We start from the raw sequence: 55,308 nt of genomic DNA, 5'->3' as shown, positions 1-55,308 counted from the left end.
GTTGACCTGGGTGCTGGTCCGCATCACCAGGTCCAGCACGGGCCCGGCGACGTCGTCCCGGCCGGCCGTCACCCACTCCGCGAGGAACGGCGGCATCCCGGTCAGGTGCGGCTCGTGGTAGCTGTACAGGCCGTCGTCGAGCACCAGCGCGGCGAGCCGGTGCTCGAACGCGGCGGCCCGGGCCGCCAGGTGTCCGCCGAGGCTGTAGCCGAACAGCACCAGCCGGTCGGGGTCGATCTCGGGGTGGGTCAGCGCGTGGTCGATCACGGGCGTGACCACCGCCTCCCAGTCGGGCCGGAAGACCAGGCCCTGGAGGCGCAGCGCGGCGCCCTGGCCGGGGCCGTCGTAGGCGAGCACGTGGTAGCCGCGGCGCATGGCGGCGGCGGCGATGACGAAGTAGGACTCCTCCAGGGTGGAGTCGAAGCCGCTGGTGAAGACGATGGTGGGCCGCGGGGTGCCCGAGTCGTCCACCAGGAACAGGTACCCCGGCAGGCCGGTGCCCTCGTACGGGACGGTGACCGCCCGGACCGGACGGTCCATCAGCTCGACCGCGGCGGCGAAGGTCTCCCGGGAGAGGGCCGAGAGCCGCTGGACCTCGGGGTCGTGGGCCGGGTCCTCGCGGCGGAAGAACTCGGCGGTGCGGTAGTAGTTCGAAGCGCGCAGCAGCGCCTCCCGCGCACTGACCCGGGCCCCGGCCGCCAGGGCGCGGTCGCCGGTGCCGTGCACGCGCTCGGCGGTCGCCGTCCACTCCCGCAGCCAGGCGTCCTCGTCGCCCTCGGCGATCCGGCCGGCGGTGGCCACCACCTCGCCCAGGTCGGCGCCCCCGTCGCCGGCGAAGCCGGCCGCCCGGAGGGTCTCGAAGGAGAACGACTCGTTCTCGAACAGGAACTTCATGGTGCGCACACCTCCGTCGGCGCCGAGACGGAACGGTTCCGTCTCGACTATGACCCCGACGGTACGCCGCCGCCAGCCGAGACGCAACCGTTCCGTATCGCGTAGGATCGCGGCCATGGCAGGCACCCCCACCACTCCGCGCCCGGCCGGCGGCCCCGTGCTCCAGGACTCCGTGACGGCCGCGATCACCGAGGCCTTCTTCGCCGAGCTGGCCGCGACCGGCTACGCCAGGCTCTCCCTGGAGGCGGTGGCCAAGCGGGCCGGCGCGGGCAAGGCGGCCATCTACCGGCGCTGGTCCTCCAAGCAGGACATGACCCTCGCCCTCCTCTCGGAGCTGGTCACGGCCACCCCCGAGCCGGTCGACACCGGCACCCTCCGGGGTGACCTGGCGGCCTTCCTGGCCGAGATGGCCCAGGGACTGGGCCATCCGCTCGTGCTGCGGATCCTCCCCGACCTGATCGCCGAGGGCGGCCGCAACCACGAACTGGGCGAGGCCCTGCTCAGCACCGTGCGGGACCCGCGCCGGGCCCGCGCCACCCGGATGCTGGAGCGCGCCGTCGACCGGGGCGAACTGCCGGCCGGGCTCGACCTCACGGCCGCCCTCGACCTGCTCGCCGGGCCGCTCTACTGGCACCTCGCGGTCGTCCGGGCCCCCGCGACGCCCGCGTACCTGGACCGGCTGACCGCGATGCTGCACGCCGCCCTGCGGGCCTGACCGATCACACTCTGGTCTGGACCACTGACGGCCCCCGGCGGCAGACTCCACGGATGACCGTCGAGTTCCCCGTCCACCGGTTACAGGTGCCCGAGCCCCAGGTGCTGCCGTTCGCCATCGGCTCCTTCGACACCATCGGAGCGCTGTCCAGGGCCGACTTCCCGCACCGGCACACCTTCTACGAGATCGTCCACGTCACCGGCGGCCGCGGCACCCACGTGGTGGACCTGGCGCACTGGCCGCTGGAGCCGCCGCAACTGTACGTGGTGGCCCCCGGCCAGCTGCACCACTGGGAGGCGGCGGACGGCCTGACCGGCCAAGTCCTGCTGTTCGACGAGGACTTCCTGCTCTCCCATCCGGAGGACGTCACCGCGCTGCGCACCCTGGCCACCCGCCCCTGGCGCGACCTCGGCCCGGCCGCCGGCGAAGTGGCCGCGCTGTTCCGCGAACTGGACCGCGAGTACCGCACCCTGGCGGAGGGGTACGCGGGGATGCTCCGCTCCTACCTGCACATCCTGGTCGTCCGCGCGCTGCGCGCCGCCTCCGCCGCCACCCCGGACGGCGGTGCCGCCGCGCCCGGCCGGGCCGCCGAACTGGCCGCCGCCTTCGGCCGGTTGATCGCCGAGCCGGGGCGCTCGGTGGCGGACTGCGCCCGCGAGCTCGGCGTCTCCCCCGGCCACCTGCACGAGCTGGTGAAGCAGGCCACCGGCCGCACGCCCGGCCGGCTGATCCGCCAGCGGCAGACCATGCGGGCCAAGCTGCTGCTCGCCCGCACCTCCCTGACGGTCCGTCAGGTCGCCAGGGAGAGCGGCTTCGAGGACCCGGCGTACTTCTGCCGCTTCTTCCGGAGGGAGACCGGAATGAGCCCCGGCGAGTTCCGCGGCCGGGCCGCCGAACCGGGCGGCTGGGCCGCCGAGCGGGGCGGTGAGCGGGGCGTCGGAGAAATTCACCACGATCCCCGGCTGCCGTCCATCGCGAGCCTCCCCGACGGCCCGTAGGTTCACTGCTGCCCGCCCGTCGGCTGTCATGACCGCGCCCCCACAGTGGTCATGCCCCCACACCGGAGGTTCCACCGCCATGTCCGCACAGCACGACCCCGAGCTGCCCGGCACCGAGGCCGAGCCCGGCCAACGCCGGTTCAGCCGCAAGACCATGCTCAAGGGCCTCGCCGTGGCCGGCGCCGCCCCGCTGCTGATCGGCACCGGCCGCGCCCTGGCCCGCGACCAGCGGGGCACCGGCGCAGACCTGGAGCCCACGCCGTTCTGCGACGACCACGACGACCCGACGATCCCGCAGACCGAGGGCCCGTACTTCAAGCCCAACTCCCCGCTGCGCAGCTCGCTGATCACCGACAGCACCCCGGGCACCCGGCTGACCGTCAGCGGCTACGTCTTCGGCTCGGCCTGCCTGCCGATCGCCGGCGCCCTGCTGGACTTCTGGCAGGCCGACGTGAACGGCGCCTACGACAACACCGGCTTCACCTTCCGCGGCCACCAGTTCACCAACGCCCAGGGCGCGTTCAGCCTCACCACGATCGTGCCCGGCCTCTACCCGGGGCGCACCCGCCACATCCACGTCAAGGTGCAGGCCCCGAACCGGCCGATCCTCACCACCCAGCTGTACTTCCCGAACGAGCCCCGCAACAGCACCGACACCATCTTCGACGCCCGGCTGCTGATGAACGTCCGTCAGATCGGCTCGGCGAAGGAGGGCACGTACGACTTCGTGCTGAACGTGCCGCAGACCCCGTCCCCCTCGCCGTCGCCGTCCTCGCCCGGAACGCCGAGCCCGTCCCCCAGCCCGACCGGTGGCACCACCACCTGGAAGGCCGGCGCGAGCTACAAGGCGGGCGACCAGGTCACCTACAACGGCGTCACCTACCGCTGCCTGCAGGCCCACACCGCCTACCCCGGCTGGGAGCCGCCGAACGTCCCGGCGCTCTGGCAGCGCCTCTGACCGAGGCCCCTCCGGCTCCACCTCCCCCAGTACCCGGGGCCGAACAGGGGGGACCCCGGGCGGACCGGCGGCGAATTCGTTTGCCGCCGGTCCGTTTCGCACGCGATGATCCCGTTATGTCACGTACTTTCGAGGACCTCGTCGCCGAGGCCGAGTCCGTCTCCGTCGACGGCTGGGACTTCTCCTGGCTGGACGGCCGTGCCACCGAGCAGCGACCGTCCTGGGGGTACCAGCGCACGCTCCGGGCCCGGCTGGCCCGGCCCGGAGTGCGGGCCGCGCTGGACCTGCAGACCGGAGGCGGTGAGGTGCTCGCCGGCGCCGCCCCGTTCCCCTCCCTGATGGTGGCCACCGAGTCCTGGCCGCCGAACGTCGCCAAGGCCACCGCCCGGCTGCACCCGCTGGGCGTCGCGGTGGTGGCCGACCAGGACGAGCCGCCGCTGCCCTTCGCGGACGCCGCCTTCGACCTGGTGACCAGCCGTCACCCGGTGCGCCCCTGGTGGGAGGAGATCCACCGGGTGCTCCGCCCGGGCGGCAGCTACCTCGCCCAGCACGTCGGCCCGGCCAGCGTCTTCGAGCTGGTGGAGTACTTCCTCGGGCCGCTCCCGGAGGAGGTGCGCCGGGCCCGCCACCCCGAGGACGAGGCCGAGCAGGCCCGGGCGGCCGGGCTGGAGGTGGTCTACCTTCGGCCGGAGCGGCTGCGCACCGAGTTCCTGGACATCGGCGCGGTGGTCTACTTCCTGCGCAAGGTGGTCTGGATGGTGCCGGGCTTCACCGTGGAGAAGTACCGCGACCGGCTGCGCGAGCTGCACGGGCGGATCGAGGCGGAGGGCCCGTTCGTCGCCCACTCCGCCCGCTTCCTGATCGAGGCCCGCCGACCGGCCTGAGCACCGCCGAGCTGCTGCGGGTACCGCCGGCCGGCCTGACGCCGGGTCAGGAGGCCCTACCCTCCCCCGGCAGCCGCAGGTCCCAGCCGATCAGCGCCCGCAGCTGCTCGGCGGTGACCCCCTCCGGGATCGCCGTCGGCGGCTCGTGCCGCAGCGGCGGCTGCCAGCCGTCCAGCTCGGACCAGCTGCGCACCACCTTGGCCGGCGCCCCGGCCACCACCGCGTGGTCGGGCACCTCCCCGTTGACCACCGATCCGGCCGCCACCACCACGTTGCGCCCCAGCCGGGCGCCCGGCAGGATCACCGCCCCGGTGCCGATCCACGACCCGGAGCCGATCTCCACCGGCGCGTTGCGCGGCCACTGCTTGCCGATCGGCAGGTCGGTGTCGTGGTACGAGTGCGCGGTGTCGGTGATGTAGACGTACGGGCCGGTCCAGACGTCGTCCCCGAGGGTGATCGACTCGTGGCCGACGACGTGGCTGCCCCGGCCGATCACGCACCCCCCGCCGATCCGCACGATCGGTTCCGGCCCGAGGTCCAGCCCGGGCAGGAAACCCGCCGAGATGGTGACCCGCTCGCCGATGATCGAGAACGGGCCGATGGTGATCCACTGCTCGTTGAAGACCGCCCCGAGCGGGAAGGCCAGCTTGGTCCCGTCCCCCAACTCCCGGAAGCGGTAGGGCCCGGGGTTCCGGTTGGAGACCGCACCGAGCTTCTGCACCAGCCCCCAGCCGCGGTGCACCAGCCGCCCGGCGGCACGGCGGCCTCGGTCGCGGACGGCGGTGAGCAGCGAGCTGGAGTTCGACATGCGCCCCACGCTATCGGTCCGCTCCGCCGCCGGGCAGGGCGGAGGGAGCAAGGTCACACCAGGTGGGAGCGGTCGGCCACCGCGCGCACCGACCCGTCAGGGCCGGGGCGCCTTGGTGCCGTGCACGGCGGTGTACTCCGCGGCCAGCCAGGGTCCGAGCTCCTCGGTGACCAGCCGTCGGGCGGACTCGTCGGGGACGGGGTCCAGCGCGGCCAGCGCCACGGTGCGCAGCTGCTCCGCGCGCTCGGGGTAGTACGACCCGGCGATCTCGGCCGAGCGCAGCAGGTCGCTGGTCCAGCCGCCCCAGCGCGGCATCACCAGCGTGAACGCGCTCCTGACGGTCACTCGGCAGATGCCGCGCACCGTCCCCTGCCCGCCCCGCCATCGGACCAGGTGGAGCGGGTAGTCGCCGTTGGTCTCCCGGGCCAGCAGCGAGCTCGGCCGGTAGCGGGGCAGGTCGGCGGCCAGGTCGGGGCCGAGCAGCGGGGTGCAGAGGCAGGCCAGGAACCATCCGAGGTCGTACCGCTCCGGCTCGCTCAGCAGGGTGGCGGTGTCGAAGAGCAGCACCCCGACGCCGTCCACCTCCGGGTGCGCGGCGTCCAGCCGCGCGGCCGTCCGGTCGGCGTCGGCGCGGTCGGCCGCGGTGGGCGGGCGGTGCAGGGCGAGCAGCAGGTCGAGGTCGGAGCGGCCGGGCCGGGCAGTGCCGCGCGGGACGGAGCCGTAGAGGTAGCCGCTGTGCAGCCGGTCCGGACCGTACGTCTCCACGATCGCGGCTCGGGCCGCGTCGACCAGCCCGGCGAACTCCGGCTGCACCCGGTCGAGCGAGCCCTCCCTGACGAAGTGTCCGTCGGCGTCCAGGCCCTTGTCGTGATCCATCCGCACCACGCTACCCGCCGTACGCCCACCGGGTGCGGGGCCGGGCGGCGGGCGGATGGTTCGTGGGCCCGTGCTTCCGGTTCGCCCTGGGGTGGGGTTTGGCTCAACTCCCCTGGGGTGGGCGGCCGATGCGCTTGGTGGTGCGAGTCCGAACCGATCGGCTCGCCGCTCGGAAGGGGATCAGAGATGCTGCGGAACAAGCGAGCGTTCGGGGCGGGTCTGCTGGCGGTGGCGCTGACCGTCGGGATGGGCATCGCCGCCCAGGCCGGTGCCGAGGACCGGGCGGCCGGCTCGGAGCAGCGGGCCGAGCCGGCCGCCGCCGTCCGGGCCGTGGACGGCATCCAGCTGGTGACGCTGCCGAACGCCAACGTGCCCAACTTCCAGCGACGTACGGTCTCCTGCCCGGCCGGCAAGCGAGCCCTCGGCGGCGGGGCCGAAGCGCGCGGCAACGACGCCACCCTGGTCGGCAGCTTCCCGACCGACGACGGGCGGGGCTGGGTCGGCCTCGGTCGCCAGGGGAACACCAGCTCGGTCGGCATCAGCGTCTTCGTGATCTGCGCGAACGCCTGACCCGGACCCCGGCCCGGCGCCGGGCGGGGCGGCCCGCAGCCGCTCCGCCCGGCGTCGGCGTCCCCGGGAGGGCCGGCGGGCCTCCGGACGGGTACCGGCCGACTGCGAGCGACGCGGCCGAGCCGCTCCGCCGCACTCCGGCCGCTCGGTCCGGGCCGGCCTCCCGACCCGTCGTACGGTCATCGGCCCGGGGCCGGCAGGAGCTCGGCGGCGGGGGTGTGGTTGCCGGTGCTCGCGGCTCCGGCCATCGCGGCCCGCGCGGCCGCCGGAGCGGTGCGCGGCGGCACCACCAGGAGGAGGTAGTGGTCCTGGAAGCCGCAGGTGAGGCTGATCGTGGCCGTGCTGCCGGAGTACCGGCCGATCCTGACGGCCAGTCCGTCGACCTCCAGGGAGCGCGGAGCCTCGTCCCAGGCCGAAGTGTCCAGGCCTACGCGGACGATGCGGCCGAGGTGGCGGGTCAGAGCAGTGATCAAGTCCGGGAGCTCGTCCAGGAGGTGGCCCGAGCGGGGCCACCAGGCACCGTCGAAGACGCCGTCGCGTGCCAGGGTCGGTTCCAGCGAGAGGCGCGGCAGCAGCGGGAACACCGGAACGGTCCACGAGCCGGACGAAGAGGGGGTGGGGAGCGGAATCTGCATCACGTGGTCCGCGTTCCGGTCCCTGGGTTCAGGACCTCTCAGGCCCAGGGGCCACCGGTGCGGTGCCGGCGTGCGCGTTCCTCGGCTGCTGCCAACCCTACTGCGCGGTGATGCCCGCCGGGGCGGACGGGGACGTAGGGTAGGGGGCATCCAGGGCACTTCGCACTCCGGTAGTCGATCCGGCCTCGTTCTGGGTGACGACCCGGGCACCTCGTACCCCGTCCGGGGGACAGGCAACGGTGAACACCGTGACCACCCAGACCGCGCGCGACATCCAGTCCGCCCTCACCCTCAGCACGCCGTCCGTCCTCGGCGTCCGGTCCGTCCCGGGCACCGGCCCCACCCGGCCGCACGAGGTGACGAGACGGCCCACGGTCGGCGATGCGATGGTGCCGTGGGAGTACCAGATCACGACGGACAGCACCGTCGAACGGGCGGAGGACGTCCTGCGCGCGGCCCACGTGGACTACCTCGTGGTGCGCGACCACGACGGCCGCTGCCACGGCCTGGTCACCCGCAGCGGACTGCACGCGTTCCACGCCTCCTCCTGGTACACCCTGCGCACCCGGGTGCGCGAAGTCGGCCACCAGCGCGGTCCGTTCACCTGGCCCGCGATGGACCTGGTGCTGGCCGTCCTCGCGATGCGGATCAAGCACCTGACGGTCTGGCCGGTCGTCGACGACGACGGCTACCTCGTCGGCGTCCTCACCTCCACCGCCGCCACCCGCCACCTCGGCCGTCATGGACGGACTCGGCCTGCCGATCCTCCGGGGCCTCGGGGAGGGCCGGCCGCTCCCCGCTCCCCGGCTCGCAGCCCCGCTGCGGGCGCTGGGTGAGGAGCGGCCGGGACGCGACACCGGGGCGGGCGCCGACCGGGCCGCCGTCAGCCGAGGAGTTCGTCGGCGAGGGGACTGCGGGTGTACAGGACCAGGCGGCCGCTGCGGGTGCGGGTGACCAGGCGGGTGGCGTGCAGGACCGAGAGGTGCTGGCTGACCGCGCCGGGGGTGACGCCGAGGCGGGCGGCGAGTTCGGTGGTGGAGGCCGGTTCGGCGAGCAGGGCGAGCAGGCGGGCCTTGGGGGGCGCCGAGGAGGAGTTCGAGGGCGGCCGGGGCCGGCGGTGCCTGCGGGGTGGGGGACATCGCGCCCTGGCCCCGGGCGGGGTAGACGATCGACGGCGGGTAGTCGTGGCTGATCGAGGTGATCGCGCCCCGGGCGAAGCAGGTCGGGGTGAAGACCAGCCCCCGCGCGGCCACCGTGATGTCGGTGTCCGCGTCGCCCCAGTCCCGATGGATCGTCAGGACGCCGTCCGCCCACTCCAGGCGCTGGTCCAGGTCCGCGAAGAGCGCCGCCGCGCCGCGTTCGGCGAAGATCCGGGAGCGGTGCACCAGGTCCGCCTGGAGCACCGGCCGGGCCCGGGGCCACCAGAGCGGGGCGAGGCAGTCCTCCCAGTACTGCGCCAGCGCGTCGGCGATCCGGGCGAGGAGTTCCGCCGGGTCGCGCGCGAGGCCCTCGGCCAGCAGCGGCGGCAGCGGCTGCTCGTGCGGCAGGTGGGCGGCGCGCAGCTCCACCGCCAGCCGCTCGGGCGGCAGGGCGCGGACCACCGCCAGCTCGGCGTGGAAGTCGGGCTGCGGGGTGGTCGGACGGGGCGTCAGGAAGTCCGGCACGTACCGGTTGCGGCCCACCAGGGAGAGCAGCAGCGGCGCGCCCGGCAGCCGTTCGAAGGCGGGGCGGAGCACCTCGGCCCAGGGTGCCTGCACGGGGTAACGGCCGGGGTGGGTCCACAGCCGCAGGCCGAGCGCGGTCTCCTGGAGCGGGGAGAGGGCGAAGGAGGCGTTGGCCAACGCCTCGGTGCTGAGCCGGAACCGGTGCATTTCCCCCACCAACGGGCCGACGATTCAGCCATACCCTAAATCAGTTACGCGCCCGGCCCGCAGGCGGTGGGATCGGTGCATGACCTCCACCACCCTCGGGCCCCGGCCCTCCCCTGCCCGCGAGCGCCTCCGGGACCGCCTGCTCCACCCGGACCGGACGATCCGCCGGCTCTCCGGCATCACCCTGGTCAACTGCCTCGGCAACGGGCTGTCCATGGCCCTCGGGGTCCTCTACTTCACCCGGGTGCTCGGCTTCGGCCCCGCCCGGGTCGGCCTCGCGCTCACCCTGGCGGGGATCTGCGGGGTGCTGGCCGGCATCCCGGCGGGGCGGGCCGCCGACCGGTGGGGCGTCAGGCCGGTGCTGATCGGGCTGGTCACCGTGGAGGCGGTCGGCATGGTGGGCTACGCGGTGGTCCGCGACTACGCGCTCTTCCTGCCGCTGGCCTGCGTGGTGGCCACCGCCGACCGCGGCTCGGCCGCCGTCCGCAGCGCGCTCTACGCCGAGGTGCTGCCGCCCGAGCGGCGGGTGGTCGGGCGGGCGTACCTGCGGGTGGTCACCAACGTGGGCATCGGCCTCGGCACGGCCGCCGCCGCGCTGGTGCTGCACGTGGACACCCCGGGCGCCTACGTGACCGCGATCCTGGCCGACGCGGCGAGCTTCGCGGTCGTGGCGGTGCTCTACGCGCTGGCCGTCCCGCCGGTGGAGCGCGCTGCCGGGGCCGGCCCGGAGGAGGCGGGGCCGGGCGGGCGCAACCCGGCGCTTCGGGACCGGACCTTCCTGGCCGTCACCCTGCTCAACGCGGTGCTCTGCCTGCAGTTCCCCCTGCTGGAGGTGGGCGTGCCGCTCTGGATCGTCGACCACACCGAGGCGCCCCGGGTGCTGGTGGCCGGCTCACTGATCGTCAACACCCTGATGGTGGTGCTGCTCCAGGTGCGGGCCGCCCGGGGCACCGGGACCGTCGCGGGGGCGGGCCGGGTCTTCCGGTACGGGGGTCTGCTGGTCGGGCTCTGCTGGGTGGTGCTCGGCCTGGCCCACGGGCTGCCCGGCTGGGCCGCCGCGCTGCTGGTGGTCGGCGCGGTGCTGCTCCAGGGGCTGGGGGAGGTCACCACCCAGGCGGCGGCGTGGGCGCTCAGCTACGAACTCGCGCAGGAGGGGCGGCACGGCGTCTACCAGGGCGTCTTCAACTCCGGGCAGGCGGCGGCGCTGATGCTCGGTCCGGTGCTGGTCACCACGCTGGTGCTGCCGCTCGGGCTGGCCGGATGGGTGATGACCGGGGTGGTCTTCGCGGTGGCGGCGCTGGCCATGCCGGTGGTGGTGCGGCGGGCGACCGCCGGTGTGACGGGAGCCACGGTGACGTGATCGCCGTGGTGCTCTGGCCGGGGGCGGGGTGGGCGTGTCAGAGTCCTGTCACCGGCCGGGTGGGCCCGGGCCCACCCGGCCCGCCCGCCCGGCCCACGTCCGAAACACCCTCAGTCCGAAACACCCTCAGTCGGAAAGCAGGACAGCCGCGATGACCCGCGAGGTACCGTTCGTCCGCGTCACCACCGCCGATGGCGTCACCACCCTGGAGCTGGACTCCCCGCACAACCGCAACGCCCTCTCCACCCGGCTGATGGCGGAACTGACGCGGGGTCTGGCCGACGCGGCCGCCGACCCCGGCGTGCGGGCGGTCGTGCTCGGCCACACCGGCAAGGTGTTCTGTGCCGGGGCCGACCTCTCCGAGGCCACCGGCGACGACCCGACGGTCGGACCGCGCGGGCTGGTCGACCTCCAGCGGGCCCTCGTGGACTGCCCCAAGCCCGTGGTCGCGGCGGTCGACGGCCACGTCCGGGCGGGCGGCCTCGGCCTGCTCGGCGCCGCGGACCTGGTGGTGGCCGGCCCGCAGTCCACCTTCGCCTTCACCGAGGTCCGCCTCGGTCTGGCCCCGGCGGTCATCTCGCTCCCGCTGCGGCCCAAGCTCGACCCGCGCGCCGCCTCGCGGTACTACCTCACCGGCGAGACCTTCGACGCGGTGGAGGCGGCCCGGATCGGCCTGGTCACGGAGGCGACGCAGGACGTGGCGGCGGCGCTCAAGGTCTTCCTGGACGCCTTCCGCCTGTGCTCGCCGCAGGGCCTGGCCGAGACCAAGCGGCTCGCCAACGCCGGGGTGGTCGCGTCGTTCGAGCAGGACGCCGAGGAGCGCGTCGCCCAGTCGGCGCGGCTGTTCGGCTCCGCGGAGGCCCAGGAGGGCATGCGGGCCTTCCTGGAGCGCCGCCCGGCCCCCTGGGCGCAGTAGGCGTCCCGCAGGGGAACGGCAGCACCTGGCTGGTGACGGTGGTCACCCCGGGGGCGCGAGGCTCTGCTGACCTGCGGCTCCGCCGCGCGGGCGCGGGTACGGAAGGCGGACCAGCGTGAGATCGGGGCACGTCAGCCGGTTGCACGTACTGCCGTTCCCCCGCGCGCCCCGCGGCGGAGCCGCCGATCAGCAGGGCCCCGCGCCCCCGGCATCACCACTTCCTCAGCGCGCGGCGACCGAGGCCAGCCGGCGGGCCGCCCGGTAGTCACGCATGATCTGGGCGAAGGTGGTGTGCCCCTGGGTGGTGCGGGCGAAGGCCCGCCAGGCCGGGCCGACCAGGCAGACGGCGGCGTGGAAGAGGTGCGGCCGCTTCTCGAAGGCGCCGAGCATCACCTTGCCGGCCCGCATCTCCACGCCCAGCCCGGCCTTGACGGCGAAGGCGTAGTTGAGCGCCTGCCGGCGGACGTCCGTCGTGCCGTCCGCCTCGGCCACCTTGACCGCCCACTCGCCGGCCAGCCGGCCCGACCGCAGCGCGTACGAGATGCCCTCCCGGGTCCACGGCTCCAGCAGCCCGGCCGCGTCGCCGGCGACCAGCACCCGCCCCTTGGAGAGCGGTGAGTCCTCGGCCCGGCAGCGGGTCAGGTGGCCGGACTCCACGCTCGGGGTGAACCCGCTCAGGCCCAACTGCCGGATGTACTCGGCCAGGTACTGCTTCGTCGCCTCGCCGTCGCCGCGGGCCGAGATGACCCCGACGGTCAACGAGCCGGAGTCGGTCTTCGGGAAGACCCAGCCGTAACTGCCGGGCAGCGGCCCCCAGTCCAGGTGGATGCGGCCCTCCCAGGCCCGGGAGACCTGCTCGGGGACGGGGATCTCCGCCTCCAGGCCGAGGTCGATCTGGTCGAAGGAGACCCCGACGTGGCGGCCGATCCGGCTGGCGCTGCCGTCGGCGCCGACCACCGCGCGGGCCTCGATCCGGCGGCCGTCCGCCGTGGTGACGGTGACGGTCCGTCCGCTGCCGAGGCCGGGGCCCTCGGGCTGCTCGACCCCGCTGACCGTGACGCCGGTGACCAGCACCGCCCCGGCCTGCTCGGCGGACTGCACCAGACGCAGGTCGAACTCGTCCCCGGTTCACCAGGCCGAAGAGCATCCGCTTCGAGCGACGGGTGCGGGTGAAGCGGCCGCCGAGCGCGAAGGTGACCGCGTGCACCCGGTCCTGCAGAGGGAGCTTGAAGTCCTCCGGCAGGCTGTCCCGGGAGGGGCCGATGATGCCGCCGCCGCAGGTCTTGTACCGGGGGTGCTCGGCCTTGTCGAGCAGTAGCACCCGGCGCCCCTGCTTCGCCGCCGCGTACGCGGCCGAGGATCCGGCCGGGCCCGCGCCGACCACCACCACGTCCCACACGCCGCCCAGCGGGTCCTGCTCCCGCGCCACGGCGTCCGACGCGGCGTCAGGATCGGGCCCGGGCACGGCGGGCTGGTCGGAGAGGTCCTGGCCGAGGGTGCTACCGGTGTCAGTCACAGGCAGCAATCCTAGTGCGCCGGACCTGCGGAGGATCCAGCCCTCCAGGAGTGGCGGCCTATGATCGAAACCACCCGAACACCTGGTTTCCCACGGTGCCCTCCCCACCCCCGGAGCACTCCTGATGACCGAGCAGTCCCTGGCGACGGCCGTCCGCGACCTGATGCCGCGGGCCAAGGCCGACCTCACCGACCTGGTCGCCTTCGCCTCCGTCGCCGACCCCCGCCAGTTCCCCGTCGAGGAGTGCCACAAGGCCGCCCGGTGGGTCGCCGACGCCTTCGCCGCCGAGGGCCTGACGGACGTCCGGCTGCTGGACACCCCCGACGGCACCCAGTCCGTCTACGCCGAGTTCCCCGGACCGGCGGGTGCCCCGACCGTACTGCTCTACTCGCACTACGACGTGCAGCCCCCGCTGGACGAGTCCGGCTGGCACTCCCCCGCCTTCGAGCTGACCGAGCGCGACGGCCGCTGGTACGGGCGCGGCGCGGCCGACTGCAAGGGCAACGTCCTGATGCACCTCACCGCCCTGCGCGCGCTGCGGCAGGTGGACGGCGGCTACCCCGTCGGCCTCAAGGTGATCGTCGAGGGCTCCGAGGAGCAGGGCACCGGCGGCCTGGAGCGCTACGCCGAGGCCCACCCCGAACTCCTCGCCGCCGACGTGATCGTGATCGGCGACACCGGCAACTTCGCCCCCGGCCTGCCCACCGTCACCGCCTCGCTGCGCGGCATCGCCGAGGCCTCGATCAGCATCACCACCCTGGCCGGGAACCTGCACTCCGGCGCCTTCGGCGGCGCCGCCCCCGACGCGCTGCAGGCCCTGGTCAAGGTGCTCGCCTCGCTCCACGACGAGAACGGCGACTGCGCGGTGGCAGGTCTGACCACCGGTCAGACCTGGCAGGGCGTCCAGTACTCCGAGGAGCAGTTCCGCGCCGACGCCAAGGTGCTGGACGGCGTCGCCCTCACCGGCACCGGCACCGTGGCGGACCGCCTCTGGGCCCGCCCGGCCGTCACCGTGCTCGGCATCGACTGCCCGCCGGTGGTCGGCGGCGCCTCCTCCGTCCAGTCCGCCGCCACGGCCCGGGTCAGCCTGCGCGTCCCGCCGGGCACCGACGTGAAGGCCGCCCAGGACGCCCTGGTGGCCCACCTGGAGGCGGCCGTCCCGCTCGGCGCCCACGCCGTGGTCGAGCGGCTCGGCAGCGGCTCCCCGTTCAGCGCCGACACCAGCGGCCCCGCCTACGCCGCGATGGCCGAGGCCATGCGGGAGTCCTTCGGCACCCCCATGGTCGTCTCCGGCGAGGGCGGCTCCATCCCGCTCTGCAACACCCTGCGCACCCTCTACCCCGAAGCCGAGATCATCCTCATCGGCGTCGAGGACCCCACCACCCAGATCCACGCCGTCAACGAGAGCGTCGACCCGCGGGAACTGGAGAAGATGTCCCTCACCGAGGCCCTCTTCCTCCGCAACTACGCCGCCGCCCGCACCGCCTGACCCACCCTCCGCCGGCCCGGCCCGGCTGCCGGGCCGGGCACGCTCTCCGTCATCATGGGAGCATGTCCGCGATCACCACCGTCCTGCTCAGCCCCGGCAGCTGGGAGGAGGACCAGCAGGTCCTCGACTAACCAGGAGGACCGCTACCGGGTGCTCACCCTGGCCGACCTACGGGCGGCGGCCCGCCGGGGCTGACCGCCGCAGGGCGCCGAGCAGCGTCGCGCCGAGGGCCGCGCCGGTGCCGGCGCCGAAGCAGAGCTCGTCGATCCGGCCGCGTTCGTGGCGGGCCAGGCGGTGCAGGGCGCCCGCGGCGGCGGCCGCGGTCAGGACGGCGGCGGCGCCGGGGGTCACGCGGCCGAGGGCGGAGCGGTGCGGGGCCAGGGCGGCCAGGCCGAGGAGCGAAGTGCCGTACTGGAGCACGGTGTGGAGGGGGACGCCGGCCACCCGGGTGTCGAGCACCGGAAGGACCCGGACGCCCCAGCGGCCCTCGTGGGTGAAGGAGTCCCAGAGCACGTGGGTGCCGGCCCCGACGGCCGCCGAGAGGGCGAACCACCCGAGCGGCGCCGCGCTCCGCCGCTCGGGCCGGACCACCCCGTACCACCAGGCCGCCGCCGCCCCTGCGATCACCACGTCCACCGTCGGCACTGCCCACCACCGGTGCGTCAGCCCGCCGTAGCGGTAACTCCCCCGCAGCACCGACTCGGCGAAGAACGGCACGTCCGGCGCCATCGCCCCCGCCACCAGCCCGGCGGCCACCCACGACCCGCGCCCGAGCAGCGGCAGGACGGCGGCGGGGTGGCTGAAGGTGAAGGGCACACCGCCGATGCTAGGAGCCGCAGCTCGGACACGCCGTCAGGTGGCCGGTGTGCAGTGCGTGGAGTCGCGACAGCCGGGCCTCCTGGGCGGCGCCGTCCCCGGGCGACGGGGCGGTGGAGGCGAGGTGGGTGTCCCGGCCCTGGCGGTCCGTCAGGACCAGGCCGGCGGCTCCGGCCGGGCCCCAGGTGTGGCGCGGGCGGTACCCGATGGCGGCCACCTCGCACCACGGCGTCGTCCGGGTCTCGACCAGCGACCGGTTGACCAGTCCCTGCGCGTCGGCGCGGAGGCCGAGCAGGCCGACCCGGCCGAGCAGGGCCAGGCCCACCGCGACGGGGCCGCCGAACATCAGCCAGAACATCCACTGCGGGAAGTGGATCAGCTCGTCCTCGGGGACGCCCCAGGCCCGCACCAGTTCCGGCAGTTGGGGCAGCCCGAAGGCCAGCAGCAGAACGGCGAGCACGGTCAGCCTGATCCGCTCGTCCCGGGGCACGAACTCCACGGTGCGGTCGTCGTTCACGGTGCGTCCCCGAGGTGGTCGAGCTCCTCGGTGATCGCGCTGCGCAGCGCGTCGTGCCGCGGGCCGAGGGCGTGGGCCGGCCCGGTCCAGTGCTCGCGCGGGTAGAGCCAGACGGGGTGGCCGACCTTGTCGGCGGGCTCCCAGTCGTAGCGGGGCCAGACGTGGGCGTGCAGGAACGGGTCGGTGTTGCCGAGGATCTCCAGGTTGACCCGGCGGAAGGCCGGATCGAGGCGGGCGCAGGCCCGTTCGACGGCCTCGCCGAGCAGGGCCATGGAGTCCAGGAAGGCGGTGCGCTGAGGGCGGGTCAGGTCGGAGAGCCGTCCGGCGGCGGGGTCCTCGCCGAGCAGGACCGTGTACCCGGGAAGGAACTGCACGTCGCCGATCACGGCGAAGCCGCCGGGGAGCCGGCGCAGCACCGTGGGGTTCTCACCCCGCAGCGCCGCGCCGATCCGGTCCTTCTTCCAGCCGTCGTCCATCGGTTCCGTTCCGTTCCGTGCTGTTCGTGCGGTTCGTGCGGTTCGTGCTGTGCGTCGAGCCGGGTCAGGCTCCCGCTCCCACCGCGGCCGGCAGTCCGGCCTCCAGGTAGCGGAGTTCGCCGCGCTCGCGCGCGTCGAGCGCGGCGGCCAGGCGCCGCAGCCGGTTGGGCGGGAGCAGACCGGCGGCCTCGTCCAGGGTGACGAAGCGCCAGCCGCGCAGCTCCTCGGCGGGCAGCCGCAGGGCGGCCCGGGCAGTGGCGTCCAGGTGGCCGCCGTCGTACATCAGCCGCAGACCGCCGCGGCGCGGACCGGTGCGCGGCTCCCAGTCGACGGCGAGCAGCCGCAGCGCGGAGGCCTCCAGCCGCAGGCCGAGCTCCTCGACGGTCTCCCGCAGGGCGGCGTCGGTGGGGGCCTCACCACGCTCGACCACGCCGCCGGGGAACTCCCAGTCGGGCTTGTAGACCGGGTCGACGAGCAGCACCCGGTCCTGGTCGTCGAAGAGCAGGACGGCGGCGGCCACGGTGTCGCCGGTGGAGTCGGCGCTCTGCACGATCGGGCAGCGCGCGGTGCCCTGCTCGACCAGTTCGGCGAGCCGTTCGGCGGTCTGACGGGGCGTCAGTCCGGTCGTGTCCACCAGGTGGGCGTCCCGGCTGAGCCAGCGGCGGGCGGCACGGTACTGGGGCAGGTGCTCCTCGCACCAGCTCCGCAGCCGGGCGCTGGCGGCCGGGTCGTCGGGGCACTCCTCGCGGGCGGCTATCCGCTCGCGCAGGACCGTTTCGTCGGCGTCCAGCACCAGGTGGTGGACGGCCAGGCCGCGGGCGGCCAGCGCGCCGAAGATCTCGTCCCGGTAGTCCTCGCGCAGCAGCGTCATCGGCACCACCAGCGGCCCGGGCACCTCGGCCAGCAGGGCCGCCGCCACCTCGGGCACCAGCCGCCGCCAGGCGGCCAGGTCCTGGAAGTCCGAGACGGTGGCCATCCGGTCCGGCGGCAGGATGTGCCGCAGGCCGTAGCCGACCAGCTCGGGGTCGTAGAGCACGCTGCCCGGCAGCAGGCCGACCAGTTCCCGGCAGGCGCTGGTCTTGCCCGCGCCGAACGTCCCGTTGACCCAGACGATCACGTTTCCCCCGCCCTTCGCCGGTCGTGCACCGGCCCTCACCTCCCGGTCGTCCCCCGCCCGGACCCGGCCCATGCCTGCCCGGTCGGGCGACCGTCGCTTCCCGGCCGTACGGCATGTGTCAGCCGCACGCGCCAGCTTCCTGACCTGTTCAGGGCAGGCACGCCTGCCCACCGGGCCGGGAGCTCAGTCCAACTCGGGCAGCCGCTTCTTCAGCACCTTGCCCATCGCGTTCCTCGGGAGGTCGGGCACCAGCACCACCCGCCGGGGCCGCTTGTGCACGGAGAGCCGTTGCGCCACGAAGGCCGTGAGCTGATCGCCCGTCACCGAACCGTCGGCGACGACGTAGGCGACCACGGTCTGACCGAGGTCCGGATCGGGCGCACCGACCACGGCCGCGTCGGCCACCGCGGGGTGGTCGCGCAGCGCGGCCTCCACCTCGCCGGCGCCGATCTTGTAGCCGCCGCTCTTGATCAGGTCCACCGAGGCCCGGCCGACGATCCGGTGGAAGCCGTCCGGCTCGACCACCGCGACGTCCCCGGTGCGGAACCAGCCGTCGGCGGTCCACGCCTCGGCGTCCGCGTCCGGCCGGTTCAGGTACCCCGTGAACAGCGTCGGCCCGGCCACCTGGAGCTCGCCCACGCTCTCGCCGTCGGGCTCGACCGGTCCGCCGTCCTCGCCGACCAGGCGGGTGCGCACCCCGTCCAACGGCAGACCCACGCTGCCGGGGCGGCGCTCGCCGTCGGCCCGGGTGGAGACGGTGATCAGCGACTCGGTCATCCCGTACCGCTCGATCGGCGCGTGGCCGGTCAGCGCGTGCAGCCGCTCGAAGACCGGCGTGGGCAGCGGGGCGCTGCCGGAGACCAGCAGCCGCGCCCCCGCCAGCGCGCGGGCCGACGGCGCGTCAGCGGTGACGCGGGACCAGACGGTCGGCACCCCGAAGTAGAGCGAGCCGCCCGCCGCGGCGTACGCCTGCGGCGCGGGGCGGCCGGTGTGCACCAGCCGGCTGCCGGTGCGCAGCGCTCCCAGCACGCCGAGCACCAGGCCATGGACGTGGAACAGCGGCAGGCCGTGCACCAGGGTGTCCTCGGCGCTCCACCGCCAGGCCTCGGCCAGCGCGTCCAGGCCGGCTGCCACGGCGGAGCGCGGGATCACCGCGCCCTTCGGGGCGCCGGTGGTGCCGGAGGTGTAGAGCACGAACGCGGGCCGGTCGGCGGGCGGTTCGGCGTACGTCGCGGCCGAACGGACCGTCAGGTCCACCGGCAGCGCCTCGATCCCGTCCACCGGCGCGGCGCCCGCGGCCTGCGCCAGCAGGGCTGCGCCCGAGTCCCGGAGGATGTGCTCGCGCTCCTTGGGCCCGGAGTCCGGCGGCAGCGGCACCACCGGCACCCCTGCCAGCAGCCCGCCCACCACGGCCACCACGGTCTGCGCGCTCGGCGTGGCCAGCACCGCCAACGCGGGGGCCCCGGCCACCCGGTCGGCCACCGCGGCGGCGGCACCCAGCAGGTGCTCCCGGGAGAGCGGATGACCGTCGATCACCAGGGCGTCGGCGGCATCGCCGTACGCACCGTCCAGTGCCGTCAGGAGTCCCATGGCCCGGACTCTACCGGCGTGCCGTCACCCACCAGCCACGAGGTGCGTCCCACCGACCCACCGACGGACGGCAGGGCAACACCCCAGGGGCGCGAGGAACTGCGCGAGCCCGGAAGGCAGCCCACTGCGAGATCGGGGCAAACGAGCCAGCTGCACGCACTGCCGTCCCCCACCGCGCAGTTCCCCGCGCCCCCACAGGCCACTCCCATCCGTCACCGACCCACCGACAGACGGCAGGGCAACACCCCAGGGGCGCGAGGAACTGCGCGAGCCCGGAAGGCAGCCAACTGCGAGATCGGGGCAAACGAGCCAGCTGCACGCACTGCCGTCCCCCACCGCGCAGTTCCCCGGCTCCCTGACGTCAGAGGCCCGCCATGCCCCGGCCGGCGGCCTCCGAGCACTGTGGGTTCCGGCAGGCGCCGCCCCGCCAGGTGTGCAGCCGACGGCCTTCGGCGTCCACCGTCTCCCCCGCGTACTCCGCCTCGACGGCGGAGTTGCAGCGGGCACAGGTGAGGTGCCTCGGCTTGGTCGCGCCGGTCTGGAGCTCTTCCATCGGGATGCCATCCACTCTCCGCTCGGGCACGCCACCGAGCGGTCGTCGTCCGGTCGTACCGCCATCGTCGGGCGGGCGGCGGCGGCCCGTTCACGGGGCCGCCACCCGCCCCGGGGCATCCGTCGGATGAACGCCGACCGGCTCCTGACCACCCGTCACCCCGCCGACCTGCGGTTCCTCCGTCAGCGGGTGCTTGACACGGCGGCGTTCTGCACAGCACCGGGGAGGCCCGCCGTGACACCACGGACCTCGCTGGCCGCCGGCGGTCCACCGTGCTCAGCGGGCGAGACCGCCGAGCACCGTCAGCAGCCCGGCCGTGGTCAGCGAGCCGGGCGGGCCCGGCACGGGTTCGAGGACCGTCAGGGTGGCGGCCTCGGCGAGCAGTTTCGGGCCGCAGCCCGGCCAGGCCGCCGGGCGGACCGTGCGGCCGGCCGGGAGCCAGTCGGGCAGCACCGGGCCGAAGGAGCCGAGCAGCAGCACGAGGTCGCTCTGCCGGACCGCCGACTCGGCCGCGTCGCGCAGGTCCGAGGCGCGGTAGCACCACTGGTCGGGGTGCTGGCCGCGCAGGGCCGGGAACCTGCGGCGCAGCACCGTCAGGATGTCCCGCACCTCCTGCACGGGAGTGCAGGGCGCGGTGACGAAGGCCAGCCGCTCCGGGTGGCGGTGCGATCCGTTCGGCCTGCTCCACCGTACCCACCGTCAAATCCTCGGGGTGGCCGGGGAGCACGACCCGGGGCAGCCCGGTGCCGTAGGCGCCGGTGCCGGTGCCCACCAGCAGCAGCGTCTCGCCCTCCGCGAGGCGACTGTCGGCAGTCCGCCGGGCCTGGACGGCGGCGGAGCAGCCGGCGGACCGTCCGGCGGCGAGCGGACCGACGGCCGGCGGCGGCAGGACCGACGGACCGTCAGGCGCGCCGGCCGGACGCGGCCTCGGGGTGGTGACGGGCGGCCAGGCCGCGCAGGGGGCGGGCGGTCCGGGCAGCAGGACCCGGCGGGTGCGCAGCGCCGCCGTGAAGCCGAGCACCGCCCGGCGGGCCGCCCCGGCGAGGCGGGCGGGCGCGGCGGCCGCCAGGCCGACCGGGCGGCCCGCCGGGTCCAGGTAGGTGGTGGCCAGCAGGCCGGGGCGGCCCTGGTGCCGCTCGGCCGGTTCGGCCGCGCCCCGGGGCACGACCGGGCCGGTCGTGTGCGGGATGCCGAGCACCTCCAGCCAGGCCGCCAGCAGGGGCGCGGCCGGGCAGTGAACGGTGCCCCGCGCCGGGTGGTCGAACGCGGTCACCACGGTGACCTGGTCCGTCATGGCGCCTTCCGTTCGGAAGAACTCCGTCCTCGTCGACCGGTGCACGTGCCGTCTCCGTCCTTGGTCCGATGGCCGGACACCCCGCCCGGCACACCCCGTGATCTTCGGAATCGGACCGGCCCCGGATCGTCTCCACCCAGGGGCGCACGGTGGTGTGCTGACGGAGCGTCGGAGCGCTCGCCTCGACGGCCCGTGCGCCCCACCCGTCACCAGTGGCTCCCCCGGCCCGGGCGGGAAAGGCATTGCCGCCCGGGATCCCGGCTGGGAGAGTCGCGCGGGTGAGCGACGAACCCGAGGACCTGGTGCTCGAAGGCGGCCTGACCCCCGAGGAGGCGGTCGAGCTCGGCGGCCTCCTCGACGACCTGTTCGGCATGGTGGTGTCCGTGACCGTGGAGGCCGAGGTGCCCGTCCCCGGCTCGGCGGAGCGACTCGCACGGACGGTCCGGGCCCGGATCGGCGAGCCGGGCTGCCGGATCCAGACGGACTCCGACGGCCTCCGCGCCCTGCTCGGCCCCACCGGCCTGGACCGCGACGACCCTCTGGGCGCGCTCGCCACCGCCACCGCCACCCTCGGCGGCACCTGGGAGGCCCCCGTGGTCACCGACACCGACCTGGGGCAGGTGGCCCACGCGTCGCGGCGAGCCGAAGACGGCCCCGACGGGACCGGCACCACCCGGATCCACGTGTGGACGGGCTGCGCCTACGCGTTCACCGCGTACGCGGAACAGGAGGCGAGGCGGACCCCGCCCCCATGACCGCACGCCCCACCACCCGCCATCACCCGACTCGCCGTCCCCCCTCCCTCCGCCTCACCACCTCCGACTCCCTCCCCACCTCCGACTCCCCCGGTCAGGGCCGGAAGCCCCCCGTGGAGCGGGAGTTGAGCAGGTGCGAGGCGTGCGGGCTGCGCCGGTGCGGCAGCAGGGCCGCCCGCATCGCGGCCTGGGCCTCGTCGATCCGACGGGACCGCAGCCCGGTGCGCAGGCTCAGGAAGCGTTCCCAGGCCAGGCAGGCGGCGTCCAACTCCCCCGCCTCGAGGTGGAGTTCCCCGAGCCGGGCGAGCACCAGCGCCTGTGCCCGGGGCTCCTGGGCCGGCCGCAGCCGGGTGGAGAGCCGCAGATCGCTGAGGGCCCCGGCCCGATCGCCGATGCGCTGCCGCACCTCGGCCCGCTGGTGGGCCAGGGCCGCGGCGTTGTAGCCGCCGATGCTGGGCCACGGGCCGGTGGCCCGGTCGAGCTCCCGCTCGGCCTGCCGGATCGCCCCGACGGCCTCCCGGTGCCGGCCCACCGAGGCGCGGGCCAGGGCGAGTTGACCGTGCAGTAAGGCCAGCGTGCGCGGGTCGGAGCGGCCCGCCACGGACAGTGCCCGATCGGCCAGCCGGAGCGCGGCCTCGTGGTGGCCGAGCCGGTGCGCCTGCACGCTGAGCGCCCGCAGCACCAGGGCGAGGGTCTTCGGTTCACCGCTCTCGTCGGCGAGTTCGGCCGCCGTGAGGTACCAGCGCTGGGCCGTCCCGTTCCGCCCGTGGTCGAGGTGCAGGAAGCCGCCGAGGGTGACCAGCCGGGCACAACTGCCCAGCAGCGAGCGGCGGGTGACGGGGCTGGCGCTGAGCCGCAGCCAGGGCAGCGCGACGCTGGTGGTGAAGCCGCTCAGGGCCCGGAGCACGGTGCCCGAGCCGGTCAGGTGGTCGCTGTACGAGAACTGTGCGGTCAGCTCCTCGACACAGGCCACGTGCCGTCCGCCGAGCCGCTCGCCGCCGCCCTCCACCGGGCGCCGGGGGCGGACCACCCCGGGCCTCGGCGGCAGCAGCTCCAGGTCGGCGGTGCGGTACACCGCGGCCCCGGCCCGCAGCAGCCCCGGCGCGTACCGAGCCTCCGCCCCGTCCCCCGACGTCCCGTCGGAGGACGCCCCGTCGGACCCGACACCTCCCGACCCGAAACCTCCCGCCCCGGCCCCGGCCAGCCCGGCCTCGACGGGGTCGACCGGCCGCCCCAGCCGCCGGGAGAGCGCCTCGGCGATCAGCAGCGGCACCGGCGGCCTGGGCCGGGTACCGCTGAGCCACTGGCTGACCGAGGCCCGCTGGTAGTGCAGGCGCAGTCCGCTCTCCCGCCCGACGGCGTTGACGGCCCGGGCGAACTCCTCCCCGGTCCAGCCGGCCTGCGCCAGCAGCAGGCGCAGGGCCACGTTGTCCTGGGGTGTTCGGGGCATGGCGGCCTCCACTGTTCGACCTGCCGGGCGGCGGGGTGCCGATCCCGTCATGCCCGGTGGAACGAGCCGGTGAGCGCCCAGCGAACGGTGGTTCATCGGCGCAGGGGAGCACGCGCTGGTGGTGCGCCGCTCCCTGCACTCCGCGCTCGCCCCGCAGAAGCGTCGGTGCACGACCTCTTGACGGCGCGCCAGTCTTGACACACCGCTCCCCCCGGACCACTGGAGTCGTCCCCCGTCCCACCCGATGCATCAGAGTGGCCCGGCCGCCACGTGCCGGAGCCCGCGCCCCGCACACTCCGGGGCGCCGCCACGACAGAGCCGAGGAGATCGGTGTGACGCACCATCTGGCCCGCCGGATCGAGCGAGCCTTCGACACCCTGGACCGGGCGGCGGCCGACGCCCTGTGCGCCCCGCACTACCGCGAGCACGGGGCCGTGACCGACCCCGGCCCGGCCGACCGGCTCGGCGCCGTCCTCACCGGGCTGCCGCCGGACTTCCGGTACGGCCTCGAACTGACCCTGTGCGAGGGCGAGCTCCTCGTCCTGGTCGGCGTCTGCGAGGGCCTGCCCGGCGGCCCGCTCGGCGCGGTCGACCTGTTCCGGGTGCACGACGGCCTGCTGGTCGAGCACTGGGACGCCCTGGGCGCCCTGCCGGAGCGGCCCTTCGCCCCGCTCCATCTGCGGCGCTACGAGATCCCGGCCCCCGATTCCCATCGGCGCCTCACCGAACGGGCGCTGGCGCTGCTCGGCGCCGAGGCGAGTTCGCGTACGCCGAGCGGCTGTGCGGCCGGTTCGGCGCACACGGGTACGGACCGCGGCAGCTGCGGACCGGCACCCGGCGGCTGGAACGGACCGTCACCGACGGGGACCAGGTGCTGCTCCAGTCGACCCTGGCCACCGCCACGGGCCCGCGCACCGAGTACCGCCTCTACGACCTCGGCCGGGAGGACGCACCGACCTGCTGGCGGCTGACGGCCCCTCAGGCCCCGGTGCCCGGGGTGTCCGGGGTGTCCGCGGTCCCGCACGGTGACCTCCGGCCGCGCCCGGACGCGGTCCTGACCCACTGACCCACCAGCCGGCCGGACCACCGCCCTACGGCCGGGCCCTCCGGGAAGGGCCCGCTCGCGGGAACGGCGGAGCCCCCGCCGGAGCGTGACGCTCCGGCGGGGGCTCCGGGTGCCTGGAGGCGGGCTCAGCCCTTGCGGGCCTTCACCTCGGCGGTGAGCTGCGGCAGGACGGCGAACAGGTCGCCGACCACGCCGTAGTCGACCAGCTCGAAGATCGGGGCCTCGGGGTCCTTGTTGACGGCCACGATGGTCTTCGAGGTCTGCATGCCGGCCCGGTGCTGGATCGCGCCGGAGATGCCCGCCGCGACGTACAGCTGCGGGGAGACCTGCTTGCCGGTCTGGCCGACCTGGTTGGTGTGCGGGTACCAGCCGGCGTCGACGGCGGCGCGCGAGGCACCGACGGCCGCGCCGAGCGCGTCGGCCAGCTCCTCGACCACGCCGAAGCCCTCGGCGGCACCGACGCCGCGGCCACCGGAGACCACGATCGCGGCCTCGGTCAGCTCCGGGCGGCCGGAGGAGACGCGGGCGGTGCGGGCGGTGACCTTGGCGGCCTTGCCGGTGAACTCGACCGCGACGTTCTCGACGGCGCCGGCGGCCGGGGCGGCCTCGGGGCTGGTCGAGTTCGGCTTCACGGTGATGACCGGGGTGCCCTTGGAGACCTTCGACTTGACCTGGAAGGAGGCCGCGAAGACCGACTGGGTGGCGACCGGACCGCCGTCGCCGGCCTCCAGGTCGACCGCGTCGGTGATGATGCCGGACTCGAGGCGCAGCGCCACGCGGGCCGCGACCTCCTTGCCCTCGCCGGAGGAGGTGACCAGGACGGCCGCGGCACCGGAGGCCTTGGCGATCTGGGTCAGCGCGTCGACCTTGGGGACGACCAGCTGGGAGGTGAACTCGTCGGCGTCGGCGACGTACACCTTGGCCGCACCGAACTCGCCCGCCTTGGCGGCGATGTCGGCGGCGGCGGCACCGGCGCCCAGGACGACCGCCGAGGGTTCGCCGATGCGGCGGGCCAGGGTCAGCAGTTCGAGGGCCGGCTTGCGGACCACACCGTCGGCGTGGTCCACGAGAACCAGGATCTCAGCCATGATTTCTTGCTCCTGATGGATCGTGGGGCACTAACGGGTGGTCAGATGAACTTCTGCTCGGCCAGGTAGGAGGCCAGCGCCTTGCCGCCCTCGCCCTCGTCCTTGACGATGGTGCCGGCGGTGCGGGCCGGGCGGGCCGCGATGGCCTCGACGGCGGTCCAGGAGCCGGCCAGGCCGACCTCGTCCGCCTCGATGCCCAGGTCGTCCAGGTCCAGCGACTGGACCGGCTTCTTCTTGGCGGCCATGATCCCCTTGAAGGAGGGGTAACGGGCCTCGCCGGACTGGTCGGTGACCGAGATCACGGCCGGCAGCTCGGCCTCGAGCTGCTCGGTGGCGGCGTCGCCGTCGCGGCGGCCCTTGACCGTGGTGCCCTCCAGGGAGACCTCGGAGAGCAGGGTGGCCTGCGGGACGCCCAGGCGCTCGGCGAGCAGGGCCGGCAGGACGCCCATGGTGCCGTCGGTGGAGGCCATGCCGCAGACGACCAGGTCGTAGCCGACGTTCTCCAGGGCCTTGGCGACGATCGCCGAGGTGCCGATCACGTCGGTGCCGTGGATGTCGTCGTCGTTCACGTGGACGGCCTTGTCGGCGCCCATCGACAGCGCCTTGCGCAGCGCGTCCTTGGCGTCGTCCGGGCCGACGGTGAGGACGGTCACCTCGGCGTCGCCGTGGGCCTCGGCGATGCGGAGCGCCTGCTCCACGCCGTACTCGTCCAGCTCCGACAGGAGGCCGTCGACGGCGTCCCGGTCGGTGGTGGTGTCGTCCGCGAAGCGACGGTCACCGGTCGCGTCGGGCACGTACTTCACACAGACAACGATCCTCAAGCTCACGGCCTGTCTCCTGTACTGGTCTCGTCCGGCGGCAGCGGCCGCGCGAGTGGATGCGAACACGCCACGCACCCACTCCGGGCAGCGGATTCCTGTGCCCGTCCGGAACTTGCTGGCAGCATACTCGCGAGTAGCTTAGCCGTCACTACTGGCCAGTAGCTTAGCTCTGCCGCAGTCCGGCCGGGCGCTCCGCACCCCGTGCCGCCCACGGCCCGGAGGGCCCAGGACGACCGCACTGCCGTCTGCGCCCCATCCTGCCCCAGGCGGCGCCGCGTACCCCCTGACGGGGCGGCCGATCCGCTGTGAGATTGAACGAGATCGGACGGTATTGACAAGATCCACCCGAGCGGACGGGGGCTCGGACCGTCCGTCAGATCGCCTCGCCCAGGGCGGCTATGACGTCCGCGCGGCGGGGCTGGCCGGAGGCGCGGCGGACCACCCGGCCGGCCGCGTCCAGGACCAGGACGGTCGGTGTGCGCAGGATGTCCAGCCGGCGGACCAGGTCGAGGTTGAGCTCGGCGTCCACCTCCACGTGCGCCACGCCCGGCACCATCTGGGCCACCTCGCCGAGCACCCGTTTGGTGGCCCGGCAGGGCTGGCAGAAGGCGGTGGAGAACTGCACCAGGGTGGCCCGCTCCCCGAGCTCCGCGCCCAGCTCGTCCGCCACCAGCACCTGCGAGGCGTCCTTGGTCCGCACCTTCACCCTCCCGTCCCACCGCTTCCTCGCCAGGCCGAATCCGCCCGCGAGCACCAGCACTCCGACGCACACCCACAACCCGGTCACCGCACCAGTGTGCGGCATCTCACCCGGAAGGGGGCCACGCCCCCGGCCCGGGGCCGCCCGCGACCACCTGCCGGACACCCCTGGGCCGCACCCGCCGCCGGGCGTACGATCCGGTCCATGGACTCCGCCCGTCTGACCCGCCGTCGAGTGATCGACCTGTGCCGGGTCACGACGAGCCACTGTCGCTGAGACTCCGTCAGCTCGCAGTCCGTTCCGTCACCTCGGAGTCCACGTGCAGATCGACCCGCGCGGGCCGCGCTTCGCCGCCGCGCTCACCTCCCTCGTCCTGGCCGCCGTCCTGGTCACCGGCAGCTGGTGGCCGCTGGCCGCCCAGGCCGCCGTCTTCGCCCTCTCCCTCGCGGGCCGCTCCCCCTACGGATGGCTCTACCGGGTGGCCGTCCGCCCGCGGCTCGGCCCGCCGGCCGAGCTGGAGGACGACCGCCCGCCCCGCTTCGCCCAGGGGGTCGGCCTCGCGTTCGCCCTGGTCGGCACGGTCGGGTACCTCGCCGGAGCGCCCGTCCTGGGCCTGGCGGCCACCGCGGCCGCGCTCGGCGCCGCCTTCCTGAACGCGGCCTTCGGCTACTGCCTCGGCTGTGAGATGTACCTCCTGCTGCGCCGGAACCAACTCCGCCCCGGCGGCTGAGCACCCGCGATCCCGCCCGCCGCGGCGGCCACGGTGCGGACCGGCGTGACATCGACCCCCGCTTCGGGGGATCATGCGCCTGTATCACCCCGTGGCCACCGCGGCGTGCCCGCCTCCGGTCGGCCCCACCCGCACCCCGGGGCCACCCGACCGGGCCCAGGCCCGCTGGAAGTAGGGCTGACCGTGGCAGAGTTCGTCTACCCGCCGGTGATCGCGGCGGCGCTGACCGCCTTCAGAGCGCTGGACTGCCGGATCGAGATCGTCGGCGCCGAGCACATCCCCGCCGAGGGCGGCGCGGTGCTGGTGAGCAATCACATCAGCTACCTGGACTTCCTCTTCGCCGGCCTCGGCGCCTTCAAGGGCGGCAGGCGCAAAACCCGCTTCATGGCCAAGGACGACGTCTTCAAGCACGCCGTCTCCGGCCCGCTGATGCGCGGCATGAAGCACATCCCGGTGGACCGCGCCGACGGCCAGCCCGCGTACGAGGCGGCGGTCAAGGCGCTGCGCGAGGGCGAGGTGGTCGGGGTGTTCCCCGAGGCGACCATCAGCCGCTCGTTCACCCTGAAGAAGTTCAAGACCGGCGCGGCCCGGATGGCGGCCGACTCCGGGACCCCGCTGCTGCCGGTGGTGCTCTGGGGCACCCAGCAGCTGTGGACCAAGGGCCGGCCCAAGACCCTGACCAAGCGTCACGTCCCGGTCACCATCATGATCGGCGAGCCGATCGTGCTGACCCCCGAGGACAAGCCGGTGATGGTCACCCGGCGCCTGCGGGCCGCGATGACCGAGATGCTCGACCGCGCCCAGCGCGAGTACCCGGGCAAGCCGGCCGGCCCGGACGACACCTGGTGGATGCCCGCCCACCTCGGCGGCACCGCTCCCACCCTGGAGCAGGCGGAGGCCGAGGACGAGGCGGAGGCCGCCGCCAAGGCCGAGCGCCGCGCCCAGCGCTGACCCCTCCGGGCGGGGCGGGCCACCGGATCCGTTCCGGCGGCCCGCCCCGTCGGCTCAGAAGGGCCACCACCGGCTCCGGGACTCCTCCGCCGCGGGCGAGTGCGGCCGGTCCCGCCCTCCGACCGGCCGGAGCAACCACCGCAGGAACGCCCACAGCCGCGCTCCCCGTCCCTGACCCTCCATCACGCCACCCCCGCAGTAGCTCCGTCCGTGCTCCGACGGTATTCCCGGAACGTCTCCGACCTGACACGGCCGGGTACCGGTCCTGCCCCGGGAGGGCGGAATCTCGCCATCCTCATCCCGCCGTGCATGAGCTCCCCCCACCGGGGCAGCGATTGCGGACAGTGTCCTGACGAACTGTCGGCGGAGGTGACGGCCCGTGTCAGCGTGGTGCGAAGAAGAGGAGACGGCCCGGTTCCTGGCCGTCTCGGCGGAATTGACGGGCCACACCGAGGGCGAACTGCTCGCCACCGGCCGGGCCGCGGAGTACCGCGCGGTGGCCCTGCGCGAACTCGGCCCCGAAGGGCTGCGGCAGGTGCTGCGGGACGGCGCCCGCCCGGGTGCGCCGCTGGACGGCGCCCGGGCGCTCGCCCTGCTCTGGTACACCGGCAGCTGGGCGCTGGGCGGCGGGCTGCCCGTCCCGGTCTCGGCCCGGGCGTACGAGGCCGGGCTGGTCTGGCGGGCCGTCGGCACCCACGCCCCGGGCGCCGGGGCGGACGGCTTCGGCGGCTGGTCGCAGCCGCCGGTGCCGGGGGCCCGGCCGTGAGCGCCGGGGCCGCGGACCGGCACTACGACGTGATCGTGGTCGGCTCCGGGGTGGCGGGCTCCCTGGTGGCCGCCCGGCTCGGTGCGCTCGGCCGGCGGGTGCTGGTGCTGGAGGCCGGGGCCCGGCCACCCGGTACGGCCGAGCTGCTGGCGGCGCAGTCGGCCGGGCCGCTCAAGCTGCCGACCCTCGCCTTCCCGCAGACCGCCGGCGCGCCCTGGCCGGAGGTCACCGACCCGCCCGCGCCCGGCGGCTACCTGGTCCAGGCCGGACCGCTCCCGTACGGCAGCGGCTACCTGCGCGCCACCGGCGGCACCGGGAACGTCTGGACGGGGCTGGCCCCGCGGATGCTGCCGGAGGACTTCCGCCCCTCGCGCTACGGCCGGGGGCGGGACTGGCCGCTGGACTACACCGCCCTGGAGCCCTGGTACCGGGAGGCGGAGCGGGAGTTGGGCGTCTGCGCGGACGTCACCGAGCAGCGCGAGCGGCTCGGCCTGGAGTACCCGGACGGGTACGTCTACCCGATGCGCGCCCTGCCGCCCAGTCACCTCGACACCGTGATGGCCTGCAAGCTGGACACCCGCAAGGTCACCGACCCGGTCACCGGGGAGCTGGTCGAGCTGCGGGTCACCGGCACCCCGCAGGCCCGTAACGGGCTCCCCCACCCCGGCTACGACCGCGGCCGCGGCTTCCTGCCGCAGGGAGCGGACGGCCGCCCCGACCCGGAGAGCCGCTGCCAGGGGCACGCGTCCTGCATCCCGCACTGCCCCTCGGGCGCGAAGTACACGCCGCTGCGCACCCAGGGCACCTGGGCCCGCTCGGTGACCCTGGTGGAGCAGGCCGTGGTGAGCCGGGTGCTGGTGGACGGCACCGGCCGGGCCACCGGCGTGGAGTGGCTGGACCACCGGGGCGAGGTCCGGCGCCGCGCCGCCACGGCCGACGTGGTGGTGCTCACCGCGCACGCCGTCGAGAACGCCAAGCTGCTGCTGCTCTCCGGTCTGGCGAACCGCAGCGGCCAGCTGGGGCGCAACCTGATGGACCACCCGGTGCTGCTCACCTGGGGCCTGATGCCCGATCAGACCGGCCCCTACCGGGGACCGGGCTCGACCTCCGGTCTGGAGGGCTTCCGCACCGGGGCGGGCCGGGCCCGCCGCGCCGGGTTCCGGGTGGAGATCGGCAACTGGGGCTGGGCCTGGGCCGCCGGCGCACCCTCGGGCGAGATCGCCCGACTGCTGCGCGAGGGCGGGCCGGACGGGCGCGGGCACTTCGGCCCGGAGCTGCGGGCCGCCGTGACGGACCGGATCGGCCGTCAGTTCGCCCTGCAGTTCGAGCTGGACCAGCCGCCGGACCCGGCCAACCGGATCACCCTGCACCCGACCCTGCGGGATCCGCTCGGCCTGCCCCGCCCGGTGGTCCGCTACGACGTCGACGCGTACGTCCGGGACGGCATGGCCGCCGCCGCGGCCGTCTCCGACCAGCTCTTCGCCCTGCTCGGCGCCGAGGACCACACCGACTACTCGCCGGCCGCCCTGTGGCCCGGGCGCTTCGAGCGGGACGGCCGCGCCTACGCCTACCGGGGCGCCGGGCACGGCGCGGGCACCCACCTGATGGGCCACTCCCCCGCCGACTCGGTGGTGGACCAGTGGCAGCGCTGCTGGGACCACCCCGGCCTGTACGCGGTCGGCTGCGGCTCGATGCCCTCGGTGGCCACCTCCAACCCGACCCTGACCATGGCCGCGCTGGCCCTGCGCTCCACCGAGCGGATCGAGGCCGAGCTGGCCGAGCGCGACCGCCCCGCCACCGTCTCGCCCACCGGAGTGCCCCGATGAGCCCCCTGCCCCTGCCGCCCGTCCCCGAGCCGTACCGGGTGCCGTTCCACTACGGCGCGCTGCACATGGTCGGCCTGGACTTCCTGGTCGACCCGGGCCCGGTCCGCGCCCTGCTGGGCAAGCACCACCCGGCCCTGGCCGCCGCCGAGTTCGAGGGCAGCGCGGTGGTCTCCGTCAACTACCAGCTGTACTTCGCGCAGTACCCGGGCGGCGGCGGCATCACCCAGGAGATCGAGGTCAACCTGCTGGCGCACCCCGTCGGCGCGGCCGACCGGCTCCCCGAGCTGACGTACCGCCAGTACGCCCACGGCTGGGAGCGGACCGGGCTGACCGGCATCGCCCGGATCCACGTGCTCTGCGACAACCCGCTGGCGATCGACGCCGGCCGCCGCCTGTACGCCGAACCCAAGTACCCGGGGAGCTTCGAGTCCCTGATGCCCTCGCCGAACGGGCCGGATGACGGCCGCACCTGGCGGGTGGACTGCCGGGACGGGAGCGGGCCGCTGCTCTCCTTCGAGGTCGACCTGACGGACCGTCCGTCCACCGTGGTCAACCACACGCCGATCACCGGCTACGGCACCACCGCGGAGGGCCGGGCACTGGCCGGCCCGATGGCGGTCCACCACCCCGGCACCTGGTACGACCTGGAGGGCACCGGAACCCGCCTGGCCCTGCACGCCCCCGGCTCCCCGGTCGGCCAGGACCTGGCCGCCCTGCTCGGCGACACCCCGGCCACGGCGGCCTGGGCCTACCAGTCGCCCCCGGTCGCCGCCCACCAGCGGCCCTACTACCTGCCCACCCGCTGACGGGAGGTCAGAGCGAGCCGGTCCAGTAGATGGTCCGGCGGTTCGTCAGGTCGTAGTCGAAGGAGACCTCGACCTTGTCCGTCGCGCCGGGCGGAACGGCGAAGGCCTCCCGGCCGGTCATCGTCTGCCCGGCCGGGACGGAGCGGCCCAGCGGCTGGTGCCGCCCGCTGCCGTCGACCACGGTCTCGGCGCGGCCGCCCACGCCGTCCGTGAGCTTGAGGTAGTTGAACTGCATGGTGCGCTGCTCACCGGTGGTGTTGGTCACCGTGATGACCACCTCCACCACCTTGTCGCCCTTGGCGATCCCCTGGGCGAACTCGTCCGGGGAGAACGGCCCCGGCTTCTCCACCGTGAACCTCAGGCCGTCCGGGGTGGTGTAGCTCTGGCCGAAGGCCAGGTGCCGGGACCGCTCCTCGGCGGCCTTCCGCTCCTGCTCGGCCTCGGTCCGCTTGCGCTGCTCCTCGATCTCGGCGCGCCGCTTCTCCAGGTCGGCCTGCCGCTGCTTCTCCTGGGCCTCGATCCGCTCCCGGGCGGCGTTCTCCGTCGCCTTCACCTCCTGCCTCGCCTCGTGCACCTGCCAGGCGAAGAACCCGCCACCGGCCGCCGAGAGCAGCAGGCCCGAGACGCCGAGGACCACCCCGGCCAGCGCCGTGCCCCGGTTCGTCGCGACGCCCTTGCGGACCTGGCCCATCGCGACCACGCCGAGGACCAGGCCGACCAGCGCGGGCAGCCAGGCCACCCAGAACAGCACGTAGGTCAGCGCCATCACGGTGCCCACGATGCCAAGCACCATGGCCGAGACGCCCAGCCCGTTCCGGGGCGCCGGCGGCATCGGGTAGGAGTGCGGCCAGTACGGGACCGCTCCCGGGTACGGGGGCGCCTGACCGGGCACCCCGTTCCCGGGCGCCTCGTTTCCGGGCGCCTCGTTTCCGGGCTGCCCGTCGGGCGCGGCGAACGGGTTGGCGGCAGGAGCGGGGGGCGCGGCGGGGACCTCGGCCGGTGCCGCCGCCTCGGGGGCGTCGGGGGTGCCGGGGGCGTCGGGGGCTTCGGGCAGCGGGGCGGGAGTGGTCATGCGGGGTCCTTCTGGCGGTTCGTGTGCGGGAACGTGGCGGAGCGTCAGACCGAGCCGGAGCGGTCGGTGGTGCTCCACCGGGCGGTCTTGTGGCCGACGAGGTCGGGGGTGTACTCGACCGTGAGCTGCTCGGGGGCGACCAGGACGGCGTAGGCGTACTTGCCGACGCTCTGCTGGCCGGGCTGGAGCGGGTCGGAGCTGAGGAACTTCGCCCGTCCGCTGCCGTCGATCAGCAGCTGGTACCAGTTGCCGCTCGGTTCGCGCACGGTGGGCAGGCCGGCGATCTTGGCCGGCTGCGAGCCGGTGTTGACCACGGTGATGGTCACCTGGAAGGCCTTGGCCCCGTCGAGCAGCCTGGTGTACCGGTCCACCGCGTAGGGCTCCGGGCTCGACACGGTGACCTTCAGACCGTCGGGGTAGGTGTAGCTCTGACCGAAGACCAGCTGCCGGGCCCGCTCCTCCGCGGCCTCCTTGGCCGCCTTCTCCTCGGCCTCCTTGCGGCGGCGCTCGCGCTCCTCGTCCAGCCGCTTGATCTCGGCCTCGGCCCGCTGGCGCGCGGCGTTCTCCTCGGCCTTGCGCTCCTGGACGGCCTCGTGCGCGGCCCAGGCGACGAAGCCGCCCTCGACGACGGCGCCGAGCAGGCCCAGGACGCCGAGGATCACCCCGGCCAGGGCCATGCCCCGGTTGGTCGCCAGACCCCTGCGGACGTTGCGCAGCCCGATGCCGCCGAGCACCACCGCGACCAGCGCGGGCAGCCAGGCGACCCAGAACAGGAGGACCACCAGCACCATCACCACGGCGACGATGCCGAGCACCAGCGCCGCGACCCCGGGCCCGTTGCGCGGCTGCGGCGCCGCCACCGGGTACGGCGGCCAGTACGGCGGGACGCCGGGCGCACCGCCGGGGTACTGGCCCTGGGCCTGGTGCGGGACGGGGCCGTACCCGGGGGCGGGCTGGGGGGCGACGGCCGGCTCGGCCGGTGCCGCGTCCGCGGCCGGTGGCGACCACGGGTCGGTGGCATCCGGCGGCGGGGCTTGCGTCGTCATGCAGGGTCCTTCTGGCGATCGATGATCAGGCCCCTGAACGTACCAGTCACCGCACGAACACTTCTCCGCCATTTCCGCACGCCACGGCCCCGCCTCCTTGACGTCCCGTCAGGGTGGCCGCCGGTTCACCGGCCGAAGGTGTCGATGGCCTCGATCCGCCAACCCCCGCCGGAGCGGACGGCGTCCAGGGCGAACATCGCGGCCGAGTAGGTCGGCCCGCCCTTGGCGTCGGCGGCGGTGCTGGTGTTGCGCTGGTCGGCGAAGACCAGCAGCCGGGCCCGGTCGCCGTCCAGGGCCGAGACGGCGGCGTCGGTGACGGTGGTGGTGAGCACCAGCTTCTTCGCCTCGGCCTGGGTCCGGACCTCGGCGAGCAGCGCCTTGTGCCGCTCCACCGCGCCGCCGGTCAGGTAGCGGGCGGCGGCCCGGTCGGTGCGCGCCGGGTCGGCGTGGTCGTAGGAGAAGAGGGCGTTCACCGCCTCGCTGAGCTGCCCCTTGGCCTCGCTGGTCCGGGCCGGGTCGGTGAGCGCCGTGTTGTGCCGCCCGGAGTCGGCCCGCAGCCCGGCGGCGGCGTAGGAGGCGTAGGCGGCGAACGCCGCGAGCAGCAGGGCGAGGGCGAGCAGCACGGCCGGCAGCCGACGGCGGCGGCGCACCGGCGCGGGGACGGGGGCGGGGGCCGGGGACGGGACGGCCGTCGCCGGGGGCCGGGCGGCCGCGGCCAGGCGGCGCTGACGGTTGATCAGGTGTCGGGTGGTGGTGGACATCGCTGCTCGCTCCTTACCGGCCGGTGGTGGTGGTGCCCATCGGGGCCTGGCCGAGGGCGCTGAGCTTCCAGCCCTCGGCGGTCCTGGTCAGACGGGCCAGCATCCGGCTGTCCTTGCTGGTGGGCTGGGTCTCCTTGGCGGTGCGGACGGTGATCCGGACCGCGACCATGACGGCCGCCTGGCCGGTGCGCTCGTCCAGCTCGGTGACGGCGCCGTCCAGCACCCGGGCGGTGGTGGTCGACTGGGCCTGCTGCACCTGCTTCTCGAACTCGCCCCGCCCCTGCACCAGTTGGGCGTGCAGCTCACCGGTGGTGGAGCGTTCCCAGAGGTCCAGGCCCGGGGCCAGCGCGGCGTGGTCGAGGGTGTTGAGGTTCTGCACCGCCTGCTCCCCGGCGGCCAGCACCTGGTCCCTGGCCCGGGCCAGCTCGCCGGTGCGGTCGTGGGCGGCGGCGTACCAGGACCAGCCGCCCCAGGCCGCGAGCAGGGTGGTGACGGCCAGCAGGGCGACGGCGAGCAGCTGCAGGCGTTCACGGATCGGGCGCACGGGGCGGGGGCGGCGTCGCACGGGTCTTCCTCCGGTGGTGGTGGGGCGTTCAGAGGGACGTCAGGTCGCTGATCACCCAACGGCCGTCCACGGGGCGGGCGGTGACGCGGAGTTGGGCGCCGGTGAGGACCGGCGGGTCCGCACCGCGACGGGCGCTCTGGTCGAGCAGCACCAGCAGCTCGGCCCGGTCACCGGTCAGCCGGATCACCCCGGTGGCCACCGCACGGGTGGTGAGGGTGAGCCGCTGCTCGGCCGTCCAGCCACGGAGTTGCTCGCTCAGCCGGCGGTACTGCTCCTCGGCCGCGCCGGTGAACGCGGCACGGGCGGCCGACCGCCCCGCCTCGTCCTGGTCGGCGCTGTAGGAGAAGGCCCGCCCGAGGGCGGCCTCCACCTGCCCGACCACCTGGCCGGCCAGCTGCTCCCGGGCGGCCGCGTCCCGGTCGCGGGCCCCGGCGCGCACGCTCCAACCGGCGGCGGCCATCGCCAGGCCGAGCAGCAGGGCCAGCGCGGGCAGCCCCCAGCGGAGTAACTCCCCTGCCCGGGAGGCCGGTTGCTCTTCGGCAGCGGCCGTGCCGGGGACGGTCTCGACGGCCGTCACGGCGCCCCCACCGGCACGGTGGTCAGCGCGGTCGCCTTCCAGCCGCCGCTCCGGCGGGCCAGCTCCACCGCCACCCGGCGGCGGTCGGTGGTCACGGTCCCGTCCGCGAGGGTCTGCCGCAGCCGCAGCACGGCGATCAGGCCGGCCGTGCCGGAGGCACGGTCCAGCCGGGTCAGCGCGGCCTCCGCGACGGTGGCCGAGGTGGTCGAGTCCGTTGCCGCCGCGCCGAGTTGCGCGAGCAGCGGCCCGTCCGCGACCGCCCGCCAGCGCGACCGGGTGCCGTCCGGGTCGCGGCCGTCGGCGCTGCCGAGCACCTCCGCCGCGCTCCGCCCGGCGGCCAGTACGGCCTCCCGCTCGCGCACCCCGTCCTCGCCGCGCCCGGCCTGCCACCACCAGCTCAGGGCGCCCGCCGACAGCACCAGTACGGCCAGGACCCGGAACACCCGCAGCCTCACCGGCCCGCCCCCGGGGTGGCCGGTGCGACGGGGGTCGGCACCCCGCCCTTGGGGGCGTTGGCCGAGCCGCGCACGGCGGTGCCGGAGGAGGCCGAGGCCGCGCACCGCGCCGCGGTGTTCAGTGGCGGGGCCGCGCCGGTGTCCAGGCCGTTCCGGTAGGTGGTGGCCCCGTACCCGTCGGTGCAGGGCAGCGGGGAGAAGAAGGTGACGGCCATCCCCATCCTCGCGCCCTGCTCGGTGACCGCGGTGGAGCCGGCCGCCGCCACCGCCGGGAGCCGGACCAGCAGTTCCTCGATGCCGTGCTGGCGGGTGACGCCGAGTTCGGCGGTGGTCAGCAGGTTGGCCAGCAGCACGCTGGTGGACGGGTCGAGCTGCTTCATCAGCGCGCTCACCTGCCCGGCGGCCTGCGGGCCGCCCGCGATCACCCGCTGCAGATCGCCGTCCGAGCGGGCCAGTTGGGCGGCCAGCTCGGAGGCACCCGTGGCGAAGGAGCGGATCGCGTCGGCCTCCTCGGCCTGGGTGCGCAGCACCGTCTCGCCGTCCACGATCAGCCGGGTGGTGGCGGGCAGCGCGGCGTCGGCCGCCTTGAGGAAGGTGCGGCTGCCGTCGAGCAGCGCCTGGAGGTTGTCGGCCTGGCCGTTGAAGGCGGTGCCGAGTTCGTCGACGACGGTGCGCAGCGAGGCGAGCGGCACCGAGCCGACCAGCGCGTCGGTGCGGGTCAGCAGGTCGGTGACGGGCGCGGGCACGCTGGTGGCGGAGCGGGGGATCCACGCGCCGTCGGCCAGGTAGGGGCCCTGGTCGGTGCTGGGCCGCAGGTCGAGGTACTGCTCGCCGACGGCAGACAGGCCGGCCACGGCGGCGGTCAGCGTGGCCGGAATGCGGGGCGCGTCGGAGGAGATCCGCAGTTCCGCCCGGACCCCGTCGGGGGTGAGCCTGATCGCTCCCACCCGGCCCACCGAGACGCCCCGGTAGGTGACGTCGGCGTGCTCGAACAGGCCACCGGTGCGCTCCAGTTGGACGTCGACCCGGTAGTAGTCGCGCAGGCCGACGTAGCGGCCGAGGTCGGCGTGCTGGACGGCGATGTAGCCGAGCACCAGCACGGCGATCAGCAGGAAGGCGAGGTTCTTCGCCCGGACGGCCAGGTTCGGCATCAGCGCGCCTTTCCGGACGGGCGGCCCACCGAGGGCAGCGGCAGCGGCAGGCGCCGGGCCTCCGGGGAGGCCGGATCGGTCGGCTGGTCGGTGGGCGGATCGGTCGGAGGGTCGGTGGGAGGGTCCGTCGGCGGATCGGTCGGCGGGTCCGTGGGCTCCTCGGTGGGCTGCGGGGTGGGCTGGGGCGGCGGCGCGGCGGTGTCGTCCGGGTCCAGCTCGGGGAAGATCCGGGTGCCGGGAGCGGCGGCCAGGTCGAGGTAGACGTTCAGGTAGTCACCCTTGACCCCGCGCAGCACCTCGTCGGTGAACGGGTAGGTGAGCAGCACCTGGAGCGAGTCCGGCAGCGCCTTGCCCGCGTCCGCCAGGCCGCGCAGCACCGGGGCGATCGCCTTGAGGTCGGCCACCACGTCCTCCTTGCTGCGGTTGACGGTGTCCACCGCGACGCCCGAGAGGGTGTCCAACGCGCGGAGCAGAGTGACCAGTTCGCCGCGCTGCTGCTCCAGCACCCGCAGGCCGGGGCTGAGCTCGGTGAGCACGGTGCCGATCTGCCGGTCCCGGGTGGCCAGGGTGGCGGCCAGCCGGTCGATCCCGTCCAGGGCGGCGGTCAGGTCGGCCCGGTGGGCGTCGAGCTCGCCGGTGAAGGTCTTCAACCGGTCGAGGACGGAGCGCAGTTGGGCCTCGTTTCCGGTCATCGCCCGGCCCAGTTCGGTGGTGATGGTGCGCAGCTGGTCGATGCCGCCGCCGTTGAGCAGCATGGAGAGCGCCCCGAAGACCTCCTCCACCTCGGTGGAGCGGCCGGTGAGCTGGGCCGGGATCACCGCGCCGTCGCCGAGCCGTCCGCCGCCCTGGGCCTGCGGGTCGGCGGGGGTGGTGAGCCGGACGTACTTCTCGCCGAGCAGGCCGGCCTGGGCCACCTCGGCCCGGCTCCCGGCGGGCAGCCGGACGTCGCCGTTGACCCGTAGGGTGACCACCGCGCTCCAGTCCTCGGCCAGCGTGATGGCGGTGACCCGGCCGACCGCGACCCCGTTCACCTTGACCGCCGACTGCGGAACCAGGCTGAGCACGTCGGCGAACCGGGCCTCCAGGCGGTAGGAGTGGTCCCCCAGTTCGGCCCCGCCGGGCAGCGGTGCGTCCTGCAGGCCGCCGAAGCCGCCGCAGCCCGCGGTCAGGCCTGCGGTCAGCACGGTGGCCAGCGCCAGGGACAGGTGGTGCGGTCGACGGGTCATCGGTCCACCCCGGGCAGTGGCAGCGGCAGGGTCAGTTCGGTCAGGTTCGCCCGGCCGGTGATCGTGCCGGCCTTCGAGTCGTAGGCGCGCAGCAGGTTGCCAGCCGCCAGCGGGGCGGTGTCCAGCAGTTCGGCCAGGGAGGCCCGCTGGTCCACCAGGCTCTGGGTGATCGGCACCAGCTGGTCGATCCCGTGGGCGAGGCGGGTGCGGTTGTTCTCCACGAAGGTCTTCACCTCGCCGAGGGCGACGGCCAGTTGGTGCAGGGCCTGGCCCAGCTCCTCCTTGTCCTCGGCCAGGTAGGAGCTGACGGCGGCCAGCCGGTCGGTGACGGTGCGCACCCGGCCGTCGTTCTCCTTGAGCATCGCGGCGAAGGACTCCAGCTGGGTCAGCGTGGCGAACAGGTCCTCGCTGGAGCCGGAGAGGGTCTTGGCGGCCCGGCCGAGCTGCTCGATCGAGTCGCCGATCAGCTTGCCGTTGCCGTCCAGGTTCCGCGCCCCGGTGTCCAGCAGCCGGGAGAGCGCGCCCTGGGAGTTGGCCCCGTCCGGGCCCAGCGCGGTGGCCAGCTCGGTGAGGCTCTCGTAGAGCTGGTCGATCTCCACCGGCTGGGCGGTCCGCTCGACCGGGATCACCGCCCGGTCGGCCAGCAGCGGCCCCTCCGTCCAGGCCGGGGTGAGCTGCACGTACCGGTCGGCGACCACGCTGGGGGCGACCACCACGGCGGAGGCGGAGGCCGGCACCTTCACGCCGTGGTCCAGGCCGAGTTCGACCCGCACCTTCGCCCCCTCGGGGTGGACCGAGCGCACGGTGCCGACCTTGACGCCGAGCACCCGCAGGTCGGATCCGGCATAGACCCCGACGGCGTGGTCGAAGTACACCGTCACCCGGCTTCCCTCCGGGCCGGGGACGGCGATCAGGGTGGCCGCCACGGCGGCCGCGGCGGCGGCCAGGGCGATGAGCGCCCGGCCGCGGCCCGAGAGCACGCTCATCCCCGGCCCCCCGTCGGCCGGACCGGGCGGCAGCCGGTGGCGGGCGCCGTCCCCTCGGGCAGGTAGGAGGGCGGCACCACCCCGCACAGGTAGGCGTCGAACCAGCGGCCGTTGCCCAGGGTGTTGCCCATCAGCCGGTAGTACGGGCCGAGCAGCGCCAGGGTCTGGTCCAGGCTCTGCTGATTGGCCCGCAGCACCCCGGTGACGCGCTCCAACGCGCTGAGGGTGGGCGCCAGTTGGCGCTCGTTGTCCTTCACCAGGCCGGTCAGCTGGGTGGCCAGCGCGCCGGTGCCGGTGAGCAGTTGGTGCACCGCCTCGCGGCGGCGCTGGAGCTCGGCCAGCAGCGAGTCGCCGTCGCTCAGCAGGGCGCTGAAGCGCTCGTTCTGGTCCGCCACGGTCTTGGTCAACTTGCGGCTCCCGGCGAGGAGTTCGGCCAGCCGGGCATCCCGGTCGGCAATGGTGCGGGAGAGCCCGGCCAGGCCCTCGGCGGCGCTGCGCACGGATTCGGGGGTGGTGGCGAAGGTGTCCGAGATGGTCCGGAAGGACTCGGCCAGCTTGGCGGTGTCGATCGCGCCCACCGTCCGGCCGAGGCCCTCCAGGGCCTGGGTGACGTCGTAGGGCGAGGTGGTCCGGCTCGCCGGGATGGCCACCCGGGGGTCCTGCCCGCCGGCGCCCAGCGGGTCCAGCGCGAGGTACTTGGCGCCGAGCACGGTGCGGATGCCGATCGCGGCGGTGGTCGCGTCGCCCACCCACACCTCGCGGACCCGGAAGCCCACCCGGACCTTGGCCCCGCTCAGCACGACCTCGGTCACCTTGCCGACCTTGGCCCCCGCCACCCGGACCTCGTCGCCCGGCCGCAGCCCGCCCGCCTCGCTGAACTCGGCCGTGTACGCGGTGCCCCGGCCGAGCAGCGGCAGCCGGTCGCCCTGGTAGGCCAGGCCGCAGACCAGCAGGATCACCAGCAGCCCGACCGCGCCGACCACCACCGGGTTGCGCTCGCGCAGCGGCCGGAAGAGCGGCCCGCGCACGGCGGTGCCCCCGTCGGAGCGGCTCATCCCCGGCACCTCGCTTCGTCCACGGTGACCCCGGTCGGCGGCACGGAGCCGTCACCGGTGGTCACGCCGGTCACGGTGGCCTGGCACAGGTAGAGGTTGAACCAGGAGCCGTAGGAGGCCAGCCGGCCGAGGGTGGTCAGCTTCTCCGGGCTGCGCCGGAGGAAGTCCTCCAGCTGGGTGCTGTTGTCGGCCAGTCCGGCGGAGAGCCGGCCCAGCTGGCCGATGCTCTCCTTGAGCGGTGCCCGGCCCTCGGCCAGCAGCCCGGCGGTGGAGGTGGTGAGCGCGCCCACGGCCTGCACCGCCTCGCCGATCGGCTGCCGGTCGCGGTTGAAGCCGGCCACCAACTGCTGGAGGGTGGAGACCAGTTCGGTGAAGCCCTGGTCGTGGGTGTTGACGGTGGCGACCACCGTGTTCAGGTTCTCGATCACCCGGCCGATCACCTCGTCCTTGGCGGCCAGCGTGCCGGTGAGCGAGCCGACGCTGCGCAGCAGCCCCTCGACCGTGCCGCCCTGGCCCTGGAGGACCTGGACGATCTCCTCGGCCAGCTTGTTCACCTCGTCCGGGGCCAGGCCCTGGAACAGCGGCTGGAATCCGCTGAACAGCTGGGTGAGGTCCAGCGCGGGGTGGGTGCGCTCCACCGGGATGGTGGCGCCGGGCGGCAGCTTCTCCTCCAACGGGCCGGTGCCGCGCGCCAGTTCGAGGTAGCGGCGGCCGACCAGGTCCAGGTACCTGACCGAGGCGGTGACGCTGCCGGGCAGCGGGGTGCCCTTGCGGACCTTGAACCGCACCAGCGCGTAGCGCCGGTCGGTGACGCCGACCGACTCGACCTCGCCGACCCGCACGCCCGCGATCCGCACGCCGTCCCCGGCGGCCAGGCCGGTGACGTCGGTGAACCGGGCCCGGTAGGCGACGGTCTCGCCCACCCCGGTGTCGGCGATGCCGAAGGCCAGGGCGGTGGTGGCGAGTGCGGTGACCAGGACGAAGACCAGTGACTTGACGACCGGTCCGATCAGGCTGCGGCGCCTCACTTCAGCCTCACCTCCGCCCCGCGCAGCAGCGGCCCGGCCAGCACGCTGCTCCAGTCGGGCAGGTCACCGGCCGGCGCGAGCAGTTCGTTCACCAGGGCGTTCTCCTGCGGTGAGTTGGGCAGGCCGAGGCCGGCCTCGCCGGGCGCCGGGAAGCCCTGGCCCGGCGGCACCGCCGCCGGGGTGGTGCCGCGCCCGGTGTAGGGGGTGTCGTAGCACTTCGGGCCGCCGGTGGCGGTGTAGGCCGGGGCGTCCTTGCCGGGCCGGTAGGCGCCGGGGCTGGGCACGGTGTTCACGGTGACGTGCAGGCCCGGCCGGTCGGTGCCCTTGCCCAGCGCCTTGTCCATCACCGGCACGAAGTCGGCCAGGGTGCGCAGCGTGCACGGGTAGGCGGGGGCGTACTCGGCCAGCAGCTCCAGGGTTCCCCGGCTGTCGGCGGAGAGCCGGATGAGCGTGGCCCGGTTGCGCGTCAGGAAGTCCGTGACGTCCCCGGCGGCGGCCGTGGAGGAGGCGTAGAGCGCGCGCAGCCCGGCCCGCTCGCGGGCGATCGTGCCGCTGGTGGTGGTGAAGTCGGTCAGGGCCTGGAGCAGGTCGGGCGCGGCGTCCCCGTAGGCCTGGCTGACCGTCACCAGCTGCGCGATGTCCCGGTTCAGGGCCGGGAGTTCGGGGTTGAGCCGGGCCAGGTGGGCGTCCAGTTCGGTGAGCGTGGCGCCGAGCTGGGCGCCGCGGCCGCGCAGGGCGGTGGCCACCGCGCTCAGGGTGGCGGCCAGCTTGTCCGGCTGGACGGCGTTGAGCAGCGGCAGCAGGTGGTCCAACACCTGCTCCAGCTCGGCGGCCTCGGCGGTGCGGTCCTGGGCGATCACGGCCCCGGCCCGCAGCGTCCCGCCCGCGGTGGCGGTGGTGTCGGGCACCAGGGCGACGTAGCGCTCGCCGAAGAGGGTGGTGGGCAGCAGACGGGCCGTCACCCCGGCCGGGATCTCGGCCAGCCGGGCCGGGTCGAGGGCCAGGGTGAGCCGGGCCCGCTCGCCGTCGGCGCCGATCCGGCTGACCCGGCCGACCACCACGCCGCGCAGCTTGACGTCGGCGTTCACCCGCAGCTCGTTCCCGGTGGCGTTGGTCTCCAGCAGCACGGTGCTCTCGTCGCTGAAGGCCTTGCGGTAGACCGCCACGCAGAGCCCGGCCAGCAGGGCGGGCACCAGCAGGAAGACCAGGCCCAGCACGGCCCGGGCGGGGCGGCGCCGGTCGGTGGCGCGGAAGGCGTTCATCCGGTCACCCGCACGGTGGTGGTGGCGCCCCAGATCGCCAGCGAGAGGAAGAAGTCGGTGATGCTGATGATCACGATGGCGTTGCGGACCGAGCGGCCCACCGCGATGCCGACCCCGGCCGGGCCGCCGGTGGCGTGGAAGCCGTAGTAGCAGTGCGCCAGGATCACGATCACGCTGAACAGCAGCACCTTCAGGGCCGACAGCAGCACGTCCTCCGGGGCCAGGAAGAGCCCGAAGTAGTGGTCGTAGGTGCCGGGTGACTGTCCGTTGACGGAGACCGTGACGGCGCGGGAGGCGGCGTAGGAGGAGAGCAGCCCGACCCCGTACAGCGGCACCACGGCCACCACCCCGGCGATGATCCGGGTGGTCACCAGGTACGGCAGGCTGCGGATGCCCATGCCCTCCAGGGCGTCCACCTCCTCGTTGATCCGCATCGCGCCGAGCTGGGCGGTGAAGCCCGCGCCGACGGTGGCCGAGAGTGCGAGGCCGGCCACCAGCGGGGCGATCTCCCGGGTGTTGAAGTAGGCCGAGATGAAGCCGGTGAAGGCGGTGGTGCCCAGCTGGTCCATCGCGGCGTGGCCCTGCAGGCCGACCACCGTGCCGGTGGCCGCGGTCATCCCGACCATCACCCCGACGGTGCCGCCGATCACCCCCAACCCGCCGCTGCCGAAGGCGACTTCGGCCAGCAGCCGCTGCACCTCGCGGAAGTAGCGGCGCAGCGCGCGGGGCACCCAGAGCAGCGCGGCCAGGTGGAAGACCAGGTGGTCCCCGACGGTCTCCAGCCACCCGAGCGGGCCCCGGGCCGCACGGCCGGGCAGCGCCATCTCAGGCTCCCTTCTGCGGGATGATCCGCAGGTAGACGGCGGTGATCACCACGTTGATCACGAACAGCAGCAGGAAGGTGACCACCACGGTCTGGTTCACCGCGTCGCCCACGCCCTTGGGGCCGCCGCGCGGGTTGAGGCCCCGGTAGGCCGCCACGATCCCGGCCACGAAGCCGAAGACCAGCGCCTTGAACTCGCTGACGTACAGGTCCGGGAGCTGGGCCAGGGCGGAGAAGCTGGCCAGGTAGGCGCCCGGGGTGCCGTCCTGGAGCATCACGTTGAAGAAGTAGCCGCCGAGCGTGCCGACCACCGAGACCAGGCCGTTGAGCAGCACCGAGACCGCCATCGCGGCCAGCACCCGGGGCACCACCAGGCGCTGCACGGGTGAGACGCCCATCACCGCCATCGCGTCCAGCTCCTCGCGGATCTTGCGCGAGCCGAGGTCCGCGCAGATCGCCGAACCGCCCGCACCGGCGATCAGCAGCGCCACGATCAGCGGGCTGGCCTGCTGGATCACGGCCAGCACGCTGGCCCCGCCGGTGAACGACTGCGCGCCCAACTGCTCGGCCAGTGAACCCACTTGGAGTGCGATCACGGCACCGAACGGGATCGACACCAGCGCCGCCGGCAGGATCGTCACGCTCGCCAGGAACCAGAACTGCTCGATCAGCTCCCGCCACTGGAACGGCCGCCGGAACACGTCCCGCACCGTGGTGGCGGCCAGCGCCAGCAGCTGCCCGCTCTGCCGCAGCCCGCCCGTCAGCGGGTTGCCCTTCACCGGGTCGGCCGCGCTCACCGCAGCACCGCCCCGCGGCGCGGCGGCAGGCCCGGCGATGGCTGCAACTGCTGTGGCAGCGGCCCCGGTTCGGCCTCCTGGTAGGGCTCCTCCAGCGCCAGCTGGGCCTCGTCCTTCTCCTCCGACATCCCGATCGGCCCCTCCCGGCGCCCGCCGAGGAACTGCCGCACCACCGGCTGACGGCTGGTCAGCAGCTCCTCCCGGGAGCCGAAGGCCACCAGCCGGCGGCGGAACAGCATGCCGATGTGGTCCGGCACGGTGGCCGCGATGTCCAGGTTGTGGGTGACGATCAGCATGGTGGCGCCGATCTGCGCGTTCAGGTCCACCAGCAGCTGCGACAGGTAGGAGGTGCGCACCGGGTCCAGGCCCGAGTCCGGCTCGTCGCAGAGCACGATCTCCGGGTCCAGCACCAGCGCCCGGGCCAGGCCCGCGCGCTTGCGCATCCCGCCGGAGATCTCCCCCGGCAGCTTGGCCTCGGCGCCGTTCAGGCCGACCATCTCCATCCGCTCCAGCACGATCCGGCGGATCTCCGCCTCGGTCCTGCGGGTGTGCTCGCGCAGCGGGAAGGCCACGTTGTCGTAGAGGCTCATGGAGCCGAACAGCGCGCCGTCCTGGAACATCAGGCCGAAGCGCCGGCGGGCCCGGTAGACCTCGCGCTCCGGGCCGCGCACCATGTCGACGCCGTCCACCAGCACCCGGCCCCGCTCGGGCCGCAGCAGACCGATCACCGACTTCAGGAAGACGGTCTTGCCGGTGCCCGAGGGCCCCAGCAGCACCGTCACCTCCCCGGGCGGCAGCGTCAGCGTGACGTCCTCCCAGACGGTCTGGCTGCCGAAGGACTTGGTCAGCCCCTCGACGGTCACCTCGATCCCCATCCCGGCTCCTAGCCCTGGTCCGTGGTGCGGCGGTGCGGCAGGGCCGGCAGCTGGATCTCCGGCTCGCAGCCGTTCGGCTGGTCACTGGTCGGGGTGCAGATCGCGCCCTGCACCAGGTTGAGCGAGTTGCCCGGCCCGGAGACGGCCGCGGTGAAGAGCGCGTCCAGGTTCTCCGCCCCGTTCCCGCAGCCCTTGAACTCCGGTATCACCAGGTCCCGTTGGGAGAGCGGCCCGCCGCCGATCAGGGTGTAGTCGGGCTTGCCGTCGCCGCCGCCCGGCAGGTGGTCGTCCTGGCGGCCCTTCAGCTCCAGGTTCACCGGCCGGGCCGTGCGGCAGTTCGGGCCGACGTCCAGCGGGGTCCCGTTCACCTTCACGTCCCGCAGCCTGATCGACTGGTAGCCGCCGATGGTGAACTCGACCGGCTGGTCCCAGTCGGTGTTCCCGGTCGCCACGATGGTCAGCAGGCCCCGCGGCTCCAGCTCCATGACGGCGGTGGTCGGCATGAAGCCGTAGGTGAGGAAGGTGGTCTCGCTGGGCGGGAGTTGGAGGTAGCCGAGGTTGTCGGCCTCGAAGTACGGCTGCTGCCCCTCCGGCGGGTCCCAGAGCGTGACGAACCGCCGGCTCATGTTCACCGCGGTCAGCGCGGGATGCCCGGCCGGGTCGTTGAGCACCGAGGCCTGGTGCTGCTTGCGCACGTTGGCGAAGCCGACCGCGTAGGCGCAGGCCCCCACCGGCGGGAACGGGCCGGTCTCCTCGTTCGGCACCACGAACGCGCCCTCGGGCACCGGCGGCAGCCTGGCCTGGTCCAACTCGCCCTCCGGGGCGGGCGGGCAGGTGTTCACCCCCGAGTGCGGCTGCTCCTGCGCCGCCACCGCGGCCGGAGCGCTCCCGGGCACGGCCCCGGACGGGACACCCGGCACCGTGCCCGCCAGCAGCGCGGCCGCCAGGACGGCGGCCGGCTTCACGGGCACGGCAAGGCGACGCACCGCGTCCCTCATCTCTGGACTCCTCTTGGCTCGGGACGCAGGACAGTACGGCCGGGTAACAAGCCCTCACAAGCGATCGCACGCGGATCGTCGGGAGCGCTCTCTCCGGCCGGGATTTCCTGTCACCGGATGACAAAAGGACCCTGACGGCCTGTCATCCGGTGCGTGTGTTCGTACCCGGACCCGGGTGGTGGCCCGGGCCCGGGTACGGGTGCCTCACGGGGAGGTGATGACCTGCGGGGCGCTCAGCACGTACGCGGCGTTGTAGACCGCCGGGTCGTTGTTGTTCAGCAGACCGAGGCAGGAACCGGAGACGTTGTACGCCCGCAGGTCACCGCCGCTGATGGTGAGGGTGTTGGTGGAGTTGCTGTAGCTGCCGGTCAGGGTCGCCGTCGAACCGGCGGTCGGGCCCTGGAAGTCGGCCGTGCAGCCGGCCCCGCTGATGTGGGCCTTCACCCCGGTCAGGGTGCCGGTGGTGACACCGGTGCCCGCGTTGTAGCTGACCGCGTTCAGCGACCACGGCAGGCCCTGCGGGGTGACGCTGAAGGTGATGCCCAGCGGACCGGAGCAGCTGGTCCAACTCACCGAGGTGATCGAGGAGATGCCCGCGCCGGTGGCGGAGCTGGTGGCCAGCGTGCCGGCCGCGGAGGAGGAGGTACAGGTCAGCTTGGTGCCGGTCTTGGTGTCGGTCAGCTTCGGCGAGGTCGCCTTGGCCGTCCAGGGGCCGCCCGGGCTGGCGGTCCAGCCGGCCAGCAGGCCGGAGGAGGCGGACTGGGTGCCGGCCGTCGCGGTGGTCGGGGCGAGCGTCATGCCGGCCACGGCGGCGAGAGCCGCCGCAGCCACCAGGGCGCCCTTGACAGGCTTGCGCACGATGGGTCCTCTCTGTGGGGGCGGACCCGCCGGGGCACGACCAACTCTCCTGACGAAGAAATGAGTTGGCGCCGAGGCGAATCCGGGGAAGCGAGGCGAACGGGTGGGGCCGTCCTCGCTGGTCCCGGACATTACGCGCCGGTAATCAGGCCCCGCAACGGAGCCGGAACAGTTCCGGGATTCCCGGCCGCGCGCTGCGGATTTCTTGTTCCGGCGCTACCAGAAAACCCCCGCGCCGTTGTCCCGGAGTGAGCCCCGAGTCCCCCTCCGCGGCGCAGAGTGCCAATCCGGTAGCGGAACGCCGACCGGCAGTTCGACGTCACGACTGGTGCGCTGACGACCACTCGTGCCCTATCGTCAGCGAACCACCACACGTCGTATGCGTCCGGCCGCCCCCGGACGCCAGGGGGACTCATGGCCACGCCACGCCGGGCGCCCGGCTCCAGCTCGCCGCTCGACCAGGTGCCGCGCGAACTCGCCGCCGTGATGCGGCCCGAACTCCCGGGCCTGCTCAAGGAGATGGCCGCCGAGATCGTCGCCACCATCCCCGAGTACCGCGAACTGCTGGAAGGACCCGCCGCCCGCGTCATCCGGGTCGGCATCGAACAGAACATCGCCACCTTCGTCGACCAGGTCGCCGCCCCGACCGCCACCACCTCCCTGCGCGACGAGATCTGCCGCCGCTTCGGCCGCCACGAGGCCCTGGAGGGCCGCAGCCTCGACATGCTCCAGGACGCCTACCGGATCGGCTGCCAGGTCGCCCTGCGCCGGGTGCGCGCCGTCGGCCGCCGCCACAACCTCTCCGCCACCGTCCTGATGGCCTTCGCCGACGCCCTCTTCGCCTACATGGGCGAGATCGCCGAACTCTCCCGCGAGGGCTACCTCCAGGCCATGGCCGAACTCGGCGAGGAGCCCGACAACCGCCGCCGCCGGCTGCTGCGCCGCATCCTCAGCGGCACCGGCGCCGCCCGCACCGCCCTCGCCGAACTCGCCGACCACGCCGCCTGGCCGCTCCCCGACCACGTCACCCTGGTCGCCCTCGCCCCCGGCTCCCGCCCCCACCGCGGCGTCCTCGACCGCGACGTGCTGCTCGACCTCTCCGACCGCGAACCCCACCTGCTGTTACCCGGCCCTCTCACCCCCGCCCGCCGCGAGGGCCTCACCGCCGCCCTGGCCGGCTGCCGCGCCGCCGTCGGCCTCACCACCCCGCTCGCCGAGGCCGCCGACTCGCTGCGCTGGGCCCGCCGGCTCCTCCCGTACACCACCGGCCCCCTGACGTACTGCCAGGACCACCTCGTCCACCTCTGGCTGCTCAGCGACCCGGCCCTGCTCCACCAGCTCGACCGGCACTACCTCGCCCCGCTCGCCGCCCTCACCCCCACCCGGCGCTCCCGGCTGCTCGACACCCTGCGCGCCTGGCTCACCACCCGGGCCAGCGCCCCCGACCTCGCCGAACAGCTCGGCGTCCACCCGCAGACCGTCCGCTACCGGCTGCGCGTCCTGGACCGCGCCTTCGGCGAACGGCTCGCCGACCCGGAGTCGCGCTTCGCCACCGAGATCGTGCTCCGCGCCACCGCGCTCACCGGACCGCCCCCGCCCGCGCGTTGACCGCCCGACCGCCCCTCGGTCCCCCGCCCGGGGTGCGGCGGCACCCTTCCGCTCCGTGCGCGGAGCACCCAGGATGACCCCATGACGACCGCGATAACGCACCGCTACGTCGAGTCCGCCAGTGGCCTGCGCATGCACGTCGCCGAGGCCGGCACCGGACCGCTCGTCCTGCTCCTGCACGGCTTCCCCGAGGGCTGGTACTCCTGGCGCCACCAGCTCACCGCCCTCGCCGAGGCCGGCTACCACGCCGTCGCCCCCGACCAGCGCGGCTACGGCCGCACCGGCGGCCCGGACGCGGTGGACCAGTACACCATCCTCCAACTCGCGGGTGACGCCCTCGGGTTGATCCCCGCCCTGGGCGCCGACCGGGCCGTGGTGGTCGGCCACGACTGGGGCGCCCCGGTCGCCTGGCACACCGCCCTCTTCCGCCCCGACCTGGTCCGCGGGGTCGTCGGCCTCTCCGTCCCGCCCTACCCGCGGATGCCGGTACGGCCCACCGAGCTGTTCCGCAAGGTCTTCGGCGACGCCTACTACATGCTCCACTTCCAGCGGCCCGGCGTCGCCGACGCGGAGCTCGCCCGCGACCCCGCCACCACCTTCCGCCGCCTGCTGGCCGGCCGCGCCGCCGACCCGGCCGGCCTCACCCCGCTGGTCCCCGAGGGCAAGGGCTTCCTCGACGCCTTCCGCTCCCCCGAGACCCTCCCGGCCTGGCTCACCGAGGCCGACCTCGCCCACTTCGCCGCCGAGTACACCGCGTCCGGCTTCACACGCCCGCTCAACTGGTACCGCAACCTCGACCGCAACTGGGAGCTCACCGCCCCCTGGCAGAACGCCCGCATCCGCACCCCGGCCCTGCTGGTCGTCGGCGACCGCGACCTGGTCGTCGCCAACGACGCCGCCAAGGCGCTCATCGCCACCCTCGACCAGCACGTCCCCGAACTCGCCGCCCCCGTCTGGCTCACCGACTGCGGCCACTGGACCCAGCAGGAGAAGCCCGCCGAGGTCAACGCCGCCCTGCTCCGCTTCCTCGACGACCTGGGCTGACGGAACGCCGGAGGGCCCGGGCGGCCTCATGAGCGCCCGGGCCCTCCCTCCGCATCCGCCTACTGCCCCATCACGTACCGGACCGTGGGACCGGTGGTCCACCCACCGTCCACCGCCAGCTCCGCACCGGTGATGTACGAGGCCTCGTCCGAGAGCAGGAACACCGTGGCCGCGGCGATCTCCGGCGCCTCGCCGACCCGGCCCATCGGGGTGTTCGGGTAGTTCCCCTCCCCGCGCTCGATGCCCACCTGCGCCGTCATCGGCGTGTAGGTCATGCCCGGGTGCACCGAGTTGACCCGGATCCGGTCGACGCCGAGCTCCACCGCGCCGATCTTGCTCAGCCCGCGCACCGCCCACTTGGAGGCGCCGTAGCCCGCCGTCAGCGCCAGGCCCATCAGCCCGGCCGCCGAGGAGATGTTCACGATCGAGCCGCCACCGGCCTCCCGCAGAGCCGGGACCACGGCCTTCATGCCGATGAACACCCCGGTCAGGTTGATGTCCACCACCTTCCGGAAGTGCTCCACCGACTCGTCCACCAGGAAGCTCCCGGTGGAGATGCCCGCGTTGTTCACCAGCCCGTGCACCCCGCCGAACTCCGCCACCGCGAAGGCGACCACCGCAGCCCAGTCCGCCTCCGAGGTCACGTCGTGGTGGTGGTAGCGGGCCCGCTCCCCCAACTCGGCGGCGGTGGCCCGGCCCTCCTCGTCCAGCACGTCGGTGATCACCACGTTGGCACCGGCCGCCACCGCCTGGCGGGCCGCCTCGGCACCCAGGCCGCGGGCTCCGCCGGTGATCAGGACGGTCTTGCCGTTGAGCTCGGTCATGACTTCATGCTCCCTTGCGATGGTGGTGCTCGGTGCTCCCGGACGGCGGGGTGGTGCCGCCCGGCGTGTGTGGCGCCGCGTCCGGGCGGGTCAGCCGTCGATGTCGAGCGCGGGCAGCGGTGCCGTGAGCATCGCCCCGGCCATCGCCACCAGATCCGCCCGGAACAGCGCGTCCCCCGTCAACAGCCGCTCGCCCGCCTCCAGTTGACGGGCCCGCTCCGCCAGCGCCGCGCCGACCAGGATCAGCGCCAGGTCGATCCGCTCCAGCCGTACCGGCTCGGGCAGTTCGAGCAGCGAGGTCTCCAACTCCCCGATCAGGCGCCAGTACCCGCCCCCCGCGAGGTGCGGATGCGGCTCCCGCGTCCGGATGCCGCTCCGGTAGCTGATCTGCGCCGCGATCCGCAGCCCGTCCCGCCCCGCGTCACTCGCCAGCTCGGCCGCCTCGGATGCCACCAGCGCGTCCAGCAGCACCGGGAGCGGCTGCCCCTCCGGCCGCGGCAGCAGCGCGTGCAGCGACCGCTCGGCCCGCTCCTGCCGTTCGCGCATCACGGCGTCCAGCAGCCCCTCCCGCGAGCCGAAGTGGTACTGGACGGCGGAGGGGTTGGACTGCCCCGCCAACCTGACCACGTCGCGCAACTGGGCACCGTGCACGCCCTGTTCGGCGAACAGACGGGCACCGGCCCGGATCAGTCGGTCACGGGTGGGCGTGCCACCCGCCGGAGTTCTCGGCATGCCTCCACTCTAATGCTCACCATTATTAAAGTCGAACGCCCGTCGGGCCGACCCCGGATTGCCGAAGGAAGATCATCAACTAGTAGGCTGCCTGCGCAACACGGCGCGACGAAGGGGAGAGCGATGGCGCGGGTTGCGGTGGTCGGCGGAGGAATCAGCGGGCTGGGCACGGCCCTCATGCTCGGACGGCGCGGCCACACGGTCACCCTCTTCGAGCAGGACGACCGGCAGGCCGGGGCCGATCTGGAGCAGGACTTCTACCACTGGAAGCGACCCCGGGTACCGCAGGCCAACCACCCGCACTCCTTCCTCGCACCGGTCCGCACCGTCCTGCGCGCCGAACTCCCGGACGTCCACGCCGAGCTGCTGGCACGCGGAGCCCGCGAGTACCACGACTTCGACTGGTTCGGGCAGCACCCCCCGTACCGGGCCGGCGACGAGGACCTGGTCACCCTGCGCACCCGCCGCATCGTCCTCGAGACCGCCCTGACCACGGCCGTCCGGCACGAGCCCGGCGTCCGGGTCCGGCGCGGCTGCCGCGTCGAGGGCCTGACCTTCCGTCAGGACTCCCCCACCCGGGTCACCGGCGTACGGACGGACTCCGCCACCCACCCGGCGGACCTCGTCGTCGACGCCTCCGGCCGCCGCTCCCCGGTCCCCGGCTGGCTGACCGCTGCCGGCCGCCGCCCACCCGTGGTCGAGAGCCACCGCGCCGGCATCGCCTACCTCTGCCGCTGGTACCGCCTGCGCCCCGACGGCCCGCGCGACCCCGGGCGGGTGAAGACCGGCTCCGACGCACCGTTCGCCCTCGCGGGCGTCTTCCCCTCCGACAACGACACCTTCGCCGTCAGCGTGGTGCTCTCCACCGGCGACCCGACCCGCAGCGCACTCCTCGACCCCGCCGTCTTCGAGACCGTCGCCCGCCGCTTCCCCGCCCCCGCCGCCTGGCTGGCCCTCGACCCCGAACCGCAGACGCCGGTCCTGGCGATGGCCGGGCTGGACAACCGCTGGACCTCACTCGTCGACGACACCGGCCCCGTGGTGACGGGCCTGGTCAACGCCGGCGACAGCCTCGTCCACACCAACCCCACCCTCGGGCACGGCGTCGCCCTCGGCCTGCGCGCCGCCCAACAGCTCGCCGCCCACGCCGACCGGATCGCCGCCGACCCCAGCGAGTACCACGCCTGGACGGTCCGCGAACTCCGCCCGTGGTTCGACGCCCAGGTGACCGCCGACCGCGGCAACGAGCAACGCCTCACCGGGACTTCGCCCTCCCCCGACCTCCGCGCCGCCGCCCGCGCCGCCTGCGCCTTCGACGACCCGGTCGTCATGCGCGCCCGCGCCCAGGTCCGCCACCTCCTGAAGCCGGCGGCGGACGCCTACGGCACCGAGGAGGTGGACCGCGCCGTCACCGACTGGCTTGCCGCCCGCCCTGACTTCGCACCGACCCACGACGGTCCGACCCGGGCCGAGTGGGACGCCCTCATCCCCGGCTGAGCCGAGAGGGCGAAGGGCCCCGCCCCCGTCAGTCGAGGCAGAACTCGTTCCCCTCGACGTCCCGCATCACGATGCAGGACTCGTTCTCCTCGTCGGCGTACAGCACCACGTCGCATACGGCGCCGAGCGCCACCAACCGGTCGCGCTCGGCCTCCAGCACCGCCAACCGCTCGGCCCCCACCAGCCCGGTGCCGGCCCGCACGTCGACGTGCACCCTGTTCTTGGCGACCTTCCCCTCCGGCACGGACTGGAAGAAGAACCGCGGCCCCTCCCCCGTGGGATCCACCGCCGCCGACCAGGCCCCCACCCCCGAGGCCGGCAGCGTACTCACGTACTCCTCCCAGTCGGCGAAGCCCTCCGGCGCCGCCGGAGCGACGTAACCGAGCACCTCCCGCCAGAAGCGGGCGACCCGCTCCGGCTCGGCGCAGTCGAACGTGATCTGGACTTTCCTCAGTGCGGCCATCCGGCCACCGTAGCAACGAAGACGATCACAGGCACCAGGATTTTCCGCCCCGGAAACGCAGAGAAGCCCCCTGACGAATCGTCAGGGGGCTTCTCTTGAATGATTGTTCGGCGGCGTCCTACTCTCCCACAGGGTCCCCCCTGCAGTACCATCGGCGCTGTGAGGCTTAGCTTCCGGGTTCGGAATGTAACCGGGCGTTTCCCTCACGCTATGACCACCGAAACACTATGAAACTGTCAACCGCACCACGCCCCGTGCCAGACGGGTGGGGTCGTTGTTTCAGAACAACACAGTGGACGCGAGCAACTGAGGACAAGCCCTCGGCCTATTAGTACCGGTCAGCTCCACCCCTTACAGGGCTTCCACATCCGGCCTATCAACCCAGTCGTCTACTGGGAGCCTTACCCTCTCAAGGAGGTGGGAGTGCTCATCTCGAAGCAGGCTTCCCGCTTAGATGCTTTCAGCGGTTATCCCTCCCGAACGTAGCCAACCAGCCATGCCCTTGGCAGGACAACTGGCACACCAGAGGTTCGTCCGTCCCGGTCCTCTCGTACTAGGGACAGCCCTTCTCAACACTCCTACGCGCACAGCGGATAGGGACCGAACTGTCTCACGACGTTCTAAACCCAGCTCGCGTACCGCTTTAATGGGCGAACAGCCCAACCCTTGGGACCTACTCCAGCCCCAGGATGCGACGAGCCGACATCGAGGTGCCAAACCATCCCGTCGATATGGACTCTTGGGGAAGATCAGCCTGTTATCCCCGGGGTACCTTTTATCCGTTGAGCGACGGCGCTTCCACAAGCCACCGCCGGATCACTAGTCCCGACTTTCGTCCCTGCTCGACCCGTCGGTCTCACAGTCAAGCTCCCTTGTGCACTTACACTCAACACCTGATTGCCAACCAGGCTGAGGGAACCTTTGGGCGCCTCCGTTACTCTTTAGGAGGCAACCGCCCCAGTTAAACTACCCACCAGACACTGTCCCTGATCCGGATCACGGACCCAGGTTAGACATCCAGCACGACCAGAGTGGTATTTCAACGACGACTCCACCCAAACTGGCGTTTGGGTTTCAAAGTCTCCCACCTATCCTACACAAGCCGAACCGAACACCAATATCAAGCTATAGTAAAGGTCCCGGGGTCTTTCCGTCCTGCTGCGCGAAACGAGCATCTTTACTCGTAATGCAATTTCACCGGGCCTATGGTTGAGACAGTCGAGAAGTCGTTACGCCATTCGTGCAGGTCGGAACTTACCCGACAAGGAATTTCGCTACCTTAGGATGGTTATAGTTACCACCGCCGTTTACTGGCGCTTAAGTTCTCAGCTTCGCCTAGCCGAAACTAGACTAACCGGTCCCCTTAACGTTCCAGCACCGGGCAGGCGTCAGTCCGTATACATCGCCTTACGGCTTCGCACGGACCTGTGTTTTTAGTAAACAGTCGCTTCTCGCTGGTCTCTGCGGCCGGCCCCAGCTCAAGGAGTAAATCCCATCACCAGTTCCGGCCCCCCTTCTCCCGAAGTTACGGGGGCATTTTGCCGAGTTCCTTAACCATAGTTCACCCGAACGCCTCGGTATTCTCTACCTGACCACCTGAGTCGGTTTGGGGTACGGGCCGCCATGAAACTCGCTAGAGGCTTTTCTCGACAGCATAGGATCATCCACTTCACCACAATCGGCTCGGCATCAGGTCTCAGACTATGTGTGAGGCGGATTTGCCTACCTCACGTCCTACACCCTTACCCCGGGACAACCACCGCCCGGGCTGGACTACCTTCCTGCGTCACCCC

Annotated in this window: 54 protein-coding genes, 2 rRNA genes and 2 pseudogenes (2 of these 58 running past the window's edge); 20 read left to right on the top strand and 38 right to left on the bottom strand. The window is 74.0% G+C overall.

The window, feature by feature from the left end; genetic code table 11:
- On the bottom strand, window positions 1-894 hold the 5' portion of the coding sequence (locus ABD946_RS33915) for an alpha/beta hydrolase family protein (RefSeq protein ID WP_345289494.1). 333 nt of this gene lie to the left of the window's left edge; 894 of the gene's 1,227 nt are visible here — the first part of the coding sequence; the start codon lies at window positions 892-894; its stop codon lies off the left edge, out of view.
- Between the two features lie 115 nt (window positions 895-1,009).
- On the opposite strand from ABD946_RS33915, the gene ABD946_RS33910 reads away from it, so the two are divergent.
- The 4 genes from ABD946_RS33910 (at window position 1,010) to ABD946_RS33895 (ending at window position 4,449) form a co-directional block, all read left to right on the top strand.
- Window positions 1,010-1,609 (top strand): TetR-like C-terminal domain-containing protein, encoded by a 600-nt coding sequence (locus tag ABD946_RS33910; RefSeq protein ID WP_345289493.1) that lies wholly within the window; start codon window positions 1,010-1,012, stop codon window positions 1,607-1,609.
- Window positions 1,610-1,662: 53 nt separating this feature from the next.
- A complete protein-coding gene (locus ABD946_RS33905; protein ID WP_345289492.1) occupies window positions 1,663-2,607 on the top strand; it encodes a helix-turn-helix transcriptional regulator in 945 nt (314 codons plus the stop codon).
- Window positions 2,608-2,686: 79 nt separating this feature from the next.
- Window positions 2,687-3,565 carry a dioxygenase family protein gene (locus ABD946_RS33900; protein WP_345289490.1) on the top strand — a complete coding sequence of 293 codons (879 nt, stop codon included), beginning with the start codon at window positions 2,687-2,689 and terminating at the stop codon, window positions 3,563-3,565.
- A gap of 116 nt (window positions 3,566-3,681) precedes the next feature.
- A complete protein-coding gene (locus tag ABD946_RS33895; protein WP_345289489.1) occupies window positions 3,682-4,449 on the top strand; it encodes a class I SAM-dependent methyltransferase in 768 nt (255 codons plus the stop codon).
- Between the two features lie 46 nt (window positions 4,450-4,495).
- Here ABD946_RS33895 and ABD946_RS33890 read toward each other — a convergent pair whose 3' ends face one another.
- Both ABD946_RS33890 and ABD946_RS33885 read right to left on the bottom strand, forming a co-directional pair.
- Complete coding sequence (locus ABD946_RS33890; protein WP_345289488.1) at window positions 4,496-5,257, bottom strand: acyltransferase; 762 nt, start codon at window positions 5,255-5,257, stop codon at window positions 4,496-4,498.
- Window positions 5,258-5,353: 96 nt separating this feature from the next.
- Window positions 5,354-6,133 carry a nucleotidyltransferase domain-containing protein gene (locus tag ABD946_RS33885; RefSeq protein WP_345289487.1) on the bottom strand — a complete coding sequence of 260 codons (780 nt, stop codon included), beginning with the start codon at window positions 6,131-6,133 and terminating at the stop codon, window positions 5,354-5,356.
- A 186-nt stretch (window positions 6,134-6,319) separates the two neighbouring features.
- Between ABD946_RS33885 and ABD946_RS33880 the strand changes: the two genes are divergently transcribed.
- Entirely contained in the window at window positions 6,320-6,703 is a 384-nt protein-coding gene (locus tag ABD946_RS33880; RefSeq protein ID WP_345289485.1) for a hypothetical protein, read from the top strand.
- 179 nt (window positions 6,704-6,882) lie between these two features.
- Here the strand turns inward: ABD946_RS33880 and ABD946_RS33875 are convergent, their stop codons facing one another.
- Window positions 6,883-7,338: a DUF5994 family protein gene (locus ABD946_RS33875; RefSeq protein WP_345289484.1), complete on the bottom strand. Its 456-nt coding sequence runs from the start codon at window positions 7,336-7,338 to the stop codon at window positions 6,883-6,885.
- 386 nt (window positions 7,339-7,724) lie between these two features.
- On the opposite strand from ABD946_RS33875, the gene ABD946_RS43115 reads away from it, so the two are divergent.
- The 4 genes from ABD946_RS43115 to ABD946_RS33860 all read left to right on the top strand — a co-directional run bounded on the left by ABD946_RS43115 (window position 7,725) and on the right by ABD946_RS33860 (window position 11,485).
- Window positions 7,725-8,174, top strand: coding sequence for a CBS domain-containing protein (locus ABD946_RS43115; protein ID WP_425558769.1), 450 nt, complete (start codon window positions 7,725-7,727; stop codon window positions 8,172-8,174).
- Between the two features lie 450 nt (window positions 8,175-8,624).
- Entirely contained in the window at window positions 8,625-9,248 is a 624-nt protein-coding gene (locus ABD946_RS43110) for a hypothetical protein (RefSeq protein ID WP_425558765.1), read from the top strand.
- 40 nt (window positions 9,249-9,288) lie between these two features.
- Complete coding sequence (locus ABD946_RS33865) at window positions 9,289-10,569, top strand: MFS transporter (protein ID WP_345289482.1); 1,281 nt, start codon at window positions 9,289-9,291, stop codon at window positions 10,567-10,569.
- A gap of 151 nt (window positions 10,570-10,720) precedes the next feature.
- Window positions 10,721-11,485, top strand: coding sequence for an enoyl-CoA hydratase family protein (locus tag ABD946_RS33860; RefSeq protein WP_345289481.1), 765 nt, complete (start codon window positions 10,721-10,723; stop codon window positions 11,483-11,485).
- Window positions 11,486-11,707: 222 nt separating this feature from the next.
- On the opposite strand, the pseudogene ABD946_RS33855 reads toward ABD946_RS33860, so the two are convergent.
- Window positions 11,708-12,914 (bottom strand): annotated as a pseudogene (locus ABD946_RS33855) (geranylgeranyl reductase family protein).
- Between the two features lie 211 nt (window positions 12,915-13,125).
- On the opposite strand from ABD946_RS33855, the gene ABD946_RS33850 reads away from it, so the two are divergent.
- Entirely contained in the window at window positions 13,126-14,490 is a 1,365-nt protein-coding gene (locus tag ABD946_RS33850) for a dipeptidase (protein ID WP_345289480.1), read from the top strand.
- Window positions 14,491-14,658: 168 nt separating this feature from the next.
- On the opposite strand, the gene ABD946_RS33845 is transcribed toward ABD946_RS33850, so the two are convergent.
- The 7 genes from ABD946_RS33845 to ABD946_RS33815 form a co-directional block, all read right to left on the bottom strand.
- Window positions 14,659-15,306 carry a DUF4184 family protein gene (locus tag ABD946_RS33845; RefSeq protein ID WP_345289479.1) on the bottom strand — a complete coding sequence of 216 codons (648 nt, stop codon included), beginning with the start codon at window positions 15,304-15,306 and terminating at the stop codon, window positions 14,659-14,661.
- A gap of 10 nt (window positions 15,307-15,316) precedes the next feature.
- Complete coding sequence (locus ABD946_RS33840; RefSeq protein WP_345289478.1) at window positions 15,317-15,823, bottom strand: PH domain-containing protein; 507 nt, start codon at window positions 15,821-15,823, stop codon at window positions 15,317-15,319.
- Window positions 15,820-16,299, bottom strand: a complete 480-nt coding sequence (locus tag ABD946_RS33835; RefSeq protein ID WP_345289477.1) for an HIT family protein — start codon at window positions 16,297-16,299, stop codon at window positions 15,820-15,822. Before ABD946_RS33835 ends, ABD946_RS33840 begins: the two co-directional genes overlap by 4 nt.
- A 64-nt stretch (window positions 16,300-16,363) precedes the next feature.
- The gene (locus ABD946_RS33830; RefSeq protein ID WP_345289476.1) at window positions 16,364-17,416 is read right to left on the bottom strand and encodes an NUDIX domain-containing protein; all 1,053 of its coding nucleotides are present in this window, start codon (window positions 17,414-17,416) and stop codon (window positions 16,364-16,366) included.
- 183 nt (window positions 17,417-17,599) lie between these two features.
- A complete protein-coding gene (locus tag ABD946_RS33825; RefSeq protein WP_345289475.1) occupies window positions 17,600-19,006 on the bottom strand; it encodes an acyl-CoA synthetase in 1,407 nt (468 codons plus the stop codon).
- A 361-nt stretch (window positions 19,007-19,367) separates the two neighbouring features.
- Window positions 19,368-19,559, bottom strand: a complete 192-nt coding sequence (locus ABD946_RS33820; protein WP_345289474.1) for a hypothetical protein — start codon at window positions 19,557-19,559, stop codon at window positions 19,368-19,370.
- 276 nt (window positions 19,560-19,835) lie between these two features.
- A complete protein-coding gene (locus tag ABD946_RS33815; protein ID WP_345289473.1) occupies window positions 19,836-20,168 on the bottom strand; it encodes a hypothetical protein in 333 nt (110 codons plus the stop codon).
- Window positions 20,169-21,131: 963 nt separating this feature from the next.
- Between ABD946_RS33815 and ABD946_RS33810 the strand changes: the two genes are divergently transcribed.
- Window positions 21,132-21,608, top strand: a complete 477-nt coding sequence (locus tag ABD946_RS33810; RefSeq protein WP_345289472.1) for a hypothetical protein — start codon at window positions 21,132-21,134, stop codon at window positions 21,606-21,608.
- A gap of 94 nt (window positions 21,609-21,702) precedes the next feature.
- Here the strand turns inward: ABD946_RS33810 and ABD946_RS33805 are convergent, their stop codons facing one another.
- Complete coding sequence (locus tag ABD946_RS33805) at window positions 21,703-23,058, bottom strand: NsdA family TPR-like regulatory protein (protein WP_345289471.1); 1,356 nt, start codon at window positions 23,056-23,058, stop codon at window positions 21,703-21,705.
- Window positions 23,059-23,390: 332 nt separating this feature from the next.
- Between ABD946_RS33805 and ABD946_RS33800 the strand changes: the two genes are divergently transcribed.
- The gene (locus ABD946_RS33800) at window positions 23,391-24,029 is read left to right on the top strand and encodes a nuclear transport factor 2 family protein (RefSeq protein WP_345289470.1); all 639 of its coding nucleotides are present in this window, start codon (window positions 23,391-23,393) and stop codon (window positions 24,027-24,029) included.
- A gap of 220 nt (window positions 24,030-24,249) precedes the next feature.
- Here the strand turns inward: ABD946_RS33800 and ABD946_RS33795 are convergent, their stop codons facing one another.
- The 3 genes from ABD946_RS33795 to ABD946_RS33785 form a co-directional block, all read right to left on the bottom strand.
- Window positions 24,250-25,212, bottom strand: coding sequence for an electron transfer flavoprotein subunit alpha/FixB family protein (locus tag ABD946_RS33795; protein ID WP_345289469.1), 963 nt, complete (start codon window positions 25,210-25,212; stop codon window positions 24,250-24,252).
- A gap of 41 nt (window positions 25,213-25,253) precedes the next feature.
- Window positions 25,254-26,039: an electron transfer flavoprotein subunit beta/FixA family protein gene (locus ABD946_RS33790; RefSeq protein ID WP_345289468.1), complete on the bottom strand. Its 786-nt coding sequence runs from the start codon at window positions 26,037-26,039 to the stop codon at window positions 25,254-25,256.
- 367 nt (window positions 26,040-26,406) lie between these two features.
- Window positions 26,407-26,820 (bottom strand): TlpA family protein disulfide reductase, encoded by a 414-nt coding sequence (locus tag ABD946_RS33785; RefSeq protein WP_345289467.1) that lies wholly within the window; start codon window positions 26,818-26,820, stop codon window positions 26,407-26,409.
- Between the two features lie 232 nt (window positions 26,821-27,052).
- On the opposite strand from ABD946_RS33785, the gene ABD946_RS33780 reads away from it, so the two are divergent.
- The 5 genes from ABD946_RS33780 (at window position 27,053) to ABD946_RS33760 (ending at window position 31,812) form a co-directional block, all read left to right on the top strand.
- Complete coding sequence (locus ABD946_RS33780; protein ID WP_345289466.1) at window positions 27,053-27,463, top strand: DUF4395 domain-containing protein; 411 nt, start codon at window positions 27,053-27,055, stop codon at window positions 27,461-27,463.
- Window positions 27,464-27,646: 183 nt separating this feature from the next.
- Window positions 27,647-28,414 (top strand): lysophospholipid acyltransferase family protein, encoded by a 768-nt coding sequence (locus ABD946_RS33775; RefSeq protein ID WP_345289465.1) that lies wholly within the window; start codon window positions 27,647-27,649, stop codon window positions 28,412-28,414.
- Between the two features lie 379 nt (window positions 28,415-28,793).
- Window positions 28,794-29,180, top strand: coding sequence for a hypothetical protein (locus tag ABD946_RS33770; RefSeq protein ID WP_345289464.1), 387 nt, complete (start codon window positions 28,794-28,796; stop codon window positions 29,178-29,180).
- Complete coding sequence (locus tag ABD946_RS33765) at window positions 29,177-31,006, top strand: GMC family oxidoreductase (RefSeq protein WP_345289463.1); 1,830 nt, start codon at window positions 29,177-29,179, stop codon at window positions 31,004-31,006. Before ABD946_RS33770 ends, ABD946_RS33765 begins: the two co-directional genes overlap by 4 nt.
- On the top strand, window positions 31,003-31,812 hold the full coding sequence (locus tag ABD946_RS33760; RefSeq protein ID WP_345289462.1) for a hypothetical protein: 810 nt from the start codon (window positions 31,003-31,005) through the stop codon (window positions 31,810-31,812). Before ABD946_RS33765 ends, ABD946_RS33760 begins: the two co-directional genes overlap by 4 nt.
- Before the next feature lie 7 nt (window positions 31,813-31,819).
- On the opposite strand, the gene ABD946_RS33755 is transcribed toward ABD946_RS33760, so the two are convergent.
- From ABD946_RS33755 to ABD946_RS33675, 17 genes and pseudogenes are all read right to left on the bottom strand, one after another.
- Window positions 31,820-32,884: a DUF4190 domain-containing protein gene (locus tag ABD946_RS33755; RefSeq protein ID WP_345289461.1), complete on the bottom strand. Its 1,065-nt coding sequence runs from the start codon at window positions 32,882-32,884 to the stop codon at window positions 31,820-31,822.
- Window positions 32,885-32,928: 44 nt separating this feature from the next.
- Window positions 32,929-33,930, bottom strand: coding sequence for a DUF4190 domain-containing protein (locus ABD946_RS33750; protein ID WP_345289460.1), 1,002 nt, complete (start codon window positions 33,928-33,930; stop codon window positions 32,929-32,931).
- Window positions 33,931-34,055: 125 nt separating this feature from the next.
- Window positions 34,056-34,691 carry a hypothetical protein gene (locus tag ABD946_RS33745; RefSeq protein ID WP_345289458.1) on the bottom strand — a complete coding sequence of 212 codons (636 nt, stop codon included), beginning with the start codon at window positions 34,689-34,691 and terminating at the stop codon, window positions 34,056-34,058.
- A 13-nt stretch (window positions 34,692-34,704) separates the two neighbouring features.
- Window positions 34,705-35,256, bottom strand: a complete 552-nt coding sequence (locus tag ABD946_RS33740) for a hypothetical protein (RefSeq protein WP_380148699.1) — start codon at window positions 35,254-35,256, stop codon at window positions 34,705-34,707.
- Window positions 35,257-35,284: 28 nt separating this feature from the next.
- Window positions 35,285-35,833 carry a hypothetical protein gene (locus tag ABD946_RS33735; protein ID WP_345289457.1) on the bottom strand — a complete coding sequence of 183 codons (549 nt, stop codon included), beginning with the start codon at window positions 35,831-35,833 and terminating at the stop codon, window positions 35,285-35,287.
- Window positions 35,830-36,288, bottom strand: coding sequence for a hypothetical protein (locus ABD946_RS33730; RefSeq protein WP_345289456.1), 459 nt, complete (start codon window positions 36,286-36,288; stop codon window positions 35,830-35,832). The genes ABD946_RS33735 and ABD946_RS33730 overlap by 4 nt, the downstream gene beginning before the upstream one ends.
- Window positions 36,285-37,439, bottom strand: coding sequence for an MlaD family protein (locus ABD946_RS33725; protein ID WP_345289455.1), 1,155 nt, complete (start codon window positions 37,437-37,439; stop codon window positions 36,285-36,287). The genes ABD946_RS33730 and ABD946_RS33725 overlap by 4 nt, the downstream gene beginning before the upstream one ends.
- Window positions 37,439-38,665, bottom strand: coding sequence for an MCE family protein (locus tag ABD946_RS33720; protein WP_345289453.1), 1,227 nt, complete (start codon window positions 38,663-38,665; stop codon window positions 37,439-37,441). The genes ABD946_RS33725 and ABD946_RS33720 overlap by 1 nt, the downstream gene beginning before the upstream one ends.
- Window positions 38,662-39,651, bottom strand: a complete 990-nt coding sequence (locus ABD946_RS33715) for an MCE family protein (protein ID WP_345289452.1) — start codon at window positions 39,649-39,651, stop codon at window positions 38,662-38,664. Before ABD946_RS33715 ends, ABD946_RS33720 begins: the two co-directional genes overlap by 4 nt.
- On the bottom strand, window positions 39,648-40,706 hold the full coding sequence (locus tag ABD946_RS33710; RefSeq protein WP_345289451.1) for an MCE family protein: 1,059 nt from the start codon (window positions 40,704-40,706) through the stop codon (window positions 39,648-39,650). Before ABD946_RS33710 ends, ABD946_RS33715 begins: the two co-directional genes overlap by 4 nt.
- Window positions 40,703-41,734 carry an MCE family protein gene (locus ABD946_RS33705; protein ID WP_345289449.1) on the bottom strand — a complete coding sequence of 344 codons (1,032 nt, stop codon included), beginning with the start codon at window positions 41,732-41,734 and terminating at the stop codon, window positions 40,703-40,705. The genes ABD946_RS33710 and ABD946_RS33705 overlap by 4 nt, the downstream gene beginning before the upstream one ends.
- Window positions 41,731-42,996: an MCE family protein gene (locus ABD946_RS33700; protein ID WP_345289448.1), complete on the bottom strand. Its 1,266-nt coding sequence runs from the start codon at window positions 42,994-42,996 to the stop codon at window positions 41,731-41,733. The genes ABD946_RS33705 and ABD946_RS33700 overlap by 4 nt, the downstream gene beginning before the upstream one ends.
- Complete coding sequence (locus ABD946_RS33695) at window positions 42,993-43,820, bottom strand: MlaE family ABC transporter permease (RefSeq protein WP_345289447.1); 828 nt, start codon at window positions 43,818-43,820, stop codon at window positions 42,993-42,995. Before ABD946_RS33695 ends, ABD946_RS33700 begins: the two co-directional genes overlap by 4 nt.
- Before the next feature lies 1 nt (window position 43,821).
- A complete protein-coding gene (locus ABD946_RS33690; RefSeq protein ID WP_345289446.1) occupies window positions 43,822-44,616 on the bottom strand; it encodes an MlaE family ABC transporter permease in 795 nt (264 codons plus the stop codon).
- Window positions 44,616-45,491 (bottom strand): annotated as a pseudogene (locus tag ABD946_RS33685) (ABC transporter ATP-binding protein); the annotation flags it as partial. The pseudogene ABD946_RS33685 and the gene ABD946_RS33690, both read right to left, overlap by 1 nt.
- An 8-nt stretch (window positions 45,492-45,499) precedes the next feature.
- A complete protein-coding gene (locus tag ABD946_RS33680; RefSeq protein WP_345289445.1) occupies window positions 45,500-46,489 on the bottom strand; it encodes a hypothetical protein in 990 nt (329 codons plus the stop codon).
- Window positions 46,490-46,693: 204 nt separating this feature from the next.
- The gene (locus tag ABD946_RS33675) at window positions 46,694-47,347 is read right to left on the bottom strand and encodes a hypothetical protein (protein ID WP_345289444.1); all 654 of its coding nucleotides are present in this window, start codon (window positions 47,345-47,347) and stop codon (window positions 46,694-46,696) included.
- Window positions 47,348-47,761: 414 nt separating this feature from the next.
- On the opposite strand from ABD946_RS33675, the gene ABD946_RS33670 reads away from it, so the two are divergent.
- Both ABD946_RS33670 and ABD946_RS33665 read left to right on the top strand, forming a co-directional pair.
- A complete protein-coding gene (locus ABD946_RS33670; protein WP_345289443.1) occupies window positions 47,762-48,955 on the top strand; it encodes a PucR-like N-terminal domain-containing protein in 1,194 nt (397 codons plus the stop codon).
- A gap of 81 nt (window positions 48,956-49,036) precedes the next feature.
- Window positions 49,037-49,999 (top strand): alpha/beta fold hydrolase, encoded by a 963-nt coding sequence (locus tag ABD946_RS33665; protein ID WP_345289441.1) that lies wholly within the window; start codon window positions 49,037-49,039, stop codon window positions 49,997-49,999.
- A gap of 59 nt (window positions 50,000-50,058) precedes the next feature.
- On the opposite strand, the gene ABD946_RS33660 is transcribed toward ABD946_RS33665, so the two are convergent.
- Together ABD946_RS33660 and ABD946_RS33655 are read right to left on the bottom strand one after the other, a co-directional pair.
- Window positions 50,059-50,823 carry a glucose 1-dehydrogenase gene (locus tag ABD946_RS33660; RefSeq protein WP_345289440.1) on the bottom strand — a complete coding sequence of 255 codons (765 nt, stop codon included), beginning with the start codon at window positions 50,821-50,823 and terminating at the stop codon, window positions 50,059-50,061.
- Window positions 50,824-50,913: 90 nt separating this feature from the next.
- Window positions 50,914-51,555, bottom strand: a complete 642-nt coding sequence (locus ABD946_RS33655; RefSeq protein WP_345289439.1) for a TetR/AcrR family transcriptional regulator — start codon at window positions 51,553-51,555, stop codon at window positions 50,914-50,916.
- A 123-nt stretch (window positions 51,556-51,678) separates the two neighbouring features.
- Here ABD946_RS33655 and ABD946_RS33650 point away from each other — a divergent pair, with 123 nt between their 5' ends.
- Complete coding sequence (locus ABD946_RS33650; RefSeq protein WP_345289438.1) at window positions 51,679-53,052, top strand: FAD-dependent oxidoreductase; 1,374 nt, start codon at window positions 51,679-51,681, stop codon at window positions 53,050-53,052.
- Between the two features lie 28 nt (window positions 53,053-53,080).
- On the opposite strand, the gene ABD946_RS33645 is transcribed toward ABD946_RS33650, so the two are convergent.
- From ABD946_RS33645 to ABD946_RS33635, 3 genes are all read right to left on the bottom strand, one after another.
- Window positions 53,081-53,515, bottom strand: a complete 435-nt coding sequence (locus tag ABD946_RS33645) for a VOC family protein (RefSeq protein ID WP_345289437.1) — start codon at window positions 53,513-53,515, stop codon at window positions 53,081-53,083.
- Between the two features lie 105 nt (window positions 53,516-53,620).
- Window positions 53,621-53,737 (bottom strand): 5S ribosomal RNA (gene rrf / locus ABD946_RS33640).
- Window positions 53,738-53,823: 86 nt separating this feature from the next.
- Window positions 53,824-55,308: ribosomal RNA gene (locus ABD946_RS33635) — 23S ribosomal RNA — on the bottom strand; it runs 1,636 nt beyond the window's last position.

This window comes from Kitasatospora albolonga, from assembly GCF_039535905.1.
Taxonomy (GTDB): Bacteria; Actinomycetota; Actinomycetes; order Streptomycetales; family Streptomycetaceae; genus Kitasatospora; species Kitasatospora albolonga.
Note: the sequence above shows the minus strand (reverse complement) of the source record. Positions and strands in the feature narration are given on the sequence as shown.

Bases quoted from the DNA above. Each gene is read 5' to 3' on its own strand.
- ABD946_RS33710 (WP_345289451.1), bottom strand. From the start codon at position 40,706: ATGAGCCGCTCCGACGGGGGCACCGCCGTGCGCGGGCCGCTCTTCCGG.
- ABD946_RS43115 (WP_425558769.1), top strand. From the start codon at position 7,725: ATGGTGCCGTGGGAGTACCAGATCACGACGGACAGCACCGTCGAACGG.
- ABD946_RS33860 (WP_345289481.1), top strand. From the start codon at position 10,721: ATGACCCGCGAGGTACCGTTCGTCCGCGTCACCACCGCCGATGGCGTC.
- ABD946_RS33725 (WP_345289455.1), bottom strand. From the start codon at position 37,439: ATGCCGAACCTGGCCGTCCGGGCGAAGAACCTCGCCTTCCTGCTGATC.
- ABD946_RS33670 (WP_345289443.1), top strand. From the start codon at position 47,762: ATGGCCACGCCACGCCGGGCGCCCGGCTCCAGCTCGCCGCTCGACCAG.
- ABD946_RS33665 (WP_345289441.1), top strand. From the start codon at position 49,037: ATGACGACCGCGATAACGCACCGCTACGTCGAGTCCGCCAGTGGCCTG.
- ABD946_RS33660 (WP_345289440.1), bottom strand. From the start codon at position 50,823: ATGACCGAGCTCAACGGCAAGACCGTCCTGATCACCGGCGGAGCCCGC.
- ABD946_RS33720 (WP_345289453.1), bottom strand. From the start codon at position 38,665: ATGACCCGTCGACCGCACCACCTGTCCCTGGCGCTGGCCACCGTGCTG.
- ABD946_RS33885 (WP_345289487.1), bottom strand. From the start codon at position 6,133: ATGGATCACGACAAGGGCCTGGACGCCGACGGACACTTCGTCAGGGAG.
- ABD946_RS33700 (WP_345289448.1), bottom strand. From the start codon at position 42,996: ATGAACGCCTTCCGCGCCACCGACCGGCGCCGCCCCGCCCGGGCCGTG.
- ABD946_RS33835 (WP_345289477.1), bottom strand. From the start codon at position 16,299: ATGGACGACGGCTGGAAGAAGGACCGGATCGGCGCGGCGCTGCGGGGT.
- ABD946_RS33695 (WP_345289447.1), bottom strand. From the start codon at position 43,820: ATGGCGCTGCCCGGCCGTGCGGCCCGGGGCCCGCTCGGGTGGCTGGAG.
- ABD946_RS33820 (WP_345289474.1), bottom strand. From the start codon at position 19,559: ATGGAAGAGCTCCAGACCGGCGCGACCAAGCCGAGGCACCTCACCTGT.
- ABD946_RS33750 (WP_345289460.1), bottom strand. From the start codon at position 33,930: ATGACGACGCAAGCCCCGCCGCCGGATGCCACCGACCCGTGGTCGCCA.
- ABD946_RS33900 (WP_345289490.1), top strand. From the start codon at position 2,687: ATGTCCGCACAGCACGACCCCGAGCTGCCCGGCACCGAGGCCGAGCCC.
- ABD946_RS33875 (WP_345289484.1), bottom strand. From the start codon at position 7,338: ATGCAGATTCCGCTCCCCACCCCCTCTTCGTCCGGCTCGTGGACCGTT.
- ABD946_RS33715 (WP_345289452.1), bottom strand. From the start codon at position 39,651: ATGAGCGTGCTCTCGGGCCGCGGCCGGGCGCTCATCGCCCTGGCCGCC.
- ABD946_RS33905 (WP_345289492.1), top strand. From the start codon at position 1,663: ATGACCGTCGAGTTCCCCGTCCACCGGTTACAGGTGCCCGAGCCCCAG.
- ABD946_RS33805 (WP_345289471.1), bottom strand. From the start codon at position 23,058: ATGCCCCGAACACCCCAGGACAACGTGGCCCTGCGCCTGCTGCTGGCG.
- ABD946_RS33680 (WP_345289445.1), bottom strand. From the start codon at position 46,489: ATGAGGGACGCGGTGCGTCGCCTTGCCGTGCCCGTGAAGCCGGCCGCC.
- ABD946_RS33755 (WP_345289461.1), bottom strand. From the start codon at position 32,884: ATGACCACTCCCGCCCCGCTGCCCGAAGCCCCCGACGCCCCCGGCACC.
- ABD946_RS33745 (WP_345289458.1), bottom strand. From the start codon at position 34,691: ATGTCCACCACCACCCGACACCTGATCAACCGTCAGCGCCGCCTGGCC.
- ABD946_RS33890 (WP_345289488.1), bottom strand. From the start codon at position 5,257: ATGTCGAACTCCAGCTCGCTGCTCACCGCCGTCCGCGACCGAGGCCGC.
- ABD946_RS33850 (WP_345289480.1), top strand. From the start codon at position 13,126: ATGACCGAGCAGTCCCTGGCGACGGCCGTCCGCGACCTGATGCCGCGG.
- ABD946_RS33880 (WP_345289485.1), top strand. From the start codon at position 6,320: ATGCTGCGGAACAAGCGAGCGTTCGGGGCGGGTCTGCTGGCGGTGGCG.
- ABD946_RS33865 (WP_345289482.1), top strand. From the start codon at position 9,289: ATGACCTCCACCACCCTCGGGCCCCGGCCCTCCCCTGCCCGCGAGCGC.
- ABD946_RS33895 (WP_345289489.1), top strand. From the start codon at position 3,682: ATGTCACGTACTTTCGAGGACCTCGTCGCCGAGGCCGAGTCCGTCTCC.
- ABD946_RS33825 (WP_345289475.1), bottom strand. From the start codon at position 19,006: ATGGGACTCCTGACGGCACTGGACGGTGCGTACGGCGATGCCGCCGAC.
- ABD946_RS33910 (WP_345289493.1), top strand. From the start codon at position 1,010: ATGGCAGGCACCCCCACCACTCCGCGCCCGGCCGGCGGCCCCGTGCTC.
- ABD946_RS43110 (WP_425558765.1), top strand. From the start codon at position 8,625: ATGGATCGTCAGGACGCCGTCCGCCCACTCCAGGCGCTGGTCCAGGTC.
- ABD946_RS33795 (WP_345289469.1), bottom strand. From the start codon at position 25,212: ATGGCTGAGATCCTGGTTCTCGTGGACCACGCCGACGGTGTGGTCCGC.
- ABD946_RS33645 (WP_345289437.1), bottom strand. From the start codon at position 53,515: ATGGCCGCACTGAGGAAAGTCCAGATCACGTTCGACTGCGCCGAGCCG.
- ABD946_RS33655 (WP_345289439.1), bottom strand. From the start codon at position 51,555: ATGCCGAGAACTCCGGCGGGTGGCACGCCCACCCGTGACCGACTGATC.
- ABD946_RS33760 (WP_345289462.1), top strand. From the start codon at position 31,003: ATGAGCCCCCTGCCCCTGCCGCCCGTCCCCGAGCCGTACCGGGTGCCG.
- ABD946_RS33650 (WP_345289438.1), top strand. From the start codon at position 51,679: ATGGCGCGGGTTGCGGTGGTCGGCGGAGGAATCAGCGGGCTGGGCACG.